General features: G+C 58.2%; 47 protein-coding genes and 1 tRNA gene. 33 read left to right on the top strand and 15 right to left on the bottom strand.

Annotated features, from left to right (window positions below):
• The first annotated feature begins 110 nt into the window (after window positions 1-110).
• Window positions 111-599, top strand: a complete 489-nt coding sequence (locus IMW75_RS23280; RefSeq protein WP_336512440.1) for a TIR domain-containing protein — start codon at window positions 111-113, stop codon at window positions 597-599.
• 99 nt (window positions 600-698) lie between these two features.
• Here IMW75_RS23280 and IMW75_RS23275 read toward each other — a convergent pair whose 3' ends face one another.
• From IMW75_RS23275 to IMW75_RS23210, 14 genes are all read right to left on the bottom strand, one after another.
• A complete protein-coding gene (locus tag IMW75_RS23275) occupies window positions 699-1535 on the bottom strand; it encodes a macro domain-containing protein (RefSeq protein WP_205893888.1) in 837 nt (278 codons plus the stop codon).
• Window positions 1536-2181: 646 nt separating this feature from the next.
• A complete protein-coding gene (locus IMW75_RS23270; RefSeq protein WP_205893887.1) occupies window positions 2182-2670 on the bottom strand; it encodes a terminase small subunit in 489 nt (162 codons plus the stop codon).
• A 103-nt stretch (window positions 2671-2773) separates the two neighbouring features.
• Complete coding sequence (locus IMW75_RS23265; RefSeq protein WP_205892640.1) at window positions 2774-2977, bottom strand: hypothetical protein; 204 nt, start codon at window positions 2975-2977, stop codon at window positions 2774-2776.
• A 51-nt stretch (window positions 2978-3028) separates the two neighbouring features.
• Window positions 3029-4276, bottom strand: a complete 1248-nt coding sequence (locus tag IMW75_RS23260) for a phage major capsid protein (RefSeq protein ID WP_205893886.1) — start codon at window positions 4274-4276, stop codon at window positions 3029-3031.
• A gap of 140 nt (window positions 4277-4416) precedes the next feature.
• The gene (locus IMW75_RS23255; RefSeq protein ID WP_237142267.1) at window positions 4417-4650 is read right to left on the bottom strand and encodes a MerR family transcriptional regulator; all 234 of its coding nucleotides are present in this window, start codon (window positions 4648-4650) and stop codon (window positions 4417-4419) included.
• An 82-nt stretch (window positions 4651-4732) separates the two neighbouring features.
• Window positions 4733-5944: a tyrosine-type recombinase/integrase gene (locus IMW75_RS23250; RefSeq protein ID WP_205893885.1), complete on the bottom strand. Its 1212-nt coding sequence runs from the start codon at window positions 5942-5944 to the stop codon at window positions 4733-4735.
• Window positions 5945-6327: 383 nt separating this feature from the next.
• Entirely contained in the window at window positions 6328-6633 is a 306-nt protein-coding gene (locus IMW75_RS23245) for a hypothetical protein (protein WP_205893884.1), read from the bottom strand.
• Window positions 6633-7901: an AAA family ATPase gene (locus IMW75_RS23240; RefSeq protein ID WP_205893883.1), complete on the bottom strand. Its 1269-nt coding sequence runs from the start codon at window positions 7899-7901 to the stop codon at window positions 6633-6635. Before IMW75_RS23240 ends, IMW75_RS23245 begins: the two co-directional genes overlap by 1 nt.
• Window positions 7898-8305, bottom strand: a complete 408-nt coding sequence (locus IMW75_RS23235) for a virulence-associated protein E (protein ID WP_205893882.1) — start codon at window positions 8303-8305, stop codon at window positions 7898-7900. The genes IMW75_RS23240 and IMW75_RS23235 overlap by 4 nt, the downstream gene beginning before the upstream one ends.
• A 2-nt stretch (window positions 8306-8307) precedes the next feature.
• Complete coding sequence (locus tag IMW75_RS23230) at window positions 8308-9024, bottom strand: hypothetical protein (protein ID WP_205893881.1); 717 nt, start codon at window positions 9022-9024, stop codon at window positions 8308-8310.
• A 535-nt stretch (window positions 9025-9559) separates the two neighbouring features.
• The gene (locus IMW75_RS23225; protein ID WP_205893880.1) at window positions 9560-9769 is read right to left on the bottom strand and encodes a helix-turn-helix transcriptional regulator; all 210 of its coding nucleotides are present in this window, start codon (window positions 9767-9769) and stop codon (window positions 9560-9562) included.
• A gap of 139 nt (window positions 9770-9908) precedes the next feature.
• Complete coding sequence (locus IMW75_RS23220; RefSeq protein ID WP_205893879.1) at window positions 9909-10748, bottom strand: hypothetical protein; 840 nt, start codon at window positions 10746-10748, stop codon at window positions 9909-9911.
• Window positions 10703-11914 (bottom strand): integrase arm-type DNA-binding domain-containing protein, encoded by a 1212-nt coding sequence (locus IMW75_RS23215; RefSeq protein ID WP_205893878.1) that lies wholly within the window; start codon window positions 11912-11914, stop codon window positions 10703-10705. Before IMW75_RS23215 ends, IMW75_RS23220 begins: the two co-directional genes overlap by 46 nt.
• Before the next feature lie 187 nt (window positions 11915-12101).
• Window positions 12102-12186 (bottom strand) — tRNA-Leu (locus tag IMW75_RS23210).
• Between the two features lie 108 nt (window positions 12187-12294).
• On the opposite strand from IMW75_RS23210, the gene queA reads away from it, so the two are divergent.
• From queA to IMW75_RS23155, 11 genes are all read left to right on the top strand, one after another.
• A complete protein-coding gene (queA, locus tag IMW75_RS23205; protein ID WP_122837616.1) occupies window positions 12295-13344 on the top strand; it encodes a tRNA preQ1(34) S-adenosylmethionine ribosyltransferase-isomerase QueA in 1050 nt (349 codons plus the stop codon).
• Between the two features lie 14 nt (window positions 13345-13358).
• On the top strand, window positions 13359-14474 hold the full coding sequence (tgt, locus tag IMW75_RS23200) for a tRNA guanosine(34) transglycosylase Tgt (protein ID WP_163019375.1): 1116 nt from the start codon (window positions 13359-13361) through the stop codon (window positions 14472-14474).
• 43 nt (window positions 14475-14517) lie between these two features.
• A complete protein-coding gene (gene yajC / locus IMW75_RS23195; protein WP_007982729.1) occupies window positions 14518-14853 on the top strand; it encodes a preprotein translocase subunit YajC in 336 nt (111 codons plus the stop codon).
• A 63-nt stretch (window positions 14854-14916) separates the two neighbouring features.
• Window positions 14917-16785, top strand: a complete 1869-nt coding sequence (secD, locus tag IMW75_RS23190; RefSeq protein ID WP_045061578.1) for a protein translocase subunit SecD — start codon at window positions 14917-14919, stop codon at window positions 16783-16785.
• Between the two features lie 9 nt (window positions 16786-16794).
• On the top strand, window positions 16795-17709 hold the full coding sequence (secF, locus tag IMW75_RS23185) for a protein translocase subunit SecF (protein ID WP_045061577.1): 915 nt from the start codon (window positions 16795-16797) through the stop codon (window positions 17707-17709).
• 121 nt (window positions 17710-17830) lie between these two features.
• Window positions 17831-18379: a glycine zipper 2TM domain-containing protein gene (locus IMW75_RS23180; RefSeq protein ID WP_045061576.1), complete on the top strand. Its 549-nt coding sequence runs from the start codon at window positions 17831-17833 to the stop codon at window positions 18377-18379.
• Window positions 18380-18921: 542 nt separating this feature from the next.
• On the top strand, window positions 18922-19404 hold the full coding sequence (locus IMW75_RS23175; RefSeq protein WP_205893877.1) for a hypothetical protein: 483 nt from the start codon (window positions 18922-18924) through the stop codon (window positions 19402-19404).
• A 258-nt stretch (window positions 19405-19662) separates the two neighbouring features.
• Window positions 19663-20397 carry an ABC transporter ATP-binding protein gene (locus tag IMW75_RS23170; RefSeq protein ID WP_237142319.1) on the top strand — a complete coding sequence of 245 codons (735 nt, stop codon included), beginning with the start codon at window positions 19663-19665 and terminating at the stop codon, window positions 20395-20397.
• Window positions 20382-21584, top strand: coding sequence for an ABC transporter permease (locus IMW75_RS23165; RefSeq protein ID WP_205893876.1), 1203 nt, complete (start codon window positions 20382-20384; stop codon window positions 21582-21584). The genes IMW75_RS23170 and IMW75_RS23165 overlap by 16 nt, the downstream gene beginning before the upstream one ends.
• Complete coding sequence (locus IMW75_RS23160; protein WP_205893875.1) at window positions 21577-23055, top strand: TolC family protein; 1479 nt, start codon at window positions 21577-21579, stop codon at window positions 23053-23055. Before IMW75_RS23165 ends, IMW75_RS23160 begins: the two co-directional genes overlap by 8 nt.
• Entirely contained in the window at window positions 23045-24313 is a 1269-nt protein-coding gene (locus IMW75_RS23155) for an efflux RND transporter periplasmic adaptor subunit (protein WP_205893874.1), read from the top strand. The genes IMW75_RS23160 and IMW75_RS23155 overlap by 11 nt, the downstream gene beginning before the upstream one ends.
• 178 nt (window positions 24314-24491) lie before the next feature.
• Here the strand turns inward: IMW75_RS23155 and suhB are convergent, their stop codons facing one another.
• Window positions 24492-25310, bottom strand: a complete 819-nt coding sequence (gene suhB, locus IMW75_RS23150) for a type III secretion system regulator SuhB (RefSeq protein ID WP_008014726.1) — start codon at window positions 25308-25310, stop codon at window positions 24492-24494.
• A 146-nt stretch (window positions 25311-25456) separates the two neighbouring features.
• Here suhB and trmJ point away from each other — a divergent pair, with 146 nt between their 5' ends.
• From trmJ to IMW75_RS23045, 21 genes are all read left to right on the top strand, one after another.
• The gene (trmJ, locus tag IMW75_RS23145) at window positions 25457-26227 is read left to right on the top strand and encodes a tRNA (cytosine(32)/uridine(32)-2'-O)-methyltransferase TrmJ (RefSeq protein ID WP_205893873.1); all 771 of its coding nucleotides are present in this window, start codon (window positions 25457-25459) and stop codon (window positions 26225-26227) included.
• 2 nt (window positions 26228-26229) lie between these two features.
• Complete coding sequence (gene cysE, locus IMW75_RS23140) at window positions 26230-27006, top strand: serine O-acetyltransferase (protein ID WP_205893872.1); 777 nt, start codon at window positions 26230-26232, stop codon at window positions 27004-27006.
• Window positions 27007-27233: 227 nt separating this feature from the next.
• The gene (iscR, locus tag IMW75_RS23135; protein WP_007903581.1) at window positions 27234-27725 is read left to right on the top strand and encodes a Fe-S cluster assembly transcriptional regulator IscR; all 492 of its coding nucleotides are present in this window, start codon (window positions 27234-27236) and stop codon (window positions 27723-27725) included.
• A gap of 50 nt (window positions 27726-27775) precedes the next feature.
• Entirely contained in the window at window positions 27776-28990 is a 1215-nt protein-coding gene (locus IMW75_RS23130; protein WP_045057717.1) for an IscS subfamily cysteine desulfurase, read from the top strand.
• Between the two features lie 84 nt (window positions 28991-29074).
• Window positions 29075-29461 carry a Fe-S cluster assembly scaffold IscU gene (gene iscU / locus IMW75_RS23125; RefSeq protein WP_003443374.1) on the top strand — a complete coding sequence of 129 codons (387 nt, stop codon included), beginning with the start codon at window positions 29075-29077 and terminating at the stop codon, window positions 29459-29461.
• A gap of 28 nt (window positions 29462-29489) precedes the next feature.
• Window positions 29490-29813: an iron-sulfur cluster assembly protein IscA gene (gene iscA / locus IMW75_RS23120; protein WP_028620147.1), complete on the top strand. Its 324-nt coding sequence runs from the start codon at window positions 29490-29492 to the stop codon at window positions 29811-29813.
• An 8-nt stretch (window positions 29814-29821) separates the two neighbouring features.
• Window positions 29822-30334 (top strand): co-chaperone HscB, encoded by a 513-nt coding sequence (gene hscB / locus IMW75_RS23115; protein ID WP_205893871.1) that lies wholly within the window; start codon window positions 29822-29824, stop codon window positions 30332-30334.
• 51 nt (window positions 30335-30385) lie between these two features.
• A complete protein-coding gene (gene hscA / locus IMW75_RS23110; RefSeq protein ID WP_205893870.1) occupies window positions 30386-32251 on the top strand; it encodes a Fe-S protein assembly chaperone HscA in 1866 nt (621 codons plus the stop codon).
• Window positions 32251-32592: an ISC system 2Fe-2S type ferredoxin gene (fdx, locus tag IMW75_RS23105; RefSeq protein WP_045057720.1), complete on the top strand. Its 342-nt coding sequence runs from the start codon at window positions 32251-32253 to the stop codon at window positions 32590-32592. The genes hscA and fdx overlap by 1 nt, the downstream gene beginning before the upstream one ends.
• Before the next feature lie 14 nt (window positions 32593-32606).
• Window positions 32607-32807 (top strand): Fe-S cluster assembly protein IscX, encoded by a 201-nt coding sequence (gene iscX / locus IMW75_RS23100; protein WP_205893869.1) that lies wholly within the window; start codon window positions 32607-32609, stop codon window positions 32805-32807.
• An 88-nt stretch (window positions 32808-32895) separates the two neighbouring features.
• On the top strand, window positions 32896-33321 hold the full coding sequence (gene ndk, locus IMW75_RS23095; RefSeq protein ID WP_007916882.1) for a nucleoside-diphosphate kinase: 426 nt from the start codon (window positions 32896-32898) through the stop codon (window positions 33319-33321).
• 28 nt (window positions 33322-33349) lie between these two features.
• Complete coding sequence (gene rlmN, locus IMW75_RS23090; protein ID WP_045057722.1) at window positions 33350-34492, top strand: dual-specificity RNA methyltransferase RlmN; 1143 nt, start codon at window positions 33350-33352, stop codon at window positions 34490-34492.
• Between the two features lie 17 nt (window positions 34493-34509).
• Window positions 34510-35268 carry a type IV pilus biogenesis/stability protein PilW gene (gene pilW / locus IMW75_RS23085; protein WP_045057723.1) on the top strand — a complete coding sequence of 253 codons (759 nt, stop codon included), beginning with the start codon at window positions 34510-34512 and terminating at the stop codon, window positions 35266-35268.
• Window positions 35268-36284, top strand: coding sequence for a RodZ domain-containing protein (locus IMW75_RS23080; protein ID WP_205893868.1), 1017 nt, complete (start codon window positions 35268-35270; stop codon window positions 36282-36284). The genes pilW and IMW75_RS23080 overlap by 1 nt, the downstream gene beginning before the upstream one ends.
• Before the next feature lie 3 nt (window positions 36285-36287).
• Window positions 36288-37397 carry a flavodoxin-dependent (E)-4-hydroxy-3-methylbut-2-enyl-diphosphate synthase gene (gene ispG / locus IMW75_RS23075; RefSeq protein WP_045057725.1) on the top strand — a complete coding sequence of 370 codons (1110 nt, stop codon included), beginning with the start codon at window positions 36288-36290 and terminating at the stop codon, window positions 37395-37397.
• A 36-nt stretch (window positions 37398-37433) separates the two neighbouring features.
• Complete coding sequence (gene hisS / locus IMW75_RS23070) at window positions 37434-38723, top strand: histidine--tRNA ligase (protein ID WP_045057726.1); 1290 nt, start codon at window positions 37434-37436, stop codon at window positions 38721-38723.
• A 42-nt stretch (window positions 38724-38765) separates the two neighbouring features.
• Window positions 38766-39407 carry a tetratricopeptide repeat protein gene (locus IMW75_RS23065; RefSeq protein ID WP_045057727.1) on the top strand — a complete coding sequence of 214 codons (642 nt, stop codon included), beginning with the start codon at window positions 38766-38768 and terminating at the stop codon, window positions 39405-39407.
• The gene (bamB, locus tag IMW75_RS23060) at window positions 39400-40551 is read left to right on the top strand and encodes an outer membrane protein assembly factor BamB (protein ID WP_045057728.1); all 1152 of its coding nucleotides are present in this window, start codon (window positions 39400-39402) and stop codon (window positions 40549-40551) included. Before IMW75_RS23065 ends, bamB begins: the two co-directional genes overlap by 8 nt.
• 234 nt (window positions 40552-40785) lie before the next feature.
• On the top strand, window positions 40786-42255 hold the full coding sequence (gene der, locus IMW75_RS23055; protein WP_045057729.1) for a ribosome biogenesis GTPase Der: 1470 nt from the start codon (window positions 40786-40788) through the stop codon (window positions 42253-42255).
• Window positions 42256-42502: 247 nt separating this feature from the next.
• Window positions 42503-43651, top strand: a complete 1149-nt coding sequence (locus IMW75_RS23050; protein WP_205893867.1) for a pyridoxal phosphate-dependent aminotransferase — start codon at window positions 42503-42505, stop codon at window positions 43649-43651.
• Window positions 43639-44430 (top strand): amidohydrolase, encoded by a 792-nt coding sequence (locus tag IMW75_RS23045; protein WP_205893866.1) that lies wholly within the window; start codon window positions 43639-43641, stop codon window positions 44428-44430. The genes IMW75_RS23050 and IMW75_RS23045 overlap by 13 nt, the downstream gene beginning before the upstream one ends.
• The last annotated feature ends 217 nt before the right edge of the window (window positions 44431-44647 follow it).

Below are 44647 nucleotides of genomic sequence, written 5' to 3'. Positions count from 1 at the left end.
GAAATGCGCAGCCGACTCGCTACGTCTGGAACGCCAAGGGGGAAGATATTTTGAACAAGATACAGCGAGCCCGTGAGGCAATGGCCTCACAGGCATGAGGAGTGTTATTTGTGAGACAGCACACTAGTGAAGACATTCATTTGTATAGGCTTATGGAAGCCTGGCGCCAAAACACTAAAATCGATTTCGATTTTTTTGATGCACATGACCTTTTTATATCAAGAGATACCAGTCAGAGGGAAACTATTAAGCGTAATCTCCGCGAAAGGATGAAAAACGCTAAGCAGGTCGTATTGATTGGTAGTCCTGACGCCAGGAGAAAAGGGGGTGATGGTAGTTCATTTTTGGCGCATGAAATAGAACTCATTATGGAGTTTGATCTCCCGGTGGTAGTGGCAAATAAAGGAGGGAGCCGCTTCATAAGAGAGGAGTTTATCCCTGCGCCCTTCATCAATGCTGACTACTATACGATTTCAGTATCTCTACAGCCAGCGATAATACAATTAGCGCTGGATAAATATGTTGAGGTATTCAATAGTAAGACCAAGAAGGGCCCGCATTATTACTTGGGAAGTACATACGATAGCCTTGGTATTTAAACGCTTTTACGTAAGGCCTGAAAAAGCTCCGATGTCGAAGAGATGTCGAAGAGATGTCGGAGCTTCGGCTGTGTAGAAATATATTCAAACTTCTTCCAGTCAAAGTCCATTTCTTGCTGACTTTAAATCTAGCAAACTGATCTGACTTATTTTGTCTTTATGTATTATTATGCTTAATTTGGCAGGATGTTTAAATCTCATTTCGCTAATTCGGAACGTCCACAACATTATCTTGAGAAGTTCCTCGTCGCTAATATTGCGATGTTCTTTTATTCGGGTTATGCCGGATCCAAAAATTGGGACTGAAACGCTTTGCTGCGCATACACTCTGTTAACGCTATCCCAGAATTTTATTAAAAATTCGAGATACTCAGGCATGGTTAGGCACGCTTGATTCCGGTCATTGAATTTTGAAAATGCTGCAAGAATAAATTCTTCATAAACACATATTGTTCCTATGTCGTATTTTTGTTTTTTTCCAAGTGCTCTTTTCTCGTTAGTGTCTAAGATTTCGTTTTTTTCGAATTGGTACTCATTCAAATGCCTGTCAAGATCATTAAGGGTCTTGGGGAGATGCCTATTTATGAAAATGCCGTTAAGAGAGTTGTGTGAAATTATAATGTCGTCGACTTTGGTGTCAAAGTACTCATTGAACGCAATCACCTTTAGACCGGGCTGCTTGAATATGTCTCCCATCTTCACGATCACTGTTGAGCTTTCTATTTTTAGTTCGACCTCGGTAAGATTTTTTGAGCTAAACCAATAGAAAATATAGATGAGCATTAAAAACGTAAGGCAAGTTGCTCCGCCAAGTACTTTTGTTTTTTCAGGTATCGTCACGAATATCAGAATCAGCGACAATAACGCTCCGGTAGCTGCAACAGTGCCCCAAAATTGTTTCAGTATTCGTTTGTCGAAAAAATCCAACTTGCTCATGCGGGTTGTCCTAAATTTTTTTATCAAATGGGGTGGGACATTGTTTTTACAATAACTCGCTTTCAGAGAGCATGATCGACTTTTTTTATGATGACTTTAATGGTGGAGGCTCGTGACATAGTCCTCCTCCGGCTGGTCTGTTTTATACCACGTCCTGATCCATCTCTGTACCGCGCCAATTTGCTAGACGCTTGTCACTAACATCTTTGACCGTTTGCTGAGGTTCACTTGTTTAAGGTGGAGATCGATCAGTCGGCAGGATGGTTGAATGAGCGAGCTTCAGGGAATGATTGCTAGGAGATGGTTGCCCAAAGGAAGTGGGACATAATGCCCTCGATATTTCAATCAGCCTTACCGCAAAAGGCGTCGAGGTAATTCGGTCTCCGTCAAATCCTAGGGCCGTTTCGCGCTTCGGTGTAGAACAGTCATCCCTTAATCCAGAGATGAGCAACCATGCCGTTCAATCGCCTGTTTCAGCGCCCTCGGGCGTATCGAGGGCGATGTGGAAATAAGGCATCAGAGCCGCAGCCACGTACAGTCTTTCACCCATAGGTGTCCCGCCGTCATTCATGACTGTCATCAAATATTCCAACGGATCGGTGTAAACGCGCGACCGCGGCGGTGTTTCATGGTCTACCAGCTTCACCTATTTGACCGAGCGCAGATGGATGGGTGGCGGGGCTGACGGCCCGAACTTGCCTTTGGCCACCTTCTGCGCGGCGGTATCCTTGGCTTCTTTCTTGCCAACATAGCCCTTTTTGGGGTGGTCGTAGGGCATCAGCCCGAGGGCAATTTTGGCGGCCAGCTCCGGATTGAGCTTTTCGTTATCCCGTGCGATCCGCTCCAGTAGCGTCCTGCTATCGAATAACGTTTCGGCCTCTGCCTGGACCGCATTGGAGTTAACTTTTTTAACCTCGGACTTAACTTTTTTGCTATCCGACTTAACTTCTTGTGGGAGCTCCCCAGTCGCTTGGCATCGCTGCAGGTAAGCTGTCACGTCTTTGTCCTTGGCCAGCTTAGAGCCCGCCTGGGGCGCGGTCTTCGCGCTGTAGCCAGCATCGATGGCAGCTTGTGATTTGCTCACTCCGGACAAGAGAGCGTCAGCAAACCGTCGCTTTTTGTCGGTTAACGGCATTTAACTTTTCCTGAGTGAGGAGAAAAATCTGTGCGTGCGGTCGGGGGCGGTGTCCTGTGCGCAAGCTTCCATGGTTTCGACCCGCCCCCACCGTCGAGCGAGATTAGTAAGTCGGATCGATCGTAGGCGGATTGGTCCGGAGTGCTTCGATTGCCTCCTGGTGGCTCATGCCGCTGTTCAACAGCTCGTCAATCTCCTTGCGGATCTTGTCGCGGCACGCCGCTTGATAGAGCAGAGCGCGGCTGTGTGCGATCTGGTTGAGCGCTTGCTGGATGGGCTTAGGCAGGGGTTCAGCTTGCTGATACATGGCGAGGCCTCGGCGATGGCGCAAAGTTGCGCCATCGCTCTCAATGATTGGTTACGGAGCTGGGGTCAGGCTGACCAGGCGCATCGATGTCGGGGCGTACACCGCCAGGCCTGCCCGCATCTCGGCCAAGATCGTGACCAGGTTGCGTCGGAAGTTATTGCCATCGTGTCGGCTGGCTTCGACTGTGACTTCCTGCCGATCGAGCAGAGCAGTGGTCGAGGTGTCCAGGACCAGCGCACCGAGCTCCGGCATCCCCATGGTCACCACGACTGGCGTACCCCACAAGCTCGGCGGCGCCGGGTCACGCGGGGTACCGATCACGTACTGACCATCGCCACCGTCAGCGGTATTAGCCCGCTCACTCTCGATGGCGAACCAATCGCGTGGATTCATCACGATCACATTGGGATTCCAGCCGAGGGCTTTCAGGTCAGTGAGGGCCAGCCCAACGCGATCTACTGGCTTGCCGGTGGTAATGCCCGCGGCGGGAGCCTGAGCGATGAAGCCCAAGATTTCACCATCACCGCCGTCGCCCGCGAGCAGCTCTTGCTCGAGCTTCTGCCGGACACCGACGCTCATCAGCAAGCCGACCTGTTGTTCGAGCTGGCTGTTGTCGTTGAGAACTTGCAGGCTCGCCGGGATCCAGGTGGCGATGGTTGCGATCTCTGCGCGGGAAAGCTTGGTCGGCAGTTGGCCCTCGGACTTCTCGTCGCCTTCCTTTGTCTGGTAAGCGGCACCGCTTAGATAGCCGTCGAGTTGGACATACTCGTAAGTCGAGCCTTCAACCGGCACGATCGGGAGCACGTCCAGGAGGCTGAGGCGAGGTTGTGGAATGCCCTGGATACCGGGTGCCCGATCCGGCGCTGTGGGATAGCTGGTGGAGCCTGCGGTGCCCTTGCCCGGGTTCGTCACCGCCGCACGGACGCCGGCCGTAACGGTGATGCGTCCGGTGGACTTCTGGCCCGCACGAATGTGACCGAGCCCTTCGGTTTCAGTTACTGCAGCACTGATGACGTTGGTTTGTTTGGCGTTCGGGTCGTTGGCTGGCTTCAACCCGCCGGCAACGGCGCGCTGTTCCAGCTCCAGCAGACGGGCGTTGAATTCGCCCTGCTTCTCGCCGTGGTCCTCGATGGTTTCCTTGTGTGCTTTGAGCGCGGTTACCACTTGGCCGATGTCGTGATCCATTTCTGTAATCTCTTGGGTGATTGTTTGCAGCACCTGCCGACTCTCGGTCGGCTGCTGATTCGCGGCCAAGGACGCTTTGAGCTTGTCCCAGCTTTTCTGGTGTGTGGTGGTCATTGGGCGGTCCCATTGGATGTGATGGGCGCCTCGACAGCGCAGGGCGTGAAGAAGCGTTGCATTCCCCCAGCGCATGGCGTGAGTTCATGGCGACCACGTTATGCGCGCACACAATTCCAAGTCTTCGGTGAAGTCCGTCGTTATGCGGCGGTATTCGTCGCGAAGCTCACGATGTCGGCGATTTTGTAGAACCTTCGATTGCCGCGACGTACGAATGGCAAGGGTGCTAGGCCGTCAGCGGCCAACCGGCGCAGATAGCTTGGGGCGTAACCCAACAGCTCGGCGGTCGCAGGTTCCGGCACCAAACCACCAATGAGAGGGACAATGCCAGCGCTCGCCAGGCGGGCGGCGATCTCGTCTTCAATGCTGCTCATCAATGAACCTCCTCCCCTGTAATGGATATATGAAAGCGCTAGACGCCTTGTATTCCGTGGCTTGTGCGTTCTGTGTCACGGTTTACCGTCCTGCACCTGTCCTGCTGAGCAGAGGCGTTAACCCGTGCTGCTCAAGGTGGGTGTGCCACGTCTGCAGGGCTTGGCGTTTCAGGCCCTCAGCGGTGGTATGGATGTAAGTGGCATCGAGATCTTTCATGGCGTGGTTCAACAACATCTCGCCCACCAGGTAATCAATGCCCAGATCCATCCAGCCAGTACGCGCCACCTTGCGCAGGTCATGGCTGGACCATTCGCCCTTGGCCATCACCTTGAACAGGGTGCTGGCCAAGGTTGCGCTGATAGCCCCGCCAGCGCGTCCAGGAAACAGGAACGGCCCTTCGTACCCAGCGGTCTGTTGAATGGCGCGATAACGCTCGATCAGGGCGCAGGTTTGCGCGGTCAGTGGCAGCGTGTGCTCAACCTTGGTCTTGGTGTCCGCTGCCGGGATGAACCATTGGCCCGTGGCCAAGTTGATACTCTTCCAGCGAGCGAGTCGCGTCTCGCCCAGTCGGGTGCCGTGACAAAGCATCATCAACGCCAGCATGGTCTCCAGCGGCGCCATCTCGATCCGATCGGCAAGCCCCTGCAGCAACACCGGCAAGTCATCGCCGCGTAAACGGGCGGGTTTGGGCTTGATCCGGGTCCGCACAAAGTCAGTGAATTTAAGGTCTGCCATCGGGTTGGTGCCCAGCAGCGACAGGCGGGTGGCTTGGCGGAATGCCACCGCTAATACGCCGTACACCGAACGCACGAACGACAGCTCGTAGCGCTCTTGCATCGGCCACATCAGCAGGCGGTCGAGGCTGGCACGGTTGAGCCCGGACAACGCCAGATCCTGCAGGCGTGGCACCAGGTGGCACTTCAATGCGGACTGGGCACTGGCCTTGCGCTTGGCTGACAACCCCCGGTCGCGGCTCATGCGGTCGGCGTACCAGGTCAGCGCATCGCCGACCGTGGTCCAGCTGGTGGTGGTTGAAGTGGCGTCCGGGTCAGCAGACCGGCGAGCCAGGATCGCTGGGAGCGTGGATTGCATCAGCTTGGCGTTGATGCCCGGGTAATTCCCAGCCTTGCCCCACTTGCCGCGCACCACCACGTGCCAGGCGCCCCGTGTGCGGTCGGCAGTCGAATAACGGAAGCGCAGTTCCGGGAACCGCGGGTCTCGCAATTGACGTGCGACCCCACCGGCCTGCTTGCGAATTTCGCTGTCCGTGAAGGCGATATACAGGGTACTCATGTCCAAATCTCCAAGTACGTGCGGCTCAAATCTGAGCCATCGAGATGTGAGCAGATGTGCTCACATCTGAGCGCATCTCCGGTCAGCTAACGGCCAGGTAACGCTCGCACCGTTACCTCTGATTTCGTTCGCCCCCACAGGGGCGATGTGGCCAGTTTTGGATGCATCTCTTTGGAGGTAGATGCCGCGCTAACGGGTGGTTAACGTTAAAGCCCGTGCCGCGCACCGTCGTGGGGTGTCCTCAAAACTGAGGGCGCTCCCGATGGCGCAGATCGGCTCCACTCCTACGTGCGCACTTTCTGCGCAGGATGAATCCCAAGCTCCCGAAAATGGCTGGCGTTCATCTGCCAATGGCGGGTGTCGTTTCGAGGAACGACACCCATTCACCCCCGATCACCGTGTGCAAGGTCAGCGTCCGGCCAGCGCCAGCGGATCACATCGAGGGCTTCCGCTCGTGTCATTGGCTCACCGATCATGGTGCAGAGCGGTTTACCGTCGCGCATGACCGGCCAATGGCACCGGCGCTCGATACCGTCATTCGAAGCCAGCTCGGCGATCAGCTCCAGCCGGTGGTTTTTGATGTAGGTGCGGACCCGGTCGTCGAGCTTGCTTGCGGGTGATACCCGGATACGCTTGCCGCTCAATTTCGCCGCAAACCCGAGATTGAGCAGGTAGGCGAGAGCAGCCATCAGACTTCCTCCGTGTCGTCGTCCAAGTTGGGCAAGCAGGTGCCATCCGGCAGTGGCCCTGTTAGGTACTTACTCCATTCGTGCCCTTTTTCCTCATTCGTGCCCATGCCCAAGGCTGGGCACGAGTGAGGGCTCGAGGGCACGAGTGGAGGAAAAGCCACATAAGGTCCGGCAGCCTGAGGCAATGACCAGAGAGTTCTAATGTCCTTTCCGAACCCTTCCCGGACGGTCACTATCGAAAGTTTTTCGCGAGCGGTGCGGGTCTGCTTTGCGCTGTACCCGTTCTCTGTCATCAAGCTTTTAACCTGCTTGCCGGTCATAGCGCCGTCTTTGAGAATGCGGCGGAGCGCTTCTGACGGATCATCGTCATCCATGCGGCCGTCATCGTCTGAGCCCTCAACGTCCCCCAGAATCTCTCTGGCTGATCCCTCGATCAGATCGCCCCACGCAACGTGCGTCGTTTCAATGCCGCCGTCGATGGTGCAAGGCTCGATGGTGTAGGAGACGCCGCCCTCATCGGTGCCGATGTTTGATTTGGCCCGCGCCAACACCCGTGCGTCAGAATCTTGCTGTTTGGCGGCGACCAGCACTGTACGGGCGAGTGCCGAGAAGGCTTGCGAGCCGATCACCCGATCAGCCGGCGAGGAGCCCGCACCGCCCTTGGCGAAGTGGCTGATACCGACCACGGCGCAGAGATTGGCCTCGGCGAAGTCCACCACGCCTTGCAAGCCGCGGCGAACGTCATTGGCCTTGTGCATATCCCCTTTCACGGCGCTGACCACCGGATCGAGCATCAGCAGTGACACGCCGCCCAACTGGAGCACCGTGTCACGCAGTAAGCCGATATCGTTTGATGGGTCGAAAGGGTCAGCTTCACCTTGAGCATTCAGGCGCCCCTGGATGATGTGAACCCGGTTCACGTCAGCGCCGGCGGCGATCAGACGTGGCACTAGGGTGTCTGCCGGGTCGTCTTCGCTCGACCAGATCAGAACGTTGCCGCGCTCCTGGCAAACTTCACCGTCTGGCCAGCGCCCGCCAGTGGTGATGGTTGCGATCAAGCTAATCAGCAGCGTGGTTTTCCCGGTACCACCAGCACCCGCGAGGATGTGCAGCTTTCCCTTAGCCAACCAGCCTGGCCATAGCCAGCGAATCGCCACAGGCTTGATATCCGCCGCGCTGACAGCGTTCACCTTCCATACGGAGGGGACCACCTGGAGTGGCGTGACAGTATTGGCCCACTGTTCTGCAAATCGGTCCTTGTTGCTCATTTGACCCCCAGGCGCTGTCTAGCGAGGTTGAAGCGCTGCAGATCGTCGCCAGATAACTTGCCGTCATCGAGCAGTGACTTACCGATCAAGTAAACGGCGCGCTCATGTTTGATGGCGGCCGCGCTGGGCCCGCGGCGTTCTCGTTTCTCACCGGGGAATAAATCACGTAGTTCCAAGCCAATTGCAGAAACAATGTTTTGAGCGGTACAGCCGGCCCAACACTTGAGCAGGACAGTTCCCTCAGAAGTTTCAGTAATTACCAAACTCGGGCTCTTGTCATTATGAGCTGGGCAACAGGCTTTCCATCTATTAGCACCAGTCGGTTTAACTTTGTCGAGGCAGCTAAGAACTTTATCCAGGCAAGCCGATCCAGCCGGCACATATGCGCCGCTTTGAATAGTCATGGTTAACCCCTTACGCGAGTATCGCGGCGATAAGCACGGCGGCGATTACGAGCGTGATCCACTAACTCAGAAGATACATTGCTCCCAACGAAAGCGACGTTTGAGTCAGTCATTAACATTGAGCGCGGGACATATGCGTATTGACCGGATGGCAAAGAGCGGGGGGCTCGGCGAATGCGTGGCACATACTTATCTAATAGTGCCATTGATTTAGCCATCGACTCCTGCATCCGTTTGCCGCTTTCGCACAAAGGTACAGGCTCTCCAGGACGAATAGCGTTCCAAGCATAGCGATCAGCCAATATCTCGTTCACAGCACCGATAGCTTTCTGGCATTCGACACGAGCCTCTGGATCGCTAATCCCGAACGTGTCGAACCCGTAGTGATTATCGCGGTAGTGGCCGATTTCGTGCATTACGATGAACTTGTGGATCTCATGGTCTTCGAGCTGAGACCAGTCAATTTCTGGGCGCTGAACACCACGCATAACTCCAGCTTCAACTTCTGCTGCGATCAGGATCACAACACGCTCTTCCAAGGACAGATCATTGGCAGACGCATCCGGATGCACAGCCTGAGCAAAAGGATTGAACATGCCCCAGTTACCTACCAACTCTTCATTGGTTCCAATCGCAAGGCAGCAACCCGCCTCCTTCGATAGTTCTGCAAGTTGCCGATATTGAGCCCGGCCAAGTCTGAGGGTTGTACTGGTTTTCACAAGGCACCCCCTTGAGCTTCCAGGGCGCGGACTTGATCCATGTGGTGGTTGTAGCGTTTCAAGCGAGTGCTGAGACTGGAATCGGCCCGGAGTGCGGCCATCGCCATAGCTCGGTGCGCGGCGGCTTTGCTGAGAATTACGGACGGATTTTGGATAGGGGGAAACTGCATTGGTAACGCTCCTTTTGCTGAGGAGCTACCGACTTCACTTCCACATGAAAGGCGGTAGCGCTGTACGGGTGTGGAAGACCGGGGCAAAAGGAACCCGGCGCACACGAATGTGCCCCGCACAGCACCACCATAAATTACAGGCGAAAAAAAACTCCGCGCTGAGAGGTGGAGCTTGTGCTCCTCATGCTGGCCAGGCTTCCACACCCGGGTCGCTGATTTGGCAGCGACAGACGAACGATAGCTGTCAAAGCTGCCAGTGGCAACCGTAATTTTCTTCATTCGTGCCTTCGTGCCCTCACTCGTGCCCAGCCTTGGGGTAGGGCACGAATGGGAAAAAAGGGCACGAATGGGAGAAAAGGCACCCATTACGCAGCCTCTGCGCGTGCTTCGGCAATACGCTCAGCTACCCAGGTATCGACCTCGGATTGCACCCAAACGACATGGCCTGGAGCTAGTTTCACCTGAGCAGGAAACGTACCGGCCTTGATGCGGCGATACAGCTCCGATTGACTTAGGGAAGTGATCGACAGGACTTCTTTGATTCGGATAAAGCGGCGAGGTTCTTGAGTAGCCATTCCGTACGCCTCCTAAGGCATGCTGGGGATGGCTAGGGATGTTGCAGGTGAAGGGCATTTAGTGGCAGTCCGGCGTGCGGTGCAGACCGTACAGTTTGCGAGGCATACTGTACGGTTTGCCGTGCAGGCCGTACTAAGGTCACTTACTTTTTTCGTGTCTGGCGATCCATTCGCCAAGCGTCCGTTCTTTGATCCCTGAAATGCGCCCGACGACGCGACAAAAGTCCGCGCGACTCTTGTACTCACCGGAATCCCTATCCCATTCTGCTAGTAGTTTTACTTTTATTTCGTTACTTGGGGCATGGCGTTGTGTTGCAGCTTTTTTTGCTCGCTGGGATGCCGCCGTCGCGCTATATTTTTTATCGAATCCAACAGAGATAATGTTCTGAATTTTGCATCTTGTCCGCGCGATGTATTCACACATTTCGAAGGCTTCGTTAAAAGATCCTTCCTTGTAAAGCCAGCATAGGTAGTCGTACTGATAAATAAGCAGACCACTTAGCTGCCAATAGTCGGCGCTTTCGTACGACTTTGTTAGAGCCATTACCGAAAAAGTATCTAGCACCTCTCTCGTGGATTCGCCGGCATGAGGCAAGAGTCTGTCGCAAGTATCTACTTCCTCTTCTTCAGATGGGTCTGATTTGAAAGTTCCTGTTTCGAGTGCGTAATTAATTTCTAGTTCGTCAAGTGAGCGCTCTATGAAGTCTCCCACTTCAATTGCGACATCGATTGGCCGAAATTCTTCCCAGGCCTTACCAAATAAGTCGTCAAAAACAGCCTCTGCAATACCATCAAACCATTCAGCCAACGTATCACGGAACTGTGGCTGGATATTCGCTAAGGGAGCCTCACCACTCCAAAAGGGCGTGTAATCCTGCAGTTGCTCGTAAACTGCTTTCAAGTCGATATGCCGTAGATAATGGCAAAGCTTACTCAACTTTTTACGCTCCTGATCGCTACTACATTCGCGCCAGTGCATAGCGCCTCTACTGAGTCAGCCCATTCTTGCATCATCTGGCGACGTTGCGGAAGGTAATGAGCGTGGTTATAGGTATCACGGATCTCGTCCTGGTCGCCGTGGGCAAGCTGGCGCTCGATCCAGTCCCGGTTATAGCCGCGGCTGTTCAGCTCGGTACTCAGCAGGTGGCGGAACCCGTGGCCGGTCTGCCGACCTTCGTAGCCGATCTGGTGCAGGGCCTTGTTCACGGTGTTCTCCGACTGCGGACGTTCGCGGTTATTTCGACCAGGGAACGCGATGGGGTAGCTGCCGGTCATTTCCCTCAGCTTGAGGAAAACCGCTACAGCCTGCGTAGGCAGTGGAACGATGTGCGGCCGGCGGGCTTTCATCCGCACTGCAGGTATCGTCCAGGTAGCGGACTCAAGATCTATCTCTTCCCAAGGCGCATGACGTAACTCGCCCGGGCGAACGCCCGTCATCAGCAGCAGACGGACAGCCATCGCCGTCATCGGGTCGCACTTGCTCGCCTCCAGCTTGGCCAGCAGGGTAGGAATCTCCGACAGAGGAACGTGTGGGTGGTGCTTCGTCCTCGGGGCGATAGCGGCGACCACGTCCAAGTCGGTGGCTGGATTGGATACAACCGACCCCTTGGCCAAGCCGTAGCGGAATATCTGACTCAGCCACTGACGAACCTTTCCTGCGACGTTGAGCGCGCCTCGGGTCTCTACTTTGCGCACCAGGGCGACCAGCTCGGGCCGGGTGATCTCTTGTAGCGGACGCTGGCCTATGACCGACAGAATGTCACCCTCCAGGTATTGGAGCGCCTTGGCGGCAGTGGCGGGTGCCCAGCGTGGCGAGTTGTAGGCGTACCACTCGCGGGCCAGTTCTTCGAAGGTGTGGACGTGTGCGGCTTGGGCGCGCTTTTCTTCCTGCTTGTGCGTGGTGGGGTCGATGCCATCGGCCAGCAGACGGCGGGCATCCTCGCGGCGCTCCCTGGCCTTGGCCAAGGTGACGGCGGGGTAAGCACCCAGCCCCATCATTTTCGCTTTGCCGCCGAAGCGGTAGCGGAATCTCCAGAGCTTCGAGCCACTGGGGGTGACTTCCAGGCACAAGCCTGCAGCGTCGGTCAGTCGGTAGAGTTTTTCGCGGGGCTTGGCAGTGCGAGCAGCGGTGTCGGTGAGAGCCACGGCGGTTGCCTCTTGGCGGCCAAAATGTGAGTAGAAATATGGACCGAACTCGATCTACTCACAAATCTACTCACATAAAACTGGGCTTACAAGGGAACCGCTGGGAATCGTAGACACAAAAAAACCGGCTGCAAGGCCGGTTTCTCTGGTGTTCAGGGTCTGGTAGGGACCGCTGGACATATATACATGGTGCCCCGAGGGAGACTCGAACTCCCACTTCTTGCGAAAACGGATTTTGAATCCGCCGCGTCTACCAATTCCGCCATCAGGGCTCAATGGCGGCGAAGTATAGAGATGAGATTACCGTTGGTCAATCACGTTTCATGGAGAATTTTTGATATTTCCGCTAGACTTCCCGGCCCTGCTAGACGAACCCCATCATGCGCGTTGCTGACTTTACTTTCGAGCTCCCTGATTCGCTGATTGCTCGCCATCCTTTGGCTGAGCGTCGCAACAGTCGCCTGTTGACCCTTGATGGGGTCAGCGGCGCCCTGGCACACCGTCAATTCACTGATTTGCTTGAGCATTTACGCCCAGGCGACTTGATGGTGTTCAACAATACCCGGGTGATTCCGGCGCGGCTGTTTGGCCAGAAAGCTTCCGGCGGCAAGCTGGAGATTCTGGTTGAGCGGGTGCTCGACAGTCATCGCGTGCTGGCCCATGTGCGGTCCAGCAAGTCGCCCAAGCCGGGGTCGAAGATCCTCATCGACGGCGGTGGCGAGGCCGAGATGTTGGCCCGTCATGATGCGTTGTTCGAGCTGGGGTTTAGTGAAGAGGTGTTGCCCCTGCTGGACCGTGTCGGCCACATGCCGTTGCCTCCTTATATAGACCGCCCGGATGAAGGCTCGGATCGCGAGCGTTATCAGACGGTGTACGCCGAGCGCTTGGGTGCGGTGGCGGCGCCGACGGCGGGGCTGCATTTTGATCAGCCGCTGCTGGAGGCGATTGCCGCCAAGGGCGTCGAGACCGCGTTCGTGACCCTGCACGTGGGTGCGGGCACGTTCCAGCCGGTGCGCGTCGAGAAGATCGAAGATCACCACATGCACACTGAATGGCTGGAAGTCGGCCAGGATGTGGTGGATGCGGTGGCGGCCTGTCGCGCTCGCGGTGGGCGGGTAGTGGCGGTGGGGACCACCAGCGTGCGTTCCCTGGAAAGTGCCGCGCGTGATGGCGTGCTCAAGCCGTTCAGTGGCGATACCGACATCTTTATCTACCCCGGGCGGCCGTTTCATGTGGTCGATGCCCTGGTCACCAACTTCCATTTGCCCGAATCCACGCTGTTGATGCTGGTTTCGGCGTTCGCCGGTTATCCCGAAGCCATGGCCGCTTATAAAGCCGCCGTGGAGCATGAATATCGTTTTTTCAGCTACGGTGATGCGATGTTTATCACCCGTAACCCCGCACCACGTGGCCCTGAGGACAAAGAATGAGTCGCCAAAGTCGTATGTCGTTTGAGTTGCTTGCCACAGACGGCAAGGCTCGTCGCGGTCGCCTGACCTTCCCGCGCGGTACCGTCGAGACCCCGGCGTTCATGCCGGTGGGCACGTATGGCACCGTGAAGGGCATGCTGCCGCGGGATATCACCGCCACCGGCGCGGAAATCATTCTGGGCAACACGTTTCACCTGTGGCTGCGCCCTGGCACCGAAGTGATCAAGAAGCACGGCGACCTGCACGATTTCATGCAGTGGAAAGGCCCGATCCTGACTGACTCCGGTGGGTTCCAGGTGTTCAGCCTGGGCGCCATGCGCAAGATCAAGGAGGAGGGCGTGACCTTCGCCTCCCCGGTGGATGGCGCCAAGGTGTTCATGGGGCCGGAAGAGTCGATGCAGGTTCAGCGTGACCTGGGCTCGGACATCGTGATGATTTTCGACGAATGCACGCCGTACCCGGCTGACGAGGACGTCGCGCGCATTTCCATGGAGCTGTCGTTGCGCTGGGCCCAGCGTTCGAAGAATGCCCATGGCGACAATACGGCGGCGCTGTTCGGGATTGTTCAGGGCGGCATGCACCAGGACCTGCGCATGCGCTCCCTGGAAGGCCTGGACAAGATCGGCTTCGATGGCCTGGCCATTGGCGGTCTGTCGGTGGGCGAACCCAAGCACGAGATGATCAAGGTGCTGGATTATCTGCCGGGCCAGATGCCGGCTGACAAACCTCGTTACCTTATGGGCGTTGGCAAACCGGAAGATCTGGTTGAGGGTGTGCGCCGCGGTGTGGACATGTTCGATTGCGTGATGCCAACCCGTAATGCCCGCAATGGGCATCTGTTCATTGATACAGGCGTGCTGAAGATCCGCAACGCGTTCCATCGCCATGATGATTCGCCGCTGGATCCGACCTGCGATTGCTATACCTGCCAGAACTTCTCCCGTGCTTATCTGCACCATCTGGACAAGTGTGGCGAAATGCTGGGTAGCATGTTGAATACCATCCACAATTTGCGCCATTACCAGGTGCTTATGGCTGGTTTGCGCGAGGCTATTCAACAGGGTACATTGGCCGCCTTTGTCGATGCCTTCTACGCCAAACGCGGGCTTCCCGTTCCGCCTTTGGACTGAGTTTTCTGACCCCAAGATTCAACATTTGCAACTGGAGTGCTAAATGAGCTTTTTTATCTCTAACGCCATGGCTGACGCTGCTGCACCTGCTGCAGGCCCAATGGGCGGCGGCTTTGAGTGGATTTTCCTGGTCGGTTTCCTGGTCATCTTCTACCTGATGATCTGGCGTCCACAGGCCAAGCGCGCCAAAGAGCAGAAGAACCTGCTGAGCAGCCTGCAGAAAGGCGACGAAGTTGTGACCACCGGCGGCATCGCCGGCAAGATCACCAAAGTGGCTGATGATTTCGTGGTTCTGGAAGTTTCCGACACTGTCGAAATGAAGTTCCAGAAGGGCGCCATCGCCGCCACGCTGCCAAAAGGCACGCTCAAAGCGATCTAAGTTTCAACTTCTACTCAATCGACGGGGCGCGCAAGGCGCCCCGCGTCATAAGCGGGCGGCGTGATGCTGAACAAATACCCTCTGTGGAAATACATTCTGATCCTGGCGGTGCTGGCGGTCGGTCTGATTTATTCCGCTCCCAATCTTTATCCTGATGACCCGGCCATTCAGGTCAGCGGTGCAAGCACTGCGCTGCAGGTCAATCAGGCTGATCTGGATCGAGTGAGCGCTGCGCTCAAGGCATCCGGGATCAACGTCAAGGCGACCTCGCTGACGGCAGGTGGCAAGGGCGGTCTGATTCGCCTGGTCAAGGCTGAAGACCAACTGCCGGCCAAGGACGTTGTGCGCAAGGCGTTGGGTGATGACTATGTCGTTGCACTGAACCTGGCACAAACCACCCCGCAATGGCTGCGCAGCCTGGGCGCGCACCCGATGAAGCTGGGTCTGGACTTGTCCGGTGGTGTGCACTTCCTGCTGGAAGTGGACATGGACAAAGCCCTCGATGCCCGCCTGAAAGTCTACGAAGGCGACGTCAAGAGCCTGTTGCGCAAAGAGAAGCTGCGCTATCGCAGCCTGCCGCAACTCAACGGTGCCATTCAGCTGGGTTTCACTGATGAAGCTGCCCGCGAGCAGGCCCGTGCACTGATCCGCAAGAACTTCAACGATTTCGATATTGTTCCGGCCGACCTCAATGGTCAGGCGGTGCTGCGTCTGGCGATGACCCCGGCCAAGCTGGCGGAAATCCGCGAATACTCCATCAAGCAGAACTTGACCACGGTACGTAACCGCGTCAACGAGCTGGGTGTTGCCGAACCGATCGTGCAGCGCCAGGGCGCCAACCGCATCGTGGTTGAGCTGCCAGGCGTGCAGGACACGGCTGAAGCCAAGCGTATCCTGGGCAAGACGGCCAACCTCGAGTTCCGTCTGGCTGCAGAGCCGGGCGCTTCGAAAGCCACTTCGGAAACGTTCGAGTTCCGTGAAGGCAATCGTCCGTCGGCACAGATCGAGCGTAGCCTGATCATCACCGGTGACCAGGTGACTGACGCCAAGGCTGGCTTCGGCGAGCAAGGTACGCCAGAAGTGAACATCCGCCTGGATGGCCACGGTGGCGAGCTGATGAGCCGTGCGACCCGTAACAATGTCGGTCGCAGCATGGCGGTGATCTTCATCGAGCAGCGTCCTGTTACCACTTACACCAAGCAAGTGGTCGACGGCGTCGAGAAAGACGTGGCGGTGCAGACCTTCAAGGAAGAGAAGAAGATCATCAGCCTGGCGACCATCCAGTCGCCACTGGGTGCTCAGTTCCGTATCACCGGCCTGAACGGCCAGGGCGAGTCCTCCGAGCTGGCACTGCTGCTGCGTGCCGGTGGCCTGGCTGCCCCGATGTACTTCGCGGAAGAGCGCACCATCGGCCCGAGCCTGGGTGCGGACAACATCACCAAGGGTATCGATGCGTCGCTGTGGGGCATGCTGTTTGTCTCGCTGTTCATCATCGCCATCTACCGCTTCTTCGGCATCATCGCCACCGTCGCTCTGGCAGTGAACATGGTGTTGCTGCTGGCGCTGATGTCGCTGCTGGGTGCTACGCTGACCCTGCCGGGTATCGCCGGTATCGTATTGACCATGGGTATGGCGGTTGACGCCAACGTGCTGATCTTCTCGCGGATTCGTGAAGAGATTGCGGCGGGCATGACCATCCAGCGGGCAATCAACGAAGGCTTCGGCCGGGCATTCACTGCGATTCTCGACGCCAACCTGACGACGTTGCTGGTCGGCGGGATTCTCTTCGCCATGGGCACAGGCCCGGTCAAGGGCTTCGCAGTGACCATGTCCCTCGGGATCTTTACCTCGATGTTCACGGCCATCATGGTGACCCGCGCGATGGTCAACCTGATCTTCGGCGGTCGTGACTTCAAGAAGTTGTGGATTTAAGGGGCTGCCATGTTACGTACAATCAACTTCATGGGCGTTCGCAACGTTGCGTTCGGCGTCACATTGTTCCTCACGTTGCTGGCCTTGTTCAGTGTTGCGACCAAGGGCATGAACTGGGGCCTGGACTTCACCGGCGGTACGCTCATCGAGCTGACCTACGAGCATCCGGCCGATGTCACCAAGGTGCGCGAGCAGCTGGTTGCCTCGGGTTATCACGACGCCATCGTGCAGAGCTTCGGTGCAACTACCGATTTGCTGGTGCGGATGCCGGGTGAAGACCCGCAGCTGGGGCATCAGGTCGCTGAAGCGCTGCTGAAGGTTGGCGGCGACAACCCGGCGGCGGTCAAGCGAGTCGAGTTTGTCGGCCCGCAGGTCGGTGAAGAACTGCGCGACCAGGGCGGCCTAGGCATGCTGATGGCGCTCGGCGGCATCCTGATCTACCTGGCCTTCCGCTTTCAGTGGAAGTTCGCGGTCGGCGCCATTGTTTCGCTGATCCACGACGTGATCGTGACCATCGGTATCCTGTCGTTCTTCCAGATCACCTTCGACCTGACGGTACTGGCGGCGGTGCTGGCGATCATTGGTTACTCGCTCAACGACACCATCGTGGTATTCGACCGGGTTCGAGAGAACTTCCGGGTGCTGCGCAAGGCGACGCTGATCGAGAACATCAACATCTCGACCACCCAGACCCTGCTGCGGACCATGGCTACTTCGATCTCCACGTTGCTGGCGATTGCGGCGCTGTTGTTCTTCGGCGGTGACAACCTGTGGGGCTTCTCCATTGCGCTGTTTATCGGTGTTCTGGCGGGTACCTACTCGTCGATCTACATCGCTAACGTGGTGCTGATCTGGCTGAACCTGAGCACTGAGGATCTGATTCCTCCAGTGGCTACCGATAAGGAAGTCGACGACCGCCCATAACGGCTTTCGTCTTCCAGCTGTCGGCCTAAAAGGCGCGAGTATTGAACTCGCGCCTTTTTTTATGCTCCAAGGCTGGGAGAAGCGCGGGCGTTGTCCCGCCTATGATGGTCAGGAGGTTCAAGTGAACAAGTCGTTGCTGGTTGGTGCGGTATTGGGTGCTGTCGGTGTGACTGCCGGAGGTGCTGTTGCCACCTACAGCCTGGTTAAAAGCGGCCCTGAGTATGCGCAAGTTCTAGCCGTTGACCCGGTCAAGAAACAGATCAAGACGCCACGTGAAGTGTGCAAGGACGTGGCCGTGACCCGCCAGGCGCCGGTCAAGGATCAACATCAGATCCTCGGTACCGCCATTGGCGCAGTGGCCGGTGGTTTGCTGGGTAATCAGGTCGGCGGCGGCACCGGCAAGAAGATCGCCACCGTAGCTGGCGCCGTGGGCGGCGGTTATGCCGGTAACAAAGTGCAGGAAGGTATGCAGAACCGCGATACCTATACCACCACCCAGACTCGCTGTAACACGGTGAATGACATCAGCGACAAGGTCGTAGGCTACGACGTCCGTTATTCGCTGGACGGCAAGGAAGGCAAGGTGCGGATGGATCGCGATCCGGGCAACCAGATTCCGGTGGATAAGGAAGGCAAGCTGGTGCTGTCACAGAACGAACCGGCTCAGTAAGCGCCGACCGTTTTATCAAAAAGCGCCCTGCGGGGTGCTTTTTTGCGCCCGCTATTTTGGCAATGCCTCTTATCCCGGTGGCACCGATTTGTCGTGGAGCCTCATCATGTTGACTCCTCTAATTCGATCATTCCCAAAATGAACATATGCTCGACATCGATCGCCGCCAAGTCGAGACCGGAAATAAGCTTGCCCCACTGCAAGACGCTCCTTGGGTGTAAGCCATAACGAAAAATGCTGCGTGTCTTTCGATACGGGGAATTTTCTTGTGACGCATTCGCAGAAAGCTAGGTATTCATACAGTCTTGGAAGGATGCTTTTCTATACTGTCATGGCGAAAAGTTCGGAGTGCTCAAATCAATATAGGAAAATTCCTATTGTTGTAGTTTTTTTTGTCATTAATATTGTTTTTAGGCGTTAAATAACCATGCTGACAAGAATAGATAAGTAGCCATTCTTGCCTGGGCTTGATTTTTATGCTGAAAGTTATTAATGCGCTCGGGTGGTGAAATGGATTTTTCTGATTTTCTATGGAGGGAGTGATGTTTAATTTTGCTAGAAAAACGTTGTGTGTCGGGGCTTCAGTTGCATGCCTGACGTTTTTTTCAGTGTCCGCTCAAGCTGCTCCCGATAACGGTTTGATTATCAATAAAACAGTGGAAGGTACATGCAGTGTTGGGAATTTCTCTGGTTGGGTAAAGGCGCTTGCTGTATTGAGGGCTGTGGGTGATTATCAAGAATGGACAGTTACTCTTCATCAATATAGGATTACAAAAAGTAATGGGCAGAAAGGCGGGAATAAAGCTAATTTGGATTTATCCATTGTAGAGGCTGGAAATAATTCCGCCGAAACTAAATCGCCAGATTCTATGAAGCAGGATGGGCAGCTCAACTTTACAGATGTAAGTGCTACTGTGCGTGCGACTCAGGGAGTGACGCCCTCTGTATTACTTAGAGCCATATTTACTTTTGATAAAGCGGGCCCGGACCCATGGTGTGATCTAAGATTCCATGTGCCCAATTAATGTTTTTCTTGCTTGGTAAGGGGTATGTTCACTATGCGTGCCCCGATCTTTCTCGCATTTTAATTATGGCGTCGTAAGATCCAACTGCCTGCATTTTCTCGTCAATGACGCTACATGTAGCACCACTGTACTACTCCGTAAATAAGCACTCATCCAACGCAGTGGGCTTCACCTGTGGTGAGGCGCGCTTAAATGATCGGCGTCCGAGCTGTCATGGACGCCTCATGCTTTTGACTCCCTCGGTTCAACTCCCCCAAGATGAACATGTCTCCCATTGCTTTTGCCCCCGATGACCGCCAAGCATTTATCGTGCTCAGCGGTATTAGCAGACAATACTGGCGCGGTGGCCAGGCCCATAACATCCTCGAGAGTATCTCTTTGAAGATACAGTTAGGAGCAAGTTGCGCGATTCTAGGCTCGTCGGGGTCGGGCAAAAGCACTTTGTTGAATATTCTAGGCCTGCTGGATTTACCCGATAGCGGAGACTACTTTATCGCCAATCAACGAGTGGCTGATTTGAATCACTCGCAACTGGCGGCCCTGCGCAACCAACAAATTGGCTTCGTCTTCCAGAGCTTTAATTTACTGGCGCACTTCACGGCGCTGGAAAATGTCGCGCTGCCCCTGAACTATCGTGGCGTACCGCGGCGCGAGGCGTTGGAGCGGGCTCAGCATCTACTCGATTTGGTGGGGCTGACACAGCGCAGTCATTTTCGCCCTGCCGACCTGTCCGGTGGGCAGCGCCAGCGCGTGGCCATCGCCCGGGCGTTGGTCGGTGAGCCGCGACTGATTCTTGCCGATGAACCCACGGGCAACCTCGACACCGATACTGCCCAGGAAATCATCGACCTGTTGCTGACGATCAATCGCGAGCAGCAAACCACGCTGGTGGTGGTCACGCATGCGCCGTCAATCGCTGCGCAGATGAGCCGCCAGATCCTGGTCGAGAACGGCTCGGTCAGTGAAGCAGGGCGCCCATGCACTTCGCATTGAATACTCACCTGAGCTACCGCCAGTTGTTGCGCGACGCACTCTTCAGTTTGCAGACCCACAGCCGTCGTTCATTCCTGGCGTTGCTGGGTATCGCCATTGGCAGCGCTTCGGTGGTGGCGATGATCAACCTCGGTCATAACGCCGCGGAAAATGCCGTCGCAATCTTCAAGGAAATGGGGGTCGATATGCTCAGTGTGAGCCTTGCCCGCGCGGACTCGACACAAGCGGTGCGTCCCGACTTAAATGTGCAGGCGCTGCGAGCTGCGGTGCCCACGCTCACCTTCATTGCGCCCATCTCGTCTAGCGGCAAGGAAGTGGCGTTCGACGGTCGCAGGCAATACGCGTCACTGGCCGCCGTCACTCCGGAATTTGCCGCCACCATGCGCATGCTTATGGACGAGGGTCGTTTTTTCTCACGGTTTGATGAGGCTGAAACCTTGGTCGTGCTCGGGCATCGGCTCGCCCGGGACCTGGGTACCGCCGACCACCCTGTTGGAACGGGCGACCAGGTCCAGCTGGATGGCTACCTGTTTACGGTGATTGGCATTGTGCAGCGTCAGCTGGTTTCGCCTATTGTCCCGGTGTCGGTAGACCGAACCCTTTTCCTGTCGTTCCAGGGTTTGGTGCGTCTGGGGCAGTCCGCAGACATCAGCAACATTATTGCTCGCGTGGCGCCCGGGCAGGATGTTGCCCGCGCCGCCGAGCAGCTTACACCAGCCCTGCAGTTGCAGTTTCCCGGTCAGCAAATACAGGTCGAAGTGCCTGAGCAAATCATCGAAGGGATGAAAAACCAGACGCGTACCTTTGCGTATCTGCTGATGGCCCTGGGCATCACTTCACTGATCGGCGCGGGGGTGGGCATCATGAATGTGATGCTGATGAATGTCTCGCAGCGCCGGCGGGAGATCGGTGTACGTATTGCCCTGGGTGCGCGCCGCGTCGATATCCGCAATCTGTTCCTGCTCGAAGCCATGGCGTTGACCGCCGCGGGCGCCCTGCTGGGGGTGGTGCTCGGCGTCGTCGGTGCCTGGGTTCATGCCAGCGTGGTCGGCTGGGAGTTCTACCTGTCACCTGCTGCAGTGTTGCTCGGTAGCGCCAGCACCTTGTTGGTCGGTTTGTTCTTCGGCCTCTACCCGGCACTTTCAGCCGCGCGCTTGCAACCGGTGGAGGCACTGCGCGATGAATAACTGGCGTCCGTTGGCCCTTGTTCTTCTGTGCTCGGCCAGTCAGCACAGCCTGGCCAACATTGTTGATCAGGTATCCCATCCTACGGTGCAGGGTGCCAGCGCCAGCGCGTTCATGTTGGGCAAGCAGGCAACTGAATTGACCTTGGCCGACGCGGTGTACCTGGGCCTGCGCAGCAATCGCGAGATCCGTAGTGCTTATTTGCAGCGGGTGGCGCAAAAATTTGACCTGCGGGTGTCGGAGGATACATTCAAGCCAAAGCTGACCCTTAACGCCAACTACACGAGCGCCAAAGGCTCCAGTGACCGCAAGCAAACCGCCACGATGGGCCCGACCACCGACTGGTTGAGTGAATACGGGACCCGCACAACCCTGGGCTGGAAGCAGGAGCAGGGGAGTGGTCTGGGTTCCGGACGCTATCGGAGCGACGGTCTGGACCTGGCGATTATCCAGCCCTTGCTGCGCGGTGCCGGCCGCGAGGTCACCACCGCGCCCGTACGCCTGGCACAGCTCAATGAGCAGGCCAACCGCCTTAACCTCAAGAGCAGCGTGTCGTCCACCATCAGCGAGATCATCAGCACTTATCGTCAGTTGCTCAGGTCCCAGGAGCAGTTGACCATTGCCCGGCAAGCGCTGGAGCGAGCCCGGCAGTTGCTGGCCGTGAACAATGCGCTGATCGACGCGGGGCGCATGGCTGCGTTTGACGCGGTGCAGACCGAAGCCGATATCGCCTCTCAGGAGCTACAGGTCGAAGAGGCGCAGAACCAGCTGGATACCGATCGCTTGTCATTGTTGCGTTTGTTGGCGCTCGACTTGTCGACGCCGATTCATGCCAGTGAAACCCTGCAAGTGTCACGGATCAACATCGACAAAATTGACGCGCTGCGTTTAGCCCGGGCCCAGCAGCCGCGCTACCTGGCAACGCTGCTGGGCAGTCAGCAGGCGGACCTCAACCTGGTGGTTGCCAAGGACCAGGCCCGCTGGGACGTTTCGCTGGTGGCGGGGGCGAATCAGGTGCGCGACCGGTTTGAACGCACCAGCACGTCGGCGCGTAGTTGGGAAAGTTATGCTGGCGTGCACCTACAGATCCCTGTCGGTGATCTTGCCTCGCGCCAGTCCAGGGTCAATGCTCAGGTTGGCGTGGAGACCCAGGCATTGCTGCTTGAAGATGCCCATCAAGCACTGGAGCGCGACGTTAGCGACGTGGTCCGCGATCTGGGCACGCGATGGCGGCAGTATGAAATCGCCCAGCGCTCTCACGAACTGGCAACGCGCAAGCTGGCGATCGAGCACGAAAAGCTGAATGTCGGACGCTCCAGCAACTTTCAGGTGCTGAGTTACGAGAGCGACTTGCGCAACAGTGAAAACGCGTTGCTCAACGCTCGAATCGCCTACCTCAATGCCCAGACACAGCTGGATCAGGTGTTGGGCATGACTCTGGAAAGCTGGGACATCGCACTCAATGACTACTGAAAAAACCTCCCTTCAACGCAAGCGCCTGCACCAGGGCATCGTGCTGGCGCTGGTATTGAGTCTTGTTGGCGTGATGATTGGCGGTTACCTGCAATCAGACGTTGCCGAGGCGCCCGCCGAGCAGTGGCTGGCGGTCAGCGAAGCACCGCTGAAGGTGCGCATCGGCCTGCTCGGCAAGATTGAGCCGCAGCAGGTCATCACGCTGGCCGCGCCGTTCGAGGGCGATATCAAGCGCTACCTGGTTGAGCCTGGAGCACGGGTCGAGGCCGGTCAGGTGCTGGTGGAAATGGACCCTGCATTGATCGAGACGCAGTTGCGTGATGCGCTGGCGGCAAAACTGAAGGCTCAGCGTGCCGCAGCCGAGCTTCGAAACTGGAGCAACGGCAGTCAGATGATGCGTGCGCGTCGTGCCGTGAGCGCTGCGCAAATGGCCCTGGGTAATGCACAACGCAAACTGACTGAAAGCCGAACCCTGTTCGAGCGTGGGATTATCTCGCGCAGTGAAGTGGACGATCTCGAACAACAGGTGCAGGCATTGGATATTGGCCTGGCGGCGGCCAGGGAGGACCGCGAGCAAGTCTTGGAGCAGGGTGAGGGTGAGTTCCTGCAAATCGCCGAGATGGAGTTGAGTAATGCCACGGTCAAGTATGACGCTGTGCGCAAGTTGCTTGATGAGCAAACCGTCCGCGCGCCGTTTGCCGGTGTGATCGTGCCGATAGGGGTCGATTCTGATTCAACCGGCGCGGGCGCTTCCGTGCACGCCGGTAGTAAGGTCGGTAAAGGCCAGCCGATGTTTGGCCTGGCCAACCTTGAGCAGTTAAAGATTGCCAGCAGGGTGTCCGAACTGGACGTCAACCAGTTGCAGCCGGGGCAGGCAGTAGACATCGAGGGTGACGGTTTTGGTCAGCGACTCAGTGGTGTGGTCGATGTGGTCAGCCGCATAGCATTGCCCGACGATGATCCGGGCAGCGCTGCACAGTTCCCGATCAGCCTGTCGATCAGCCCGATTGCAACGGACCGTCAGCATGAGATACGCCTGGGCATGAGCGCTCGCCTGCACATTGTCACTTACAGCAATGACCGCGCGATCGTGGTGGCGCCGGGGGCAATCCAGGAAGAGGCGGGCGCCTTTTTCGTCGAGTACCGGGAAGGCGACAATCAGCTGTCTCAGCGTGTCGCGGTGACGGTGGGACGGTCTGTTGCGCACGGCGTCGAGGTGTTTGGGCTGAAGTCGGGGTTTGTACGGGTGGCTGGGTAGCCACCGCGCTCTGTGTGCGGGCTTGCCAGCTATGCGTTATTTCATTAAGCATTGACGCTGACTGACACTCCGCCTTCGCGGGCAAGCCCGCTCCCACAGGGGTATGTGGTGAATTGAAGAGTGAAGTTCCGGGCATAAAAAAGCACCCCGAGGGGTGCCTTTTTTTGTCGCTGGAAGCTTAGCGCTTCAGCGAGGCTGGCAGGTGCGGCTGGATCGCCGTCAGCACTGCCTTGAAGCACTTGGTGTTGCCGGCAACGATGTGGCCTTTTTCAAGGAAGTCGTGGCCGCCGGTGAAGTCGCTCACCAAACCGCCTGCTTCCTGAATCAGCAGGGCGCCTGCAGCCATGTCCCACTCGGACAGGCCCGATTCCCAGAACGCATCGAAACGGCCGGCAGCCACGTAGGCCAGGTCCAGGCTCGCCGAACCGGCGCGGCGGATGCCGGCGGTCTGGCCAACCAGGGCGCGGAACATGCCCAGGTAGTTGTCGAGGTTGTCCATCTGGTCATCACGGAACGGGAAGCCGGTGCCCAGCAGGGCGCCGTCCAGGCTGGTGCGGCCGCTGACGCGCAGGCGACGACCGTTCAGTTGGGCGCCGCGACCACGGCTGGCGGTGAATTCTTCCTGGCGAACCGGGTCCAGAACCACTGCGTGTTCCAGGCGGCCACGGTATTTGCAGGCAATGCTGACTGCAAAGTGCGGGATGCCGCGCAGGAAGTTGGTGGTGCCGTCCAGTGGATCGATGATCCACAGGTACTCTTCGCCTTCGATACCGGTGCCGGCGTGCATGCCGGTTTCTTCACCCATGATCGAGTGATTCGGGTAGGCCTTGCGCAGCGCGTCGATGATTTTCTGCTCGGCGGCGCGATCCACCTCAGATACGTAATCCTTGGCGTCTTTTTCGTCGACCTTGATGGTATCCAGGCGCTCGATGGAGCGGAAGATCAATTCACTGGCGCTGCGGGCGGCGCGCAGCGCGATATTCAGCATGGGCTGCATGGATGTGTCACCTAAGGTTGTTAAAGAAAGCCGGGCATTCTATCAGAAAGTTTCTACAGGTGAAGGACGACGTTCGCTTTCATAGCTTAACGGTAGTAGGCGCTGTAAGATTCGGCTCCCCTTTATTGTGTTCGAGAGCGCCTCCCTTGCTGCAAAACATTCGTGTCGTCCTGGTCAATACCAGCCATCCCGGGAACATCGGCGGGGCTGCGCGTGCCATGAAGAACATGGGCCTGTCGCGGCTGGTGCTGGTTGAACCACGGTTGTTCCCGCACCACGAGGCCGATGCCCGGGCTTCCGGCGCCGGGGATATCCTGGAAAACGCCCAGGTTGTCGCCACCCTGGAAGACGCCCTGGTGGGCTGCAACCTGGTGCTCGGCACCAGCGCCCGTGACCGGCGCATCCCCTGGCCACTGCTCGATCCGCGCGAATGCGGGACGAAAGTGGTCGAGGAAGCCGGGCAGGGCGCCGAAATCGCCCTGGTGTTCGGTCGTGAAGATTCCGGCCTGACCAACGAAGAGCTGCAGCGATGTCATTATCACGTGCACATCCCATCAGACCCTGAGTTCAGTTCGCTGAACCTCGGGGCCGCGGTGCAGGTGTTGAGTTATGAAGTGCGCATGTCCTGGCTCGCGGCCCAAGGCCAGCCGAGCAAGGTCGAGAAGGATGAGGTGGCTTCCACTAAAAGTGGCGAGCTGGCGACCTTGGATGAGCTGGAGCGATTCTATGAGCACCTGGAGCAGACCCTGGTGGCCATCGAATTCCTCGATCCGGAAAAACCGCGGCACTTGATGGCGCGCCTGCGTCGGTTGTACGGACGAAGCTCGGTCAGCCGGGCGGAAATGAATATATTGCGTGGCATCCTCACGGAAACCCAAAAAGCGGCCCGTGGTGAGCTTCTAAAGCGGAAGGATTAAAAATGTTCGAGCGTTTGCGTGAAGATATCCAGAGTGTTTTCCATCGTGATCCGGCAGCGCGCAACGCCTTCGAAGTCCTGACCTGCTATCCGGGCATGCACGCCATCTGGATTCATCGGCTGGCGGCGGCCCTATGGCGCGCCGAGCTGAAGTGGCTGGCGCGGCTGGTGTCGAACTTTGGTCGCTGGTTGACCGGTATCGAGATTCATCCGGGGGCCAAGGTCGGGCGTCGGTTCTTTATCGACCACGGCATGGGCATCGTCATTGGTGAAACTGCCGAGATCGGCAACGATGTCACGCTGTACCAGGGCGTTACCCTGGGTGGCACCAGCTGGAACAAGGGCAAGCGTCACCCGACCCTGGAAGATGGCGTGGTGGTTGGCGCCGGCGCCAAGGTGCTGGGGCCGTTCACTGTGGGCGCGGGGGCCAAGGTGGGTTCCAATGCCGTGGTGACCAAGGCCGTGCCGCCCGGCGCGACAGTGGTGGGGATACCGGGGCGCATCATCGTCAAGACCGATGAAGAGCAGGATGCCCGGCGCAAGGCGATGGCCGAGAAGATCGGCTTTGATGCCTACGGTGTCGGCGAAGACATGCCCGACCCGGTGGCTCGCGCCATCAACCAGTTGCTGGATCATCTGCAGGCAGTGGATGGGCGCCTGGAGGGGATGTGCGGCGCGCTGAAGGATCTGGGCAGTAATTATTGCGCCAAGGATTTGCCTGAGCTGCGTGAAGAAGACTTCGCGTGTGTGAAGGACAAAGACGAAACCAAAGCTGGCTAATTCCCCTGTAGGAGCTGCCGAAGGCTCGGGCCGCGTTCGGCAGCTCCTACGGCGGGCTCGTTTAGCCAATGAGGCCGCGCCGAGCGGTGTGCCATTACGCCGCATACCCTGCTATGATACCGCCGCCCTTTTGCGGGTAATCCTGACTAAAGTACTAGGTCTTATAGTTGACTTAAATACTCGGGAATTGCATACTCGCCCCATTCCGAACTCCGTGGTAATTGTCCATGCGACTGACTACAAAAGGCCGATACGCCGTGACCGCCATGCTCGACCTGGCGTTGCACGCGCAGCACGGGCCGGTGTCCCTGGCCGATATCTCCGAGCGCCAAGGCATCTCCCTGTCCTACCTCGAGCAGCTTTTCGCCAAGCTGCGTCGTAGCAACCTGGTTTCCAGCGTCCGCGGTCCGGGCGGCGGCTACCAGCTGTCGCGCGACATGCAGGGCATCCAGGTGGCCCAGGTGATCGATGCGGTGAACGAATCGGTCGACGCCACCAAGTGCCAGGGCCAAGGGGATTGCCATCAAGGCGACACCTGCCTGACCCACCACCTGTGGTGCGACTTGAGCTTGCAGATCCACGAATTTCTGAGCGGTATCAGCTTGGCTGATCTTGTCACTCGCCGTGAGGTACAAGAAGTAGCCCAGCGTCAGGACCAGCGTCGTTGCAACAGCAAGGCGCCGCGCCTGGACAAGATTGAAGCGTCCGCCGTCGAATGACAGCCAAAGAGCTAGCGGCACGCCAGCCAGCCTGATTTAGGAGATAGTCCATGAAATTGCCGATTTACCTTGATTACTCTGCGACCACCCCGGTTGATCCGCGTGTAGCGCAAAAGATGAGTGAATGCCTGCTGGTCGACGGAAACTTCGGTAACCCGGCGTCCCGTTCCCACGTGTTTGGCTGGAAAGCCGAAGAGTCGGTCGAAAACGCTCGCCGTCAGGTAGCCGACCTGGTGAATGCCGACCCACGTGAAATCGTCTGGACCTCCGGTGCCACCGAGTCCAACAACCTGGCAATCAAGGGCGCGGCGCATTTCTATGCGACCAAGGGCAAGCACCTGATCACCACCAAGATTGAGCACAAGGCTGTCCTCGACACCATGCGCCAACTGGAGCGTGAAGGTTTCGAAGTGACCTATCTCGAGCCTCAGACTGACGGTCTGGTAACGCCGGCCATGATTGAAGCAGCGCTGCGCGACGACACCATCCTGGTGTCGGCCATGCACGTGAACAACGAAATCGGCACCATCAACGACATCGAAGCCATCGGCGAACTGCTGCGTTCGAAGGGCATCCTGTTCCACGTTGACGCGGCTCAGTCCACTGGCAAGGTCGAGATCGACCTGCAGAAGCTCAAAGTCGACATGATGTCGTTCTCGGCGCACAAGACCTATGGCCCTAAAGGCATCGGCGCGCTGTACGTCAGCCGCAAGCCGCGTGTGCGCATCGAAGCGACCATGCACGGCGGCGGTCACGAACGTGGCATGCGCTCCGGCACCCTGGCGACCCACCAGATCGTCGGCATGGGTGAAGCCTTCCGCGTAGCCAAGGAAGACATGGCTGCCGAAAACGTGCGCATCAAAGCCCTGAGCGACCGCTTCTTCAAACAGGTCGAAGGCCTGGAAGAGCTGTACGTCAACGGCAGCATGACCGCCCGCGTACCGCACAACCTGAACCTGAGCTTCAACTACGTCGAAGGCGAGTCGCTGATCATGGCGCTCAAGGACCTGGCGGTTTCGTCCGGTTCGGCCTGCACCTCGGCATCCCTTGAGCCTTCGTACGTACTGCGCGCCCTGGGCCGCAACGACGAACTGGCACACAGCTCGATTCGCTTCACCTTCGGTCGTTTCACCACCGAAGAAGAAATCGACTACGCCGCGCAGAAAGTCTGCGAGGCCGTTACCAAGCTGCGCACCTTGTCGCCGCTGTGGGACATGTACAAAGACGGTGTCGACATTTCGAAAATCGAGTGGGCGGCACACTGATTTCAAGTCGCCGCAAACCGGCCCTGCCAACCTTCGGGCAGCAGGGCTCAAGAGCGACTCTCTGATGAGTGAGGATTAAGAATCATGGCTTACAGCGAAAAGGTCATCGACCACTACGAGAACCCGCGCAACGTCGGCAAGATGGACGCGGAAGACCCTGATGTCGGCACCGGCATGGTCGGCGCTCCGGCGTGCGGCGACGTGATGCGCCTGCAGATCAAGGTCAACGAGCAAGGCATCATCGAAGACGCCAAGTTCAAGACCTACGGTTGCGGTTCGGCGATCGCCTCCAGCTCCCTGGCGACCGAGTGGATGAAAGGCAAGACTCTGGATGAAGCAGAGACCATCAAGAACACTCAGCTGGCTGAAGAGCTGGCGCTGCCACCGGTAAAAATTCACTGCTCCGTGCTCGCTGAAGACGCCATCAAGGCGGCCGTTCGCGACTACAAGCAGAAGAAAGGCTTGATCTAAGCATTGGGCGACGAGTAAGGAGTCAACGATGGCTATCAGCATGACAGAAGCGGCTGCTCGACACGTGCGACGCTCCCTTGACGGGCGCGGCAAAGGTGAGGGGATTCGTCTGGGTGTTCGCACCACGGGCTGTTCCGGCCTTGCCTACGTGCTGGAGTTTGTCGACGAGGTGGTTGCAGAGGACCAGGTGTTCGAGAGTCACGGCGAGAAAGTGATCATCGACCCCAAGAGCCTGTCCTACCTGGACGGCACCGAACTCGACTTCGTCAAGGAAGGGTTGAACGAAGGCTTCAAGTTCAACAACCCCAACGTGCGCGGTGAATGTGGCTGCGGCGAAAGCTTCAATATCTGAGGCTGATCGTGGGTACTCCTTGTCATTTCGCTTTATTTGAGCTGCAGCCGAGTTTCAACCTGGACCTCGACCAGTTGGCCACGCGCTACCGTGAGTTGGCGCGTGGCGTTCATCCGGACCGTTTTGCAGACGCTTCCGAGCGCGAGCAGCGGCTGGCGCTGGAGCAATCCGCGAGCCTCAACGAGGCCTACCAGACGCTCAAGAACCCCCCGAAGCGCGCGCGATACCTGCTCGCCATGGGTGGTCGCGAGTTGCCGCTGGAGGTCACGGTGCATGATCCGGAATTCCTCCTGCAGCAGATGGAGCTGCGTGAAGAGCTCGAAGACCTGTCCGATATGGACGGTGTTGCAGCGTTCAAGCGCCGCCTGAAGCTCGCCCAGGATGAACTGAACCAAAGCTTCGCAGCCTGTTGGGATGATGCAGCGCAGCGTGATCAGGCCGAACGCCTGATGCGACGCATGCAGTTTCTCGACAAGCTCACCTACGAAGTGCGCCAGTTAGAAGAGCGCCTCGACGATTAACCCAGTGCCGCTCCGGTCGCACGCCTGATATACAGATAAGTCCTGATAACGATGGCCCTACTGCAGATCGCCGAACCCGGCCAAAGTCCTCAACCGCACCAGCGTCGTCTGGCTGTGGGGATCGACTTGGGCACTACCAATTCGCTGGTCGCTGCGTTGCGCAGTGGTCTTTCCGAGCCCCTGGCCGATGCTGACGGGCAGGTCATCCTGCCGTCCGCCGTGCGCTACCACGCCGACCGCGTCGAAGTGGGCGAGTCGGCCAAGCTGGCTGCCGCCACCGATCCCCTGAACACCGTGCTGTCGGTCAAGCGCTTGATGGGTCGTGGTCTGTCCGACGTCAAGCAGCTGGGCGACCAACTGCCTTACCGCTTTGTCGGTGGCGAGTCGCACATGCCGTTCATCGAGACGATCCAGGGGCCGAAAAGCCCGGTTGAAGTCTCTGCCGATATCCTCAAGGTGTTGCGCGAGCGCGCTGAGGCGGCCCTGGGTGGCGAGCTGGTCGGCGCGGTGATTACCGTTCCAGCCTATTTCGATGATGCCCAGCGCCAGGCCACCAAGGATGCGGCCAAGCTGGCCGGCCTTAACGTGCTGCGCCTGCTCAATGAGCCGACGGCGGCTGCGGTGGCCTACGGTCTGGATCAGCATGCCGAAGGCCTGGTCGCCATTTATGACCTGGGCGGCGGCACCTTCGATATTTCGATTCTGCGCCTCACCGGTGGTGTGTTTGAAGTGCTGGCCACCGGTGGCGACAGCGCCCTGGGCGGCGATGACTTCGATCACGCGATTGCCGGCTGGATCATCGAGAGCGCCGGTTTGTCTGCCGATCTCGACCCGGGTGCGCAACGCAGCCTGCTGCAAACCGCGTGCGCGGCCAAGGAAGCGCTGACCAATGCGGCATCGGTTGAAGTGACCTATGGCGACTGGAAAGCCGAACTGAGCCGTGAAGCCTTCAATGCGCTGATCGAGCCGATGGTCGCTCGCAGCCTGAAAGCCTGTCGCCGGGCGGTGCGCGACTCGGGTATCGAGCTTGAAGAAGTGCACGCAGTGGTCATGGTCGGCGGTTCGACTCGTGTGCCGCGAGTTCGCGAAGCAGTGGCCGAAGCCTTTGGTCGTCAGCCCCTGACTGAAATCGACCCGGATCAAGTGGTGGCCATCGGTGCCGCGATCCAGGCCGATACCCTGGCGGGCAACAAGCGCGATGGCGGCGAGTTGCTGCTGCTGGACGTGATTCCGTTGTCCCTGGGCCTGGAAACCATGGGCGGCCTGATGGAGAAGGTGATTCCGCGTAACACCACCATCCCCGTTGCCCGTGCCCAGGACTTCACAACCTACAAAGATGGCCAGTCGGCCATGGCGATCCATGTGCTGCAGGGTGAGCGCGAGCTGATCAGCGACTGCCGTTCCCTGGCGCGCTTCGAGCTGCGCGGCATTCCGGCCATGGTGGCGGGTGCGGCGAAAATTCGCGTGACCTTCCAGGTCGATGCTGACGGCCTGCTCAGCGTTTCGGCCCGTGAATTGGGTTCGGGCGTGGAAGCCAGCATCCAGGTCAAGCCGTCCTACGGCCTGACCGACGGCGAAATCGCCAAGATGCTCAAGGATTCGTTCCAGCATGCCAATGACGACAAGGTGGCCCGCGTACTGCGCGAGCAGCAGGTCGACGCCCAGCGCCTGATCGAGGCGGTGCAGGCGGCCCTTGAGGTCGATGGCGAGCGCCTGCTCGACGCTGAAGAGCGCATGGTCATCGACATGCAGGTTCAGGAACTGACCGAACTGATGAAAGGTACCGATGGTTACGCCATCGAGCAGCAGACCAAGCGTCTGTCGCAAGTGACCGATGCCTTTGCTGCCCGCCGTATGGATTTGACGGTAAAAGCCGCTCTGTCGGGGCGCAATCTGAATGAAATCGAGGATATCTGATGCCGCAGGTCATTTTTCTGCCCCACGACAAATTTTGCCCGGAGGGCATGGTGGTCGAGGCTGAGCCGGGTACTTCCATCCTGGATCTGGCGCACGAGCACCACATCGAGATGGAAAACGCCTGCGGCGGCGTCTGTGCCTGCACGACCTGCCACTGCATCATCCGCGAGGGTTTTGACTCGATGGAAGAGGCTGACGAGCTGGAGGAAGACTTCCTCGATCGCGCCTGGGGTCTGGAAGCGCAATCGCGCCTGGCGTGCCAGGCTATCGTTGGTGAAGAAGACATCACCGTCGAGATTCCGAAGTATTCGCTCAACCACGCTGCCGAAGCGCCGCACTGATTGGTATTACTGTCATGAGTTATGGTTGGAATGATGTTCAGCGCATTGCAGAAGAACTGGCCGAATCCAAGCCGGATGTCGATCCAATTTCTGTCAATTTCGTAGACCTGCAGCGATGGATCATGGAACTTCCCGATTTCGACAACACCTCTGGCCGCTGTGGCGAGAAAGTGTTGGAAGCGGTTCAGTCACTTTGGATCGAAGAAGCCGACTGATCGTCCTCGCAGGTTAGGCAATACCAAAGAACCCGCGTATAATTCGCGGGTTTAATTTTTCACAAATTATCGTTTCTGGAGTTACACCATGGCTGTTCAACGTACTTTCTCCATCATCAAGCCTGACGCTGTTGCAAAAAACGTCATCGGCGAGATCACCACTCGTTTCGAAAAAGCCGGCCTGCGCGTTGTAGCTTCGAAACTGAAGCAACTGTCCAAAGCCGAAGCTGAAGGCTTCTACGCTGAGCACAGCGCTCGTGGTTTCTTCGGCGACCTGGTTGCTTTCATGATCTCCGGCCCGGTTGTTGTCCAGGTTCTGGAAGGCGAAAACGCTATCGCTCTGAACCGTGAGCTGATGGGCGCTACCAACCCTAAAGAAGCTGCTGCCGGCACCATCCGTGCTGACTTCGCTGATTCGATCGACGCCAACGCTGTACACGGTTCGGACTCCGAAGCCGCTGCTGCTCGCGAAATCTCGTACTTCTTCGCAGCTACTGAAGTAACCACTCGCTAAGCATTGGCTTAAGAGTGAAGGTGAATCCATGACTACATCGACTGTAAAAACAAACCTGCTGGGTCTGACTCAACAGGAAATGGAAAAATTCTTCGACTCGATCGGGGAGAAGCGTTTCCGTGCCGGTCAGGTAATGAAATGGATTCACCACCTTGGCGTCGATGATTTCGACGCCATGACGAACGTCAGCAAGGCCTTGCGCGACAAGCTCAAGGTTATTGCCGAAGTTCGCGGTCCTGAAGTCGTCAGCGAGGACATTTCCACCGACGGTACCCGTAAATGGGTCGTGCGCGTGGCGTCCGGCAGCTGCGTCGAGACCGTCTACATTCCCCAGGGCAAGCGCGGCACTCTGTGCGTTTCGTCCCAGGCAGGCTGTGCCCTGGATTGCAGCTTCTGCTCCACCGGCAAGCAAGGTTTCAACAGCAACCTCACCGCCGCCGAAGTCATCGGCCAGGTGTGGATTGCCAATAAATCGTTTGGCAGCATCCCGGCGACCGCCGACCGTGCCATCACCAACGTGGTGATGATGGGCATGGGTGAGCCGCTGCTGAACTTCGACAACGTCGTGGCCGCCATGCATCTGATGATGGATGACCTGGGCTACGGGATCTCCAAGCGCCGCGTGACCCTGTCCACTTCGGGCGTGGTGCCGATGATCGATGAGCTGTCCAAGCACATCGACGTGTCCCTGGCGTTGTCCCTGCACGCACCCAATGACGCATTGCGTAATCAATTGGTGCCGATCAACAAGAAGTATCCGCTTAAGATGCTGCTTGAGTCGTGCCAGCGCTACATGTCGTCCCTGGGCGAAAAGCGCGTGCTGACCATCGAGTACACCTTGCTCAAGGACATCAACGACAAGGTCGAGCACGCGGTCGAGATGATCGAGCTGCTCAAGAACATCCCGTGCAAGATCAACCTGATTCCGTTCAACCCGTTCCCGCATTCCGGCTACGAACGCCCGAGCAACAATGCGATTCGCCGTTTTCAGGATCAGCTTCACCATGCCGGCTTCAATGTCACCGTACGCACCACCCGCGGTGAAGACATCGATGCCGCGTGTGGCCAATTGGTAGGGCAGGTGCTGGATCGCACCCGTCGCAGCGAACGTTATATCGCCGTGCGCGAGTTGAGCGCCGAAAACGATATCGCACAGAACGCCGCGAAATAAAGTAAGAGAGGATCTCTATGTCCCTGCGCTTTGCGCTGCTATTGCTGATGGCCAGCCTGTGTGCTGGTTGTGTCCTGTCGGGTGACTACAACCCGATGAAGACCAGCAAGGGCCGCGACGAAGCGCGTGCTGCCTATGTACAGCTGGGGCTGGGGTATCTGCAGCAGGGCATGACGGAGCGCGCGAAGGTGCCGTTGAAGAAGGCCCTGGACCTGAACAGTTCGGATCCTGACGCCAATGCTGCACTGGGCCTGGTGTTCCAGGCCGAGATGGAGCCGGAACTGGCCGACGAGCATTTTCGCAAGGCACTGTCTTCGCGCCCCAACGACGCGCGAATCCTGAACAACTACGGCAGTTTTCTCTACGAAGAGAAGCGTTACAAGGAAGCCTACGAACGCTTCGAACAGGCCGCTTCCGACTCCCTGTATCCTGAGCGCTCGCGAGTGTTCGAGAACCTGGGCATGACCGCTGCGAAGCTTGGAGAGCGTGACCTGGCGCTGCAGCAACTGGAAAAAGCCCTGCGCTTGAATCGTCAACAGCCACGCGCTTTGCTGGAAATGGCTGAGTTGTCGTACGAAGACAGGCATTATGTGCCCGCGCGTGACTATTACGATCGTTTTAGCCTGCTCACCGAACAAAATGCACGTAGTCTATTGCTCGGCATTCGTCTGGCAAAAGTGTTTGAAGATCGCGACAAGGCTGCCAGTTATGGCCTGCAACTAAAACGACTCTATCCCGGTACGCCGGAATATCAGCAATACCTGTCGGAGCAATGATGAAAGCGGCGCATCCCGAAGTTGTAGCAGCGAATCGCGTTAACCCCGGTGAAACCTTGCGCCAGGCCCGCGAAAGCAATGGCTGGTCGCTGGCTGAAGTGGCGCTCAAGCTCAACCTCACCGTCAACTCCCTGACCAATCTTGAGGCCGGCGCATTCGACAAGCTGCCGGGGCATACCTTTGCGCGGGGTTATATCCGTGCCTATGCCAAGTTGCTCGGCATGGACCAGACCGCCCTCGTCCAGCAATTCGACCAATCCACCGGCACCGATTCCCAGGGCAGCAATGTGCACAGCCTGGGCCGTATCGAAGAGCCGGTGCGGGTTTCCCACACCATTTTGCGAATCGTCAGCCTGTTGCTGCTGGTTGCCGTGATCGGCGGTGGTTTCTTCTGGTGGCAGGATCAAACCTCCCAGCGTGCCAAGAACCTGACCACCTTGAGCCCGGAGCACGTCGAAGTCGAAGGTGCCGATGGCACCACGCAGATCCATCCGCTGGACGAGCCGGAAGACCAGGCCGTCGTGGAAGGTCAGGCCGAGGGCGCAACCTCGCTGGCACTGCCGCAGACCAACACTGCGGCGCAAGATGAAGCGATTGCCCCAGGCGCTGCACCGACTACACAGACCTCACCGTCCGTGCCTGTGCCAAATACTGCGCCGGCCGCTGCGACCCCGGCGACTCCTGCTCCTGCCGTTCCTGCCGTGCCAGCGCCGGTGGTGACTGCGCCGGTTGCGCCAAGTGTTGCTGCCGTTGCACCGACTACGGCAGTGGCCGGCCAAGGCCAGGTTTCATTGCAATTCACCGCCGATTGCTGGACACAAGTTTCCGATGGCACCGGCAAGGTGCTGTTGAGTGGTCTCAAGCGTAAAGGCGAAAATGTTTCCGTCAGCGGCAAGCCACCCTTTGCCGTGCGTCTGGGCTACGCCCGTGGCGCGCAGGTCAGCTATAACGGGCAGGTGGTTGATGTCGCTCCGTTCACCAGTGGCGAGACTGCTCGCCTGAAGTTGGGTCAATAAGTCATGCACGGCGAATCTCCAATCAAACGTCGCGAATCGCGCAAGATCTGGGTCGGTAATGTGCCCGTGGGCGGCGATGCCCCTATCGCTGTGCAGAGCATGACCAACAGCGATACCAACGACGTCGCGGCCACCGTGGCCCAGATCAATCGTCTGGAAGCGGCGGGCGTCGACATCGTGCGCATTTCCGTACCGGACATGGACGCTGCCGAGGCGTTCGGCAAGATCAAGCAGCTGGTCAAGGTGCCGCTGGTTGCCGACATCCACTTCGATTACAAAATCGCTTTGCGTGTCGCTGAGCTGGGTGTTGACTGCCTGCGCATCAATCCTGGCAACATCGGTCGCGAAGACCGCGTACGTGCGGTGGTCGATGCCGCCCGTGATCGCGGGATTCCGATTCGCATCGGGGTCAACGCCGGTTCCCTGGAAAAAGACCTGCAGAAAAAGTACGGCGAGCCAACGCCGGCTGCGCTGGTCGAATCCGCCCTGCGCCACGTCGAGCACCTGGAGCGCCTGAATTTCCAGGACTTCAAGGTCAGCGTGAAGGCCTCCGACGTGTTCATGGCCGTCGAAGCCTACCGTTTGCTGGCCAAGGAAATCGTCCAGCCGTTGCACCTGGGCATCACCGAAGCCGGTGGTTTGCGTTCAGGCACGGTGAAATCCGCCGTGGGCCTCGGTATGCTGCTCGCCGAAGGGATTGGCGATACTATTCGCATCTCGTTGGCGGCTGATCCGGTCGAGGAAGTGAAAGTCGGTTACGACATTCTCAAATCCCTGCACTTGCGTTCACGGGGCATCAACTTCATCGCCTGCCCGAGCTGCTCGCGGCAGAACTTCGACGTGGTCAAGACCATGAACGAGCTGGAAGGGCGCCTTGAAGACCTGCTGGTGCCGCTGGATGTCGCGGTGATCGGTTGTGTGGTCAACGGCCCCGGTGAAGCCAAGGAAGCCCATATCGGCTTGACCGGCGGTACACCGAACCTGATTTACATCGACGGCAAGCCGTCGCAGAAACTGACGAATGACAATCTGGTGGATGAGCTTGAACGCTTGATCCGCCAGAAAGCGGCCGAGAAGGTCGAAGCTGACGCAGCGGTTATCGCGCGCGGCTGAGCCGACTGAAGAGCCGAACGAATTTAAGGATTTATAGTGAGCAAGTCTCTGCAAGCCATACGTGGCATGAACGACATCCTGCCCGAACAGACTCCCCTGTGGCGTCATTTCGAAGGCACCGTCTCGCGCCTGCTGGATAACTACGGTTACAAGCAGATCCGCATGCCGATCGTCGAATTCACCGAGCTGTTCAAGCGTTCCATCGGCGAAGTGACCGACATCGTCGAAAAAGAGATGTACACCTTCGACGACCGCAACGGCGACTCCCTGACCCTGCGCCCCGAAGGTACGGCGGCCTGCGTGCGTGCGGTGCTGGAGCACGGTATCACCGGTGGTGGCCAGGTGCAGAAACTCTGGTACATCGGCCCGATGTTCCGCCACGAGCGCCCGCAGAAAGGCCGTTATCGCCAGTTCCACCAGATCGGTGTCGAAGTGTTCAACCTCGACGGGCCGGACATCGACGCCGAGCTGATCGTGCTGACCTGGCGCCTGTGGGGCGAGCTGGGGATTCGTGACGCGGTCAAGCTTGAACTCAATAGCCTGGGCACCGCCGAGTCTCGTGGTCGTTACCGCGAGGCGCTGGTCGAGTATCTGTCGGCGCGCCTGGACCAGCTGGACGAAGACAGCCAACGCCGTCTGAAGACCAACCCGTTGCGCGTGCTGGACACCAAGAACGCCGACACTCAAGCCGTGCTGGTCGATGCGCCGAAGATGGCCGACTACCTCGACGAGGAGTCCCGCGTGCACTTCGAGGGCCTCAAGGCTCGCCTGGATGCTGCCGGTATTCCTTATGTGATCAACCCGAAGCTGGTTCGCGGGCTGGATTACTACAGCAAGACCGTTTTCGAATGGGTCACCGACAAGCTCGGCGCCCAAGGCACCGTGTGTGCCGGTGGTCGTTACGATGGCCTGGTCGAGCAGATGGGCGGCAAGCCGACTGCCGGCGTGGGTTTCGCCATGGGCATCGAGCGCCTGGTGCTGCTGCTGGAAACCCTGGAGCAGATCCCGGCCGAGATTTCCCGTCAGGTCGACGTCTACCTCTGCGCGTTCGGCGAAGCCGCCGAATTGGCCGGGCTGACCCTGGCCGAGCGAGTGCGTGATCAATTGCCTAACCTGCGCCTGCAAGTCAATGCCGGCGCCGGTAGCTTCAAAAGCCAGTTCAAGAAGGCCGACAAGAGCGGTGCGTTGTATGCGCTGATCCTCGGCGACGACGAAATGGCCCAGCAAGTGGTAGGTTTCAAACCCCTGCGTGGCCAGGGCGAACAACAAAGCATTGCCTGGGATGCGCTTGCTGCACACCTGGCCACCTGCGTCGTGCAGGGTTGAAGCTGTCATAAACAGCCGATTTAGCGATTAAGGAGTATTGGGGTGTCGAGTACCGAAGACGAAAACCTGGCGGATTTGAAGGATTGGTGGACACGCAACGGCAAGCCCCTGGTTACTGGCGGCCTGTTGGCGCTGGTCATCGTGTTCGGCTGGCAGGCCTTTCAGAAGTATCAGGGCAATCAGGCACAAAGTGCCTCGATTCTCTATCAGCAATTGCTCGAAACCACGCTGACCCCTGACGGCAAGCCTGATGCCGCGCGTGTTTCGGACCTGGCCGGCAAGCTCAACAGCGAGTTCGGCGGCACCGCGTACGCGCAGTACGGCAGCCTGTTCGTGGCCAAGGTCGCAGTCGACAGCGGCAAGCTGGATGACGCAGCCACTGAACTCAAGGCGATCATTGCCAAACCGGCCAACCCGGCACTGGGCGAAATCGCCCGTCAGCGCCTGGCGCAGGTTCTGGGCGCGCAGGACAAGGCTGATGAAGCCCTGAAACTGCTCGAAGGCGACGCTGACACTGCATTCCTGGCCACCCGCGAAGAGCTCAAGGGCGACCTGCTGGTGAAACTGGGTCGTACCGATGAAGCAAACACGGCGTATCAAAAAGCCAAGGCGGCACTGTCGGACGAAGCGGCAGTAGGTGGCCTACAAATCAAGCTGGACGACCTGGCCAAAGGGGATGCGTGACGTGATCCGTTGGAAACATGCAGCATTGCTGGCCCTGGCCATTTTGGCCGCGGGTTGCAGCAGCAACAGCAAAAAGGAATTGCCACCGGCCGAGTTGACCGACTTCAAAGAAGAAGTGGTTCTGCAGAAGCAGTGGAGTCGTTCGATCGGTGACGGTCAGGGCGAAACCTATAACATGCTGGTCCCGGCGATCGATGGCGACACCATCTATGCCGCCGACGTCACCGGTGTGGTGATGTCGATGGATCGCAGCAATGGCGACGTCAAATGGGAAAAAGATCTTGAGCTGCCAGTTTCCGGCGCCGTTGGCGTGGGTTACGGGTTGGTCATGATCGGTACGCTCAAGGGCGAAATCGTTGCCCTGGATGCCAGCAGCGGTGAAGAGAAATGGCGCGCTCGCGTGTCCAGCGAAGTCCTCGCACCGCCTGCCAGCAATGGTGATGTGGTGGTGGTTCAGACTCAGGATGATCGTCTGATCGGCCTGGATGCCGCCACCGGCAACCAGCGCTGGTTGTATGACAGCACTCCGGCAGTCCTGACCCTGCGCGGTACCAGTGCTCCGATCGTGACCAACCGCCTCGCGGTGGCTGGCCTGTCGACCGGTAAAGTGGTGGCTTTGGACATCTCCAACGGTGTGCCGGTCTGGGAACAACGCGTTGCCATTCCACAGGGTCGTTCGGAACTGGAGCGTGTGGTCGACATCGACGGCGGCTTGCTGCTGTCCGGCGGTACGCTGTACGTGGCCAGCTACCAGGGTCGCGTTGCGGCACTGGACCTGGAAAGCGGTCGTCAGCTCTGGCAGCGGGATGCTTCCAGCTATGCCGGTGTCGCCCAGGGTTTTGGCAGCGTCTACGTGAGCCTGTCGTCGGGCACCGTTGAAGGCGTCGACGAACGTACCACCACAGCCTTGTGGACCAACGATTCGCTGGCTCGTCGTCAACTGTCGGCTCCGGAAGTGTTCTCCAGCTACGTGGCTGTCGGCGACCTCGAAGGCTACCTGCACCTGCTGAGCCAGGTGGACGGTCGCTTCGTCGGACGCGAGCGCATCGACAGCGACGGCCTGCGTGCCCGACCGCTGGTGGTGGGTGACATGATTTATGTGTATGGCAACAGCGGCAAACTGGAAGCCCTGACCATCAAGTAAGAACTATGCTTGGGGATTAACCCCCAAGCGGCTTCACCGTTCGCAAACTGTAGGAGCGAGCTCGCTCGCGAAGGACGTCAACGATAACGTTGGCTTCTTGGGTAAACGCAGTGTCTTGGCGTTTTTCGCGAGCAGGCTCGCTCCTACAGGAAAGCACGCAGTGATTGCCCCGAGCACCAGCCGCTGCCTAGCAGCGGCTTTTGTATTTTCTGAAATAACGAAGTGGAGAGCCGCATGGTTCCCGTAATCGCCCTGGTGGGCCGACCCAATGTCGGCAAGTCCACCTTGTTCAACCGCCTGACCAGGACTCGTGACGCCATCGTCGGCGACTTGTCCGGTCTGACCCGTGATCGCCAATACGGTGAGGCCAAATGGCAAGGGCGTTCCTACATTCTGGTCGACACCGGCGGTATCTCCGGTGACGAGCACGGTATGGACGAAAAAATGGCCGAGCAGTCGCTGCTGGCCATTGAAGAAGCGGATGTGGTGTTGTTCCTGGTAGATGCCAAGGCCGGTTTCACCGCCGCCGACCAGATGATCGCCGAGCATTTGCGCAAACGTAACAAGCGCTCCTACGTGGTTGCCAACAAGGTCGACAACATCGACCCGGAAATGGCCCGCGCCGAATTCGCCCCGTTGGGCATGGGTCACGCGATCCCGATCGCTGGCGCCCATGGTCGTGGCATTACCCAGATGCTGGAAATCGCCCTCAGCGACTTCCCGAGAGACGAGGAAGAGCCGGAAGACGGCGAAGAAGAGATCGTTGCCGAAGGTGAGGAAGCCAAGCGCATTCCTGGCCCAAGCGAAAAAGACGGGATCAAGATCGCTATCATCGGCCGTCCGAACGTCGGCAAGTCGACCCTGGTCAACCGCATGCTCGGTGAAGACCGGGTAATCGTCTATGACCAGCCGGGTACCACTCGCGACAGTATCTACATCCCGTTCGAGCGTAACGACGAGAAGTACACGCTGATTGACACCGCGGGTGTGCGCAAGCGCGGCAAGATCCACGAAGAAGTTGAAAAATTCTCCGTGGTGAAAACCCTGCAGGCGATCAAAGACGCCAACGTGGTGATCTTCGTCATGGACGCCCGCGAAGGCGTGGTAGATCACGACCTCAACCTGCTGGGCTTTGCCATCGAGTCGGGTCGCGCGCTGGTTATCGCGATCAACAAGTGGGACGGCATGACGCCGAGCGAGCGCGACTTCGTGAAGATCGAGCTGCAACGTCGACTGTTCTTCGTTGACTACGCCGACATCCACTTCATCTCGGCGCTGCACGGCACCGGCGTGGGTAACCTCTACGCTTCCGTACAGAACTCGTTCAAGTCCGCGGTTACCCGCTGGCCGACCAACCGCCTCACCCAGATCCTGGAAGATGCGGTCGGCGAGCACGCGCCACCGATGGTCAACAACCGCCGGATCAAGCTGCGCTATGCCCACTTGGGTGGTGCCAACCCGCCGATCATCGTGATCCACGGTAATCAGATCGAAAAGGTGCCGAAGTCTTACGTTCGTTACCTGGAAAACACTTATCGCCGTGTCCTGAAGCTGGTCGGTACGCCGATCCGCATCGAGTTCAAAGGCGGTGAGAACCCGTACGAAGGTAACAAGAACTCGCTCACCGACCGCCAGGTCAACAAGAAACGCCGGATGATGTCGCACCACAAGAAGGCCGACAAGAAGCGCCGCGACAAGCGCTGATTGAGATGGCCATTACCACCATCGCGTGGGAATGCTCAACCGCTTCTGTAGGAGCTGGCGAAGCCTGCGATCTTTTGATTTTGCTTTGAAGATAAGATCAAAAGATCGCAGCCTGCGGCAGCTCCTACAGGGTTCGGCGATAAAGAGGGTGCTCGCCAGGGCGCCCTTTTTTTATGGGCGCCGTATGGGCTATCCTCGGGCTCTCCCGCGCCGCCGTTAGAGCCGGGTGCAGAGCAGGGAACCACCGATGATCACCAGTAAGCTGCCGAATGTCGGCATCACTATCTTCACTCAGATGTCGCAGCTCGCGGCGCAAACCGGCGCGTTGAACCTGTCCCAGGGTTTTCCCGATTTCGATGCCCCGCAGGCGCTGTGCGACGCGGTAGGCCGGCACATCGCCCAGGGCCACAACCAGTATTCGCCAATGACCGGCCTGCCGGCCTTGCGCCAGCAGGTCGCCACCAAGATCGCGCGCAGCTACGGTATCAACGTCGATGCCGACAATGAGGTGACGATTACCCCGGGCGCCACCCAGGCGATCTTCTGCGCGATCCAGGCGGTTATCAACAGCGGCGACGAAGTCATCGTATTCGACCCGTGCTACGACAGTTATGAACCGTCGGTCGAGCTGGCCGGCGGTCGTTGTGTGCACGTGCAGCTGGGCCTGGATGATTTCGCCATCGACTTCCAGAAACTCGCTGAAGCCATTACTCCGCGTACGCGGATGATCGTGCTCAACTCCCCGCACAATCCGAGCGGCGCACTGATCAGTCGCGCCGAGCTGGATCAACTGGCCCAATTGATCCGTGATCGTGATATCTACCTGATCAGCGACGAGGTCTACGAGCACCTGGTGTTCGACGGCGTGCCCCATGTCAGCGTGCTGGTGCATGAAGAGCTGTACCAGCGCGCCTTCGTGATCAGCTCCTTCGGCAAGACCTATCACGTTACCGGTTGGAAAACCGGCTACGTGGTCGCTCCACCGGCCCTCACCGCGGAAATGCGCAAGGTTCACCAGTACGTCAGCTTTTGCGGCGTCACTCCGCTGCAGTTTGCCCTGGCCGACTTCATGGCCGAGCACCCTGAGCACGTCGAGGAGCTGCCGGCGTTCTATCAGGCCAAGCGCGACCTGTTCTGCGATTTGCTGGCGCCCTCGCGCTTGAGCTTCAAACGGGTCGCGGGCACTTATTTCCAGCTGGTCGACTATTCGCAGATTCGCCCGGACCTCAATGACGTCGACATGGCGCTTTGGATGACTCGCGAACACGGCGTGGCCAGTATCCCGATCTCGGTGTTCTACCAGAGCCCGCCTGCAGGCCAGCGCCTGATACGCCTGTGCTTCGCCAAACGCGAGGAGACCCTGCGTGAAGCAGCGGAAAAACTATGCGTGATCTGAGTGCCTTGCCGAACCTGACCATCGCGTTGATCCAGACCACGCTCGCCTGGCATGATCGCCAGGCCAACCTGGAGCACTTCGAGCAATTGCTGGAGCAGGCGCGGGGCGCCGACCTGATCATCCTGCCGGAAATGTTCACCACCGGTTTCTCCATGGAATCCCAGACCCTGGCCGAGCCGGAGAACGGCCCCACCAGCAAATGGTTGCGGCTGCAGGCGGCGAAGTTCGACGCGGTGATTACCGGCAGTGTCATCGTGCAAGCCAGTGATGGCAGCCATCGCAATCGCCTGTTATGGGCGCGCCCGGACGGCGAGATGCTGCACTACGACAAGCGCCATCTGTTTCGCATGGCGGGTGAGCACAACCACTACACCCCGGGCGAGCGCCAGGTGCAGTTCGAATTGAAAGGCTGGCGGGTGCGGCCGCTGATTTGTTACGACCTGCGATTCCCGGTCTGGAGCCGTGACGCGCAGGACACCGACCTGTTGCTGTACACCGCAAACTGGCCTGGTGCACGGCGCCAGCACTGGAACCGCTTGCTGCCGGCGCGGGCGATTGAAAACCTGTGTTATGTCGCGGCGGTGAATCGCGTGGGCACCGACGGCAAGGGCTTTGCCTACACCGGGGACAGCCAGGTGCTGGATTTCCAGGGTGAGACGTTGCTGGGCGCGGGGGAGGCCGATGGAGTGTTTCAGGTGGTGCTGGATGCGGCGGAGCTTGCGGCGTACCGCACGCGGTTTCCAGCGAATCTGGATGCGGATACGTTCGAGTTCACCTGATATCCGAAAAGATCGCAGCCTTCGGCAGCTCCTACGGGGGACCGCAAGGTAGGAGCTGCCGAAGGCTGCGATCTCTTGATCTTCAAACAGCATGTCTAGTCCTGAAATAGGTTTACACCTGTTTCACCCCAACGCCCGATGCACCGCATCGGGCGTTTTGTATTTCAAGGACAGGTGCGGGCGCTCCTGGTTGTAGATTAGGATCGCCTCTCTCACC

Origin of the sequence: Pseudomonas gregormendelii, assembly GCF_017114825.1 — a bacterium.
GTDB lineage: Bacteria > Pseudomonadota > Gammaproteobacteria > Pseudomonadales > Pseudomonadaceae > Aquipseudomonas > Aquipseudomonas gregormendelii.
The sequence above is the reverse complement of the archived record's forward strand: the minus strand, read 5'-3'. Positions and strand labels throughout refer to the sequence as shown.

What these genes read in the sequence shown, in the direction of transcription:
- IMW75_RS23275 (WP_205893888.1), bottom strand. Translation starts at nt 1,535, where the DNA reads ATGAGCAAGTTGGATTTTTTCGACAAACGAATACTGAAACAATTTTGG.
- IMW75_RS23270 (WP_205893887.1), bottom strand. Translation starts at nt 2,670, where the DNA reads ATGCCGTTAACCGACAAAAAGCGACGGTTTGCTGACGCTCTCTTGTCC.
- IMW75_RS23265 (WP_205892640.1), bottom strand. Translation starts at nt 2,977, where the DNA reads ATGTATCAGCAAGCTGAACCCCTGCCTAAGCCCATCCAGCAAGCGCTC.
- IMW75_RS23260 (WP_205893886.1), bottom strand. Translation starts at nt 4,276, where the DNA reads ATGACCACCACACACCAGAAAAGCTGGGACAAGCTCAAAGCGTCCTTG.
- IMW75_RS23255 (WP_237142267.1), bottom strand. Translation starts at nt 4,650, where the DNA reads ATGAGCAGCATTGAAGACGAGATCGCCGCCCGCCTGGCGAGCGCTGGC.
- IMW75_RS23250 (WP_205893885.1), bottom strand. Translation starts at nt 5,944, where the DNA reads ATGAGTACCCTGTATATCGCCTTCACGGACAGCGAAATTCGCAAGCAG.
- IMW75_RS23245 (WP_205893884.1), bottom strand. Translation starts at nt 6,633, where the DNA reads ATGGCTGCTCTCGCCTACCTGCTCAATCTCGGGTTTGCGGCGAAATTG.
- IMW75_RS23240 (WP_205893883.1), bottom strand. Translation starts at nt 7,901, where the DNA reads ATGAGCAACAAGGACCGATTTGCAGAACAGTGGGCCAATACTGTCACG.
- IMW75_RS23235 (WP_205893882.1), bottom strand. Translation starts at nt 8,305, where the DNA reads ATGACTATTCAAAGCGGCGCATATGTGCCGGCTGGATCGGCTTGCCTG.
- IMW75_RS23225 (WP_205893880.1), bottom strand. Translation starts at nt 9,769, where the DNA reads ATGGCTACTCAAGAACCTCGCCGCTTTATCCGAATCAAAGAAGTCCTG.
- IMW75_RS23220 (WP_205893879.1), bottom strand. Translation starts at nt 10,748, where the DNA reads ATGCACTGGCGCGAATGTAGTAGCGATCAGGAGCGTAAAAAGTTGAGT.
- queA (WP_122837616.1), top strand. Translation starts at nt 12,295, where the DNA reads ATGCGCGTTGCTGACTTTACTTTCGAGCTCCCTGATTCGCTGATTGCT.
- tgt (WP_163019375.1), top strand. Translation starts at nt 13,359, where the DNA reads ATGTCGTTTGAGTTGCTTGCCACAGACGGCAAGGCTCGTCGCGGTCGC.
- yajC (WP_007982729.1), top strand. Translation starts at nt 14,518, where the DNA reads ATGAGCTTTTTTATCTCTAACGCCATGGCTGACGCTGCTGCACCTGCT.
- secD (WP_045061578.1), top strand. Translation starts at nt 14,917, where the DNA reads ATGCTGAACAAATACCCTCTGTGGAAATACATTCTGATCCTGGCGGTG.
- secF (WP_045061577.1), top strand. Translation starts at nt 16,795, where the DNA reads ATGTTACGTACAATCAACTTCATGGGCGTTCGCAACGTTGCGTTCGGC.
- IMW75_RS23175 (WP_205893877.1), top strand. Translation starts at nt 18,922, where the DNA reads ATGTTTAATTTTGCTAGAAAAACGTTGTGTGTCGGGGCTTCAGTTGCA.
- IMW75_RS23170 (WP_237142319.1), top strand. Translation starts at nt 19,663, where the DNA reads ATGAACATGTCTCCCATTGCTTTTGCCCCCGATGACCGCCAAGCATTT.
- IMW75_RS23165 (WP_205893876.1), top strand. Translation starts at nt 20,382, where the DNA reads ATGCACTTCGCATTGAATACTCACCTGAGCTACCGCCAGTTGTTGCGC.
- IMW75_RS23160 (WP_205893875.1), top strand. Translation starts at nt 21,577, where the DNA reads ATGAATAACTGGCGTCCGTTGGCCCTTGTTCTTCTGTGCTCGGCCAGT.
- IMW75_RS23155 (WP_205893874.1), top strand. Translation starts at nt 23,045, where the DNA reads ATGACTACTGAAAAAACCTCCCTTCAACGCAAGCGCCTGCACCAGGGC.
- suhB (WP_008014726.1), bottom strand. Translation starts at nt 25,310, where the DNA reads ATGCAGCCCATGCTGAATATCGCGCTGCGCGCCGCCCGCAGCGCCAGT.
- cysE (WP_205893872.1), top strand. Translation starts at nt 26,230, where the DNA reads ATGTTCGAGCGTTTGCGTGAAGATATCCAGAGTGTTTTCCATCGTGAT.
- iscR (WP_007903581.1), top strand. Translation starts at nt 27,234, where the DNA reads ATGCGACTGACTACAAAAGGCCGATACGCCGTGACCGCCATGCTCGAC.
- IMW75_RS23130 (WP_045057717.1), top strand. Translation starts at nt 27,776, where the DNA reads ATGAAATTGCCGATTTACCTTGATTACTCTGCGACCACCCCGGTTGAT.
- iscU (WP_003443374.1), top strand. Translation starts at nt 29,075, where the DNA reads ATGGCTTACAGCGAAAAGGTCATCGACCACTACGAGAACCCGCGCAAC.
- iscA (WP_028620147.1), top strand. Translation starts at nt 29,490, where the DNA reads ATGGCTATCAGCATGACAGAAGCGGCTGCTCGACACGTGCGACGCTCC.
- hscA (WP_205893870.1), top strand. Translation starts at nt 30,386, where the DNA reads ATGGCCCTACTGCAGATCGCCGAACCCGGCCAAAGTCCTCAACCGCAC.
- fdx (WP_045057720.1), top strand. Translation starts at nt 32,251, where the DNA reads ATGCCGCAGGTCATTTTTCTGCCCCACGACAAATTTTGCCCGGAGGGC.
- iscX (WP_205893869.1), top strand. Translation starts at nt 32,607, where the DNA reads ATGAGTTATGGTTGGAATGATGTTCAGCGCATTGCAGAAGAACTGGCC.
- ndk (WP_007916882.1), top strand. Translation starts at nt 32,896, where the DNA reads ATGGCTGTTCAACGTACTTTCTCCATCATCAAGCCTGACGCTGTTGCA.
- rlmN (WP_045057722.1), top strand. Translation starts at nt 33,350, where the DNA reads ATGACTACATCGACTGTAAAAACAAACCTGCTGGGTCTGACTCAACAG.
- pilW (WP_045057723.1), top strand. Translation starts at nt 34,510, where the DNA reads ATGTCCCTGCGCTTTGCGCTGCTATTGCTGATGGCCAGCCTGTGTGCT.
- IMW75_RS23080 (WP_205893868.1), top strand. Translation starts at nt 35,268, where the DNA reads ATGAAAGCGGCGCATCCCGAAGTTGTAGCAGCGAATCGCGTTAACCCC.
- ispG (WP_045057725.1), top strand. Translation starts at nt 36,288, where the DNA reads ATGCACGGCGAATCTCCAATCAAACGTCGCGAATCGCGCAAGATCTGG.
- bamB (WP_045057728.1), top strand. Translation starts at nt 39,400, where the DNA reads ATGCGTGACGTGATCCGTTGGAAACATGCAGCATTGCTGGCCCTGGCC.
- der (WP_045057729.1), top strand. Translation starts at nt 40,786, where the DNA reads ATGGTTCCCGTAATCGCCCTGGTGGGCCGACCCAATGTCGGCAAGTCC.
- IMW75_RS23050 (WP_205893867.1), top strand. Translation starts at nt 42,503, where the DNA reads ATGATCACCAGTAAGCTGCCGAATGTCGGCATCACTATCTTCACTCAG.
- IMW75_RS23045 (WP_205893866.1), top strand. Translation starts at nt 43,639, where the DNA reads ATGCGTGATCTGAGTGCCTTGCCGAACCTGACCATCGCGTTGATCCAG.